The 47493-nt window shown below is 74.7% G+C and carries 41 protein-coding genes and 1 pseudogene; 22 read left to right on the top strand and 20 right to left on the bottom strand.

Going from position 1 to position 47493, the window contains the following annotated elements:
* Positions 1-90: 90 nt before the first annotated feature.
* A complete protein-coding gene (locus AC07A6_RS07560; protein WP_385761293.1) occupies positions 91-708 on the bottom strand; it encodes a class I SAM-dependent methyltransferase in 618 nt (205 codons plus the stop codon).
* Between the two features lie 161 nt (positions 709-869).
* On the opposite strand from AC07A6_RS07560, the pseudogene AC07A6_RS07555 reads away from it, so the two are divergent.
* The 5 genes and pseudogenes from AC07A6_RS07555 to AC07A6_RS07535 all read left to right on the top strand — a co-directional run.
* Positions 870-1613: pseudogene (locus AC07A6_RS07555) on the top strand (MHYT domain-containing protein); the annotation flags it as partial.
* Between the two features lie 249 nt (positions 1614-1862).
* A complete protein-coding gene (locus tag AC07A6_RS07550; RefSeq protein WP_478776413.1) occupies positions 1863-4469 on the top strand; it encodes a sensor histidine kinase in 2607 nt (868 codons plus the stop codon).
* Entirely contained in the window at positions 4469-4912 is a 444-nt protein-coding gene (locus AC07A6_RS07545; RefSeq protein WP_362462592.1) for a roadblock/LC7 domain-containing protein, read from the top strand. Before AC07A6_RS07550 ends, AC07A6_RS07545 begins: the two co-directional genes overlap by 1 nt.
* A 17-nt stretch (positions 4913-4929) precedes the next feature.
* The gene (locus AC07A6_RS07540) at positions 4930-5310 is read left to right on the top strand and encodes a DUF742 domain-containing protein (protein ID WP_385761301.1); all 381 of its coding nucleotides are present in this window, start codon (positions 4930-4932) and stop codon (positions 5308-5310) included.
* Positions 5310-5951, top strand: a complete 642-nt coding sequence (locus AC07A6_RS07535) for a GTP-binding protein (RefSeq protein ID WP_362462586.1) — start codon at positions 5310-5312, stop codon at positions 5949-5951. Before AC07A6_RS07540 ends, AC07A6_RS07535 begins: the two co-directional genes overlap by 1 nt.
* Positions 5952-5979: 28 nt before the next feature.
* Here the strand turns inward: AC07A6_RS07535 and AC07A6_RS07530 are convergent, their stop codons facing one another.
* Positions 5980-6168: a hypothetical protein gene (locus AC07A6_RS07530; protein WP_386270794.1), complete on the bottom strand. Its 189-nt coding sequence runs from the start codon at positions 6166-6168 to the stop codon at positions 5980-5982.
* Positions 6169-6274: 106 nt separating this feature from the next.
* On the opposite strand from AC07A6_RS07530, the gene AC07A6_RS07525 reads away from it, so the two are divergent.
* Together AC07A6_RS07525 and AC07A6_RS07520 are read left to right on the top strand one after the other, a co-directional pair.
* On the top strand, positions 6275-6673 hold the full coding sequence (locus AC07A6_RS07525; RefSeq protein ID WP_042800536.1) for a roadblock/LC7 domain-containing protein: 399 nt from the start codon (positions 6275-6277) through the stop codon (positions 6671-6673).
* 108 nt (positions 6674-6781) lie between these two features.
* The gene (locus tag AC07A6_RS07520; RefSeq protein WP_362462580.1) at positions 6782-7564 is read left to right on the top strand and encodes a DUF6397 family protein; all 783 of its coding nucleotides are present in this window, start codon (positions 6782-6784) and stop codon (positions 7562-7564) included.
* Here AC07A6_RS07520 and AC07A6_RS07515 read toward each other — a convergent pair.
* The 3 genes from AC07A6_RS07515 to AC07A6_RS07505 form a co-directional block, all read right to left on the bottom strand.
* Positions 7528-7929, bottom strand: coding sequence for a YchJ family protein (locus AC07A6_RS07515; protein ID WP_478776412.1), 402 nt, complete (start codon positions 7927-7929; stop codon positions 7528-7530). The two genes, AC07A6_RS07520 and AC07A6_RS07515, sit on opposite strands and share 37 nt — an antisense overlap.
* A 101-nt stretch (positions 7930-8030) precedes the next feature.
* Positions 8031-8933, bottom strand: coding sequence for an acyl-CoA thioesterase (locus tag AC07A6_RS07510; RefSeq protein ID WP_478776411.1), 903 nt, complete (start codon positions 8931-8933; stop codon positions 8031-8033).
* Positions 8934-9000: 67 nt separating this feature from the next.
* Positions 9001-11523, bottom strand: a complete 2523-nt coding sequence (locus AC07A6_RS07505; protein WP_125602893.1) for a DEAD/DEAH box helicase — start codon at positions 11521-11523, stop codon at positions 9001-9003.
* 145 nt (positions 11524-11668) lie between these two features.
* Here AC07A6_RS07505 and AC07A6_RS07500 point away from each other — a divergent pair, with 145 nt between their 5' ends.
* Positions 11669-12460, top strand: a complete 792-nt coding sequence (locus AC07A6_RS07500; protein WP_362462570.1) for a metal-dependent hydrolase — start codon at positions 11669-11671, stop codon at positions 12458-12460.
* 43 nt (positions 12461-12503) lie between these two features.
* Here AC07A6_RS07500 and AC07A6_RS07495 read toward each other — a convergent pair whose 3' ends face one another.
* The 4 genes from AC07A6_RS07495 to AC07A6_RS07480 form a co-directional block, all read right to left on the bottom strand.
* On the bottom strand, positions 12504-14285 hold the full coding sequence (locus AC07A6_RS07495; protein ID WP_362462567.1) for an ABC transporter ATP-binding protein: 1782 nt from the start codon (positions 14283-14285) through the stop codon (positions 12504-12506).
* Positions 14282-16138, bottom strand: coding sequence for an ABC transporter transmembrane domain-containing protein (locus AC07A6_RS07490; RefSeq protein WP_478776410.1), 1857 nt, complete (start codon positions 16136-16138; stop codon positions 14282-14284). The genes AC07A6_RS07495 and AC07A6_RS07490 overlap by 4 nt, the downstream gene beginning before the upstream one ends.
* A gap of 140 nt (positions 16139-16278) precedes the next feature.
* A complete protein-coding gene (locus AC07A6_RS07485) occupies positions 16279-19215 on the bottom strand; it encodes an FAD-binding and (Fe-S)-binding domain-containing protein (RefSeq protein ID WP_478776409.1) in 2937 nt (978 codons plus the stop codon).
* A gap of 65 nt (positions 19216-19280) precedes the next feature.
* Complete coding sequence (locus tag AC07A6_RS07480; RefSeq protein ID WP_362462558.1) at positions 19281-19751, bottom strand: MarR family winged helix-turn-helix transcriptional regulator; 471 nt, start codon at positions 19749-19751, stop codon at positions 19281-19283.
* An 85-nt stretch (positions 19752-19836) separates the two neighbouring features.
* Here AC07A6_RS07480 and AC07A6_RS07475 point away from each other — a divergent pair, with 85 nt between their 5' ends.
* The 3 genes from AC07A6_RS07475 (at position 19837) to AC07A6_RS07465 (ending at position 23681) form a co-directional block, all read left to right on the top strand.
* The gene (locus tag AC07A6_RS07475; RefSeq protein ID WP_362462555.1) at positions 19837-21729 is read left to right on the top strand and encodes an ABC transporter ATP-binding protein; all 1893 of its coding nucleotides are present in this window, start codon (positions 19837-19839) and stop codon (positions 21727-21729) included.
* 62 nt (positions 21730-21791) lie between these two features.
* Positions 21792-22673, top strand: coding sequence for an endolytic transglycosylase MltG (mltG, locus tag AC07A6_RS07470; RefSeq protein WP_478776408.1), 882 nt, complete (start codon positions 21792-21794; stop codon positions 22671-22673).
* A gap of 75 nt (positions 22674-22748) precedes the next feature.
* Entirely contained in the window at positions 22749-23681 is a 933-nt protein-coding gene (locus AC07A6_RS07465; RefSeq protein WP_478776407.1) for a hypothetical protein, read from the top strand.
* On the opposite strand, the gene AC07A6_RS07460 is transcribed toward AC07A6_RS07465, so the two are convergent.
* Positions 23564-24784 carry an FAD-dependent oxidoreductase gene (locus tag AC07A6_RS07460; protein ID WP_478776517.1) on the bottom strand — a complete coding sequence of 407 codons (1221 nt, stop codon included), beginning with the start codon at positions 24782-24784 and terminating at the stop codon, positions 23564-23566. The genes AC07A6_RS07465 and AC07A6_RS07460 overlap by 118 nt on opposite strands.
* Positions 24785-24808: 24 nt before the next feature.
* Positions 24809-25663, bottom strand: a complete 855-nt coding sequence (locus AC07A6_RS07455) for an MmyB family transcriptional regulator (RefSeq protein ID WP_478776406.1) — start codon at positions 25661-25663, stop codon at positions 24809-24811.
* Positions 25664-25815: 152 nt separating this feature from the next.
* Between AC07A6_RS07455 and AC07A6_RS07450 the strand changes: the two genes are divergently transcribed.
* Positions 25816-27231: an MFS transporter gene (locus AC07A6_RS07450; protein ID WP_362462608.1), complete on the top strand. Its 1416-nt coding sequence runs from the start codon at positions 25816-25818 to the stop codon at positions 27229-27231.
* 44 nt (positions 27232-27275) lie between these two features.
* On the opposite strand, the gene AC07A6_RS07445 is transcribed toward AC07A6_RS07450, so the two are convergent.
* Together AC07A6_RS07445 and AC07A6_RS07440 are read right to left on the bottom strand one after the other, a co-directional pair.
* Positions 27276-27962, bottom strand: coding sequence for an HAD family hydrolase (locus AC07A6_RS07445; RefSeq protein WP_478776405.1), 687 nt, complete (start codon positions 27960-27962; stop codon positions 27276-27278).
* A 46-nt stretch (positions 27963-28008) separates the two neighbouring features.
* Entirely contained in the window at positions 28009-28488 is a 480-nt protein-coding gene (locus tag AC07A6_RS07440) for an Lrp/AsnC family transcriptional regulator (RefSeq protein ID WP_478776404.1), read from the bottom strand.
* A gap of 211 nt (positions 28489-28699) precedes the next feature.
* Between AC07A6_RS07440 and AC07A6_RS07435 the strand changes: the two genes are divergently transcribed.
* Positions 28700-30097 (top strand): cryptochrome/photolyase family protein, encoded by a 1398-nt coding sequence (locus tag AC07A6_RS07435; RefSeq protein WP_478776403.1) that lies wholly within the window; start codon positions 28700-28702, stop codon positions 30095-30097.
* Between the two features lie 4 nt (positions 30098-30101).
* Complete coding sequence (locus AC07A6_RS07430; protein WP_478776402.1) at positions 30102-31088, top strand: MerR family transcriptional regulator; 987 nt, start codon at positions 30102-30104, stop codon at positions 31086-31088.
* Here AC07A6_RS07430 and AC07A6_RS07425 read toward each other — a convergent pair.
* A complete protein-coding gene (locus tag AC07A6_RS07425) occupies positions 31012-31635 on the bottom strand; it encodes an RNA polymerase sigma factor (RefSeq protein ID WP_478776401.1) in 624 nt (207 codons plus the stop codon). The genes AC07A6_RS07430 and AC07A6_RS07425 overlap by 77 nt on opposite strands.
* Before the next feature lie 100 nt (positions 31636-31735).
* On the bottom strand, positions 31736-32443 hold the full coding sequence (locus tag AC07A6_RS07420) for a YoaK family protein (protein WP_478776400.1): 708 nt from the start codon (positions 32441-32443) through the stop codon (positions 31736-31738).
* A gap of 79 nt (positions 32444-32522) precedes the next feature.
* On the opposite strand from AC07A6_RS07420, the gene AC07A6_RS07415 reads away from it, so the two are divergent.
* Positions 32523-33116: a histidine phosphatase family protein gene (locus tag AC07A6_RS07415; RefSeq protein ID WP_362462528.1), complete on the top strand. Its 594-nt coding sequence runs from the start codon at positions 32523-32525 to the stop codon at positions 33114-33116.
* A gap of 7 nt (positions 33117-33123) precedes the next feature.
* Here the strand turns inward: AC07A6_RS07415 and pdxR are convergent, their stop codons facing one another.
* The gene (gene pdxR, locus AC07A6_RS07410) at positions 33124-34614 is read right to left on the bottom strand and encodes a MocR-like pyridoxine biosynthesis transcription factor PdxR (RefSeq protein ID WP_478776399.1); all 1491 of its coding nucleotides are present in this window, start codon (positions 34612-34614) and stop codon (positions 33124-33126) included.
* Positions 34615-34660: 46 nt separating this feature from the next.
* Here pdxR and AC07A6_RS07405 point away from each other — a divergent pair, with 46 nt between their 5' ends.
* The 3 genes from AC07A6_RS07405 to AC07A6_RS07395 are packed head-to-tail and all read left to right on the top strand — an operon-like array spanning position 34661 to position 37118.
* Entirely contained in the window at positions 34661-35113 is a 453-nt protein-coding gene (locus tag AC07A6_RS07405) for a carboxymuconolactone decarboxylase family protein (protein ID WP_007262599.1), read from the top strand.
* 55 nt (positions 35114-35168) lie between these two features.
* Positions 35169-36686: an APC family permease gene (locus tag AC07A6_RS07400; RefSeq protein ID WP_478776398.1), complete on the top strand. Its 1518-nt coding sequence runs from the start codon at positions 35169-35171 to the stop codon at positions 36684-36686.
* A gap of 9 nt (positions 36687-36695) precedes the next feature.
* Positions 36696-37118: a universal stress protein gene (locus tag AC07A6_RS07395; RefSeq protein ID WP_385758849.1), complete on the top strand. Its 423-nt coding sequence runs from the start codon at positions 36696-36698 to the stop codon at positions 37116-37118.
* Between the two features lie 12 nt (positions 37119-37130).
* Here the strand turns inward: AC07A6_RS07395 and AC07A6_RS07390 are convergent, their stop codons facing one another.
* Positions 37131-38765: an FAD-dependent monooxygenase gene (locus AC07A6_RS07390; protein ID WP_478776397.1), complete on the bottom strand. Its 1635-nt coding sequence runs from the start codon at positions 38763-38765 to the stop codon at positions 37131-37133.
* A 337-nt stretch (positions 38766-39102) separates the two neighbouring features.
* Between AC07A6_RS07390 and AC07A6_RS07385 the strand changes: the two genes are divergently transcribed.
* From AC07A6_RS07385 to AC07A6_RS07375, 3 genes are all read left to right on the top strand, one after another.
* A complete protein-coding gene (locus AC07A6_RS07385) occupies positions 39103-40608 on the top strand; it encodes an FUSC family protein (RefSeq protein WP_478776396.1) in 1506 nt (501 codons plus the stop codon).
* A gap of 222 nt (positions 40609-40830) precedes the next feature.
* Positions 40831-41970: a nitric oxide synthase oxygenase gene (locus tag AC07A6_RS07380; protein ID WP_478776395.1), complete on the top strand. Its 1140-nt coding sequence runs from the start codon at positions 40831-40833 to the stop codon at positions 41968-41970.
* A gap of 56 nt (positions 41971-42026) precedes the next feature.
* On the top strand, positions 42027-43094 hold the full coding sequence (locus tag AC07A6_RS07375) for a lactonase family protein (protein ID WP_478776394.1): 1068 nt from the start codon (positions 42027-42029) through the stop codon (positions 43092-43094).
* A 77-nt stretch (positions 43095-43171) separates the two neighbouring features.
* Here the strand turns inward: AC07A6_RS07375 and AC07A6_RS07370 are convergent, their stop codons facing one another.
* The 3 genes from AC07A6_RS07370 to AC07A6_RS07360 form a co-directional block, all read right to left on the bottom strand.
* Complete coding sequence (locus AC07A6_RS07370) at positions 43172-44092, bottom strand: sirohydrochlorin chelatase (protein ID WP_362462509.1); 921 nt, start codon at positions 44090-44092, stop codon at positions 43172-43174.
* Between the two features lie 110 nt (positions 44093-44202).
* The gene (locus tag AC07A6_RS07365) at positions 44203-44889 is read right to left on the bottom strand and encodes a uracil-DNA glycosylase (protein WP_362462506.1); all 687 of its coding nucleotides are present in this window, start codon (positions 44887-44889) and stop codon (positions 44203-44205) included.
* Positions 44890-44938: 49 nt separating this feature from the next.
* Positions 44939-46027 carry a WD40/YVTN/BNR-like repeat-containing protein gene (locus AC07A6_RS07360; protein ID WP_478776393.1) on the bottom strand — a complete coding sequence of 363 codons (1089 nt, stop codon included), beginning with the start codon at positions 46025-46027 and terminating at the stop codon, positions 44939-44941.
* A 231-nt stretch (positions 46028-46258) separates the two neighbouring features.
* Here AC07A6_RS07360 and AC07A6_RS07355 point away from each other — a divergent pair, with 231 nt between their 5' ends.
* Entirely contained in the window at positions 46259-47359 is a 1101-nt protein-coding gene (locus tag AC07A6_RS07355; RefSeq protein WP_478776392.1) for an NADH:flavin oxidoreductase/NADH oxidase, read from the top strand.
* Positions 47360-47493: the final 134 nt, after the last annotated feature.

The following is a 47493-nucleotide window of genomic DNA, read 5'->3' as shown; positions in this document are numbered from 1 at the left end:
ACCTGCGTCACCCGGCTGGCGCCAACCCCCACCCCCGGGCGTAACCCCCGGGCCCGGCGTGTCCCGGTCCCGTCCTGTGCACGCCCCCGCTCAGGCGGCGCGCACGGCGAGGACCAGGAAGCGGGCGTCCTCGTCGGCGTACGAGGTCATCCGCCAGCCGGAACCGGACAGCAGCGGGCCGAGGTTGTGCTCGGCCCGCAGGTCGTCCGGGGTCAGCTCGCGGCCGTGGCGCGCGGCGAGCGCGGCTCGCCCGATGGGGTGGAAGAGCGCGAGCCGGCCGCCGGGGCGGACCACGCGGGCGAGCTCGCGCAGGTTCTCGGCGGGATCGGGCAGGTGGGCGATCAGCCCGGCGGCGAAGACCGCGTCCAGCACCCCGTCCCGCAGCGGCAGCCGGGCCACGTCGGCCCGCAGCAGGGTCCCCTCGCGGTCGCGGCCGGCCCGTCGCGCCTCGGCCAGCATCTGCGCGGTCAGGTCCACGCCGAGCACGGTTCCGGACGGCCCGACGGCCGCGCGGAGCGGGACCAGCGCCCGGCCGGTCCCGCAACCCGCGTCGAGCACCCGCTCCCCGGGTCCCACGCCGAACTCCGACACGGCGGTCGCGAAGGCGGGGCCGTCCTCCGGGAACTTCCCGTCCCAGGCGGCCGCGCGGGCCCCGAAGAACTCCTGCACATGCGTGTGGTCTTCGTTCGTACGACTCATACGGCTCATGCACACATGATCCCGCACCGTCCCGAGCCCTGCGGACCGTGCACAAGGTGACACGTGGTGTGATCGGAGTTGAACGTCTCTCTGTCATATTCCAGCAGTTGCAGCGGCTTTCGAAATGCGCCCCTTGTTCGCGCCCTCACCCGGACTAGCGTCCCGTGGCCATGGGACACCTGGACCACGCCGCCTATGGCTGGCTGACACCCGCACTGTCGTACGTGATGGCGTCGATCGGCGCCGCCCTCGGCCTGCGCTGCACCGTCCGCGCGCTCGCCGCGACCGGCGCCTCCCGCCGCAACTGGCTCCTCACCGCCGCCTCCGCCATCGGCACCGGCATCTGGACGATGCACTTCATCGCCATGCTCGGCTTCCACGTCACCGGCACCGAGATCCACTACAACGTGCCGCTGACCCTGCTCAGCCTGCTCGTCGCCATGGCCGTCGTCGGCGCCGGGGTCTTCGCCGTCGGCTACGGCAGGGACCGCGGCCGCTCCCTCGTCCTCGGAGGCCTGACCACCGGACTCGGGGTCGCGAGCATGCACTACCTCGGCATGGCCGCCCTGCGCCTGCACGGCCGGATCGAGTACGACCCGCTCACCGTCGGCCTCTCGGTCGCCATCGCCGTCGTCGCCGCCACCGCCGCGCTGTGGGCCGCCCTCAACATCAAGTCGCCGGTGGCCGTCGCCGTGGCCTCCCTCGTCATGGGCGCCGCCGTCAGCAGCATGCACTACACCGGCATGATCGCCGTCTCCGTCCGCGTCACCCCCTCGGACGCGGCACTGCCCGGAGCCACGGCCCTGCAGTTCATCTTCCCGCTCGCGGTCGGGCTCGGCTCCTACCTCTTCATCACGGCCGCCTTCGTGGCGCTCTCCCCGACGGCGGACGAGCGGGCGGCATCGGCCTCCGCCCCCGCGTCGGCGGCTCCCGCGCCGGCCGGCCGGGAGCCCGCGTCCGGGACGGCTCCCGGCGCAGGCTTCGCCCCCGCTCCCGGCGCCGCCGCCGGCTTCGCCCCCGCTCCCGGCACCGCCGCCGGCGCCGCCCCCGGCTTCGCTCCCGCCGCCGGCGCGGCGGCACGGCGGCTCGGCGAAGGCCCCCTCCCCTCCCGCTGACCCCCGCCCGCCCCCTGAGGATCCGTACCGCCCCGGAACGAGGAGCCCATGCGCAGACCCCGCACAAGACCGGAAGCCGCGCCGCCACGGCAGCCCCCGTCGCGCGGCCGCCGCGCGCACGCCGGTCCCCCCGCCGCGGAACCGCCGGAGCCCGCACCCCGCCCCGCCCCGGCCGGGCGCGCCGGCACCGGCCTGGCCGGCGGGCCGTGGGAGCGGCTGCGGCCCGCCACCGTCCGGGCGAAGATCGTCTCCCTGCTGATGGTCCCGGTCGTCTCGCTGCTCGCCCTCTGGGGCTTCGCCACCGTCAGCACCGCCCAGGAGATAGCCCGGCTCAGCCGGGTCCGCCAGGTCGACGCCGAGATACGCACCCCCGTCGCCGCCGCCCTCACCGAGATCCAGGCCGAGCGCCGGGCCGCCGTCCGCTTCCTGGCCGACCCCGCCTCCGGTGAGGCCTCCGCCCTCGAACAGCAGTCCCGCCGCACCGACGAAGCCGTACGCCGGCTGCGCCTCGGCGACCGGCACACCGTCGCCGACTCCGGCGACTACCGCACCGACACCGTCGCCCGCCTCGGCGCCTTCGTCGCCGCCGCGGAGGCACTCGGCCCCGCCCGCAAGGACGTCGCCGCCCGCCGCGCCACCCCCGAGGGCGCCTACGAGACCTACACCCGCGTCGCCGACTCCGCCCTCGCCGCCGAGGGCGCCCTCTCCGGCGGCTCCGACGCCGAACTCGGCCCCGACGCCCGGGTGCTGCTGGAGTTCGCCCGGGCCGGCGAGCTGCTGTCCCGGGAGGACGCGCTGCTGGCCCTGCCCGGCCCCCGCACCGCCGACGCGCAGCGCCGCCTGGCCGGCGCCGTGGAGGCCCGCCGCACCCTCACCGCCGCCACCGCGCGCGACCTCCCCGCGGCCCAGCGTTCCGTCTGGGAGGCCGTCTCGAAGGGCACCCCCTACGCCGAGCTCACCGCCGCCGAGGACCGGGCCCTGGCCGCCGCCCCCGCACCGGCCCCGAACCCCGTCCCGGCCGCCGCTACCTCCGCCCCCGCGGCGTCGGCGGCAGCCTTGGCGGCGCGCGAGGTCCGCGGGGTGCCCGCCGGCTGGGACGCCGCCTACACGGCGGTGAGCGGCTCGATGCGCGACGTGCGGCAGGCCGCGCACGCCCGGTCCGCCGGGCGCGCCGACCCGCTCGCCGAAGGCGCGTTCACTCCGGCCGGCGCCGCGGTGCTGCTGGGCCTGGCGGCGGTGGCCGCCTCGCTGGTGATCTCCGTACGGATCGGCCGCGCCCTGGTGGTGGAGCTGGTCTCCCTGCGCAACACCGCGCTGGAGATCGCCCACCGCAAACTCCCGCAGGCCATGGAACGGCTGCGCGCCGGACGGGCCGCGGACATCGACGTCGAGGCCGAGGCCCCGTCCGGGCCGCCCGCCGAGGACGAGATCACGCAGGTCGGCGAAGCCCTGTCCACCGTCCACCGGGCCGCCCTCAGCGCCGCCGTCGAACGCGCCGAACTCGCCAGCGGGGTGAGCGGGGTCTTCGTCAACCTCGCCCGGCGCAGTCAGGTCCTGGTGCACAAGCAGCTCGACCTGCTCGACTCCATGGAGCGCCGCGCAGACGACCCGGGCGAACTCGGCGACCTCTTCCGCCTCGACCACCTCACCACCCGGATGCGCCGCCACGCCGAAAGCCTGATCATCCTCTCGGGTGCGGCCCCGGGCCGGGCCTGGCGGATGCCGGTGCCGCTGACCAACGTCGTGCGCGCCGCCGTCTCGGAGATCGAGGACTACCCGCGCGTGGAGGTCCGCCGGCTCGCCGAGGCGGCCGTCGTCGGCGGATCCGTCGCCGACCTCACCCACCTGCTCGCCGAACTGATCGAGAACGCCACCCAGTTCTCCCCGCCGCACACCAGGGTCCGCGTCAGCGGCGAACCCGTCGGCGCCGGCTACGTCCTGGAGGTCGAGGACCGCGGACTCGGCATGGGCCGCGAGGCGCTCGCGGAGGCCAACCGCCGGATCGAGCACTGCGAGGACCTCGACCTCTTCGACAGCGACCGGCTCGGCCTGTTCGTGGTCAGCAGGCTCTCGGCGCGCCACGGGATCCAGGTCCACCTGCGTCCCTCGCCGTACGGGGGCACCACCGCCGTGGTGCTGCTGCCCAACTCCCTGCTCCAGGGGGCGATCGAGGCCCCGCCCGCCGCCGGTACGGTGCAGGAGCAGGAGCCGGAGCCCTCGTCCGGGTCCGCGCCGGAGCCGATGCCCGGCGCCGTACGCGCGACCGCGCCCGTACGCGCGACCGCGCCCGGGCCGTCGGCCGCGGCCGGGCCCGATGCCGGACCGCGCCCGGCGCCGGTACCCGCCCCCGTGGCACCGCTGCGGCCGCGCGGCCCCGGCGGCACGGTCGTCCGTACCGCACCGGCAGCCGCGCCCGTGCCCGAGCCGGCCGCCTCGGTGACCGAGCTGCCGCGCCGCGTACGCCAGGCCAGCCTGGTCCCCCAGCTCCGCGAGGCCCCCGCGGCCGACCGGGCGCCGGCCGGTGCCCGGCCCGCCGCGGAGGCGCCGGACCGCAGTCCGGAGCAGGCGCGCGACCGGATGGCCGCCTACCGGGCCGGGTGGGCGCGCGGCTCCCAGGACGATTCCCCCCACGCAGGCACCGAAGGAGAAGTGTGATGACCGAACACCACAGGACCGCCCTCGACGGCATCCGCAGATCCGGCGAACTGGACTGGCTGCTCGACGAACTCGTGATGCGGGTCCGTGAGGTCCGCCACGCGGTGGTGCTGTCCAACGACGGGCTGGCGGTGGGCTCCTCCAGCGCCCTGGGCAGGGAGGACGCCGAGCACCTGGCGGCGGTCGCCTCCGGCTTCCACAGCCTCGCCAAGGGTGCCGGCCGGCACTTCCGCGCCGGGACCGTGCGGCAGACGATGGTCGAGATGGACGAGGGGTTCCTCTTCGTCGCGGCTGCCGGGGACGGCTCCTGCCTGGCCGTCCTCAGCACCGCCGGCGCCGACATCGGGCTGATCGCGTACGAGATGGCCCGGCTGGTCAAACGGGTCGGCGAACACCTCTACACACCGCCCCGGTTCGCGGTCCGCCCCCCGGCCGCCGGGTGAGGACGGCGGTCCGGCACATGGACGGCCAGTGGTACGACGCCGAGGCGGGCCCGCTGGTCCGCCCGTACGCCATGACCGGAGGGCGTACGAAACCGGGCCCGCACGGGGTCCGGTTCGACCTGATCGCCCTGGTCGTGGTGGATCCGGAGGCGGCCGGCACGGGGGACGAGGCCCTGCTCGGCCCGGAGCACCGGACCCTGCTCGGGCTCTGCCGCTCCGAGACGCAGTCGGTCGCGGAGCTCGCCGCCGAGGCGGACCTCCCGGTTGGCGTGGTGCGGGTGCTGCTGGGCGACCTGCTGGAGGCGGGACACGTGCGGGTCAGCCGGCCGGTGCCGCCCGCCCAGCTGCCGGACGAGCGGATTCTGCGGGAAGTCATCGAGGGATTGCGAGCACTGTGATGGGACTGCACGACAACGGCACGACGGGTCCCGGGAGTTCGGGTGCGGGCGCCGCGGCCGAGGAGGAACTGGCCGCGCTCGCCCTGAAGATCCTCGTGGCCGGCGGCTTCGGCGTCGGCAAGACCACGCTCGTGGGCGCGGTCAGCGAGATCAGGCCGCTGCGCACGGAGGAGCTGCTGAGCGAGGCGGGCGAGCTCGTCGACGACACGGGCGGCGTGGACCAGAAGACCACGACCACCGTGGCCATGGACTTCGGCCGCATCACCATCCGGGCGGGCCTGTCGCTCTACCTGTTCGGGACGCCCGGCCAGGACCGGTTCTGGTTCCTGTGGGACGAGCTGTCGCAGGGCGCGCTCGGGGCGGTCGTCCTCGCCGACACCCGGCGGCTGGAGGACTGCTTCCCGGCGGTGGACTACTTCGAGCACCGGCGGATCCCGTTCGTGGTGGCCGTCAACTGCTTCAGCGGCGCACGGAGTTACGCCTCGGACGAGGTGTCGCGGGCGCTGGACCTGGAGCAGGGGACCCCGGTGGTGCTGTGTGACGCGCGGGACAAGGACTCGGGGAAGGAAGTGCTGATCAGGCTGGTGGAGTACGCGGGCCGGGTGCACACGGCCCGGCTCCTCGACGCCGTCGGCCCGTAGGCCGTGGCGTGCGGATCGGGCAGGGCCGTCAAGGGGCCGGATTCCGCCCCTTGACGGCCTTCTCGCCGGTGGTGAAGACGACGGCGGCCGCGGTCGGAACGGAGCAGATGGGAGCGGTGTGCGGGCTTCCGTCCCCGCCGGCCGCGGACGGGGGCGGGGTACGGGCGCGGCGGCGGCCGAACGCCCGCCATTCCTCTTGAGTCATCTTCCGTGCCATGCGTCCATCCTCCTTGCCGGAAAGCCCCTGGTGGGGAAGGCTTGCGGCACGACCAAGCGGGGCGGGGCGCGGCCACGTCGGCCGGGTCAACGGGGAGGGGCTGGAAATGGCACTGGACAAGCAGCTCGACTGGCTGTTGGACGATCTGACGCGCAGGGTCCAGCAGGTCCGGCACGCGGTGGTCCTGTCGAACGACGGGCTGGTGACGGCCGCGAGCGCGGGGCTGGCGCGGGAGGACGCGGAGCACCTGGCGGCCGTCGCGGCCGGTCTGCAGAGCCTCGCGAAGGGCTCCGGACGGCACTTCCGGGCGGGCGAGGTCCGTCAGACGATGGTCGAGTACGACGAGGGGTTCCTCTTCGTGGTGGCGGCCGGCTCCGGCAGCTGCCTGTGCGCGCTGAGCGCGGCGGAGGCCGACATCGTGCAGGTGGCGTACGAGATGACGCTGCTGGTCAACCGGGTCGGGGAGCACCTTGGCGTCGCGGAGCGGCGGATCACCGGCGGCTGAGGCCGGGCCCGGTCCGGGCCATGGGTTATCCACAGGCCCCGCGCGCCGGCTTCACTCCCGGTTACGGTCTTCACACAGAGTGATCGGCGCTCGTGGGGGAGGACTGTGATGAAGGTGGATACGGCGGCGTGCGCGCCGCTCAGCGGGATCCGTGCGGCCGGAGAACTGGGCCTGAGCCGGGGCGAGTTCGCCCGGGCCGTCCAGCTGGGACTGGTCCGCCCCGGCTCCCGGTCGGCGGGCGGGGCCGTCCGCTTCACCCGGGCCGAGCTGGACCGGGTCAGGGCGGGGGAGGGGTTCCCGCGGGAGCTGCGCGCGAGGGTCGAGACCGCGGCCGGCGCCGACGCGGGGGCGCGGGTGCTGGAGGTGGGGCCGAGCCGGTTCACCCGGCTCGCGCGCTGCGGGCGCATCACGCCCGTCGGCTACCGGATCAACCGCTACCGGGCCGTCGTGTGGCTCTACCTGGCCGCGGAGCTGCGGGAGTTCGCCGCCCGGGAGCCGGGGCTGCTGAGCGGGGCCGCGCCCCCGGAGGACCGGGAGCTGATGGCGGCCGGGGCGGACCTGCGGCCGCGCAGGTGGCGGGAGCGGCACGTGGGACTGCTGCTGAGACGGACCGCCGACCCCTGGGCGCGGGCGGCCGTACTGGCGTCCGTGCTCCCGGAGGAGGAGGTACGGGCGGCCGTGCCCGACCCGGCGGAGCGGATCCTGCTCGCCGCCCTCGCCCCGCCCCCGCCCTACGGCCACCCCCGGGTTCCGGCGGCCGAGGCGGTGGCCCGGCCGCTGCTGCTGGCGGAGCCCCCGGAGGAGGTGCGCGGCTACCGGGCCGGCCTGGACCGCGCCCTGGCGGATGTGCGCGGTCAGTCGAACTCGACGGGGGAGAGGGGGCCGACGTAGACCCAGGCCCCGCCGTCGCGGGAGAAGGAGCTGTGCTCGTGCAGCGAGCCGGTGTGGCCGCCCTCGCGGTAGTGGGCGCGGAACTCCACCGCCCCCTCCGTCTCGAACATCCCGCCGCGCTCGGTGGCGAGGATCTCCAGGCGCTCCCAGCGCTGGTCCGGATCCAGGTCGAGCCGGCCCGGGCGGGTCGAGGGGTGCCAGGAGCGCATGAGGTAGGCGGTGTCGCCGACCGCGAAGGCGCTGAAGCGGGACCGCATCAGCAGCTCGGCGGTGGGCGCCTGCCGGGCGCCGGAGTGGAAGCGGCCGCAGCAGTCCGCGTAGGAGGCGGGCAGCCCGCAGGGGCAGGGGAGGGCCGGGGTCGGCATCGGTGCGATCAGCTCTTCGGTGAGGAGGGCGGTCGGGCGGTCGGGAAGGGGCGGGCGGTCGGCAGGGAGCGGGCGCCCGGGGCGTCGAGGGCGCCCGGATGTCACTGGGGCGAAACGGCGGGCCTTGCCTTCTCGGCCGGGTACGGGCGGAAGAGGCCCTCCTGCACCACGGACACCAGCAGCCTGCCCTCCAGGTCGTAGATGCGGCCGCGCGCCAGCCCTCGGCCGCCGTGGGCGATGGGCGACTCCTGGTCGTACAGGAACCACTCGTCGGCCCGGAACGGCCGGTGGAACCACATGGCGTGGTCCAGCGAGGCCATGTCGAAACCGCGCATGCCCCACAGCGGCTCCACGGGGATGCGCACGGCGTCGAGGAGGGTCATGTCACTGGCGTAGGTGAGGGCGCAGGTGTGCACGAGCGGGTCGTCGCCCAGCGGGCCGACCGCCCGCATCCACACCGCGCTGCGCGGATCGGCGTCCTTGAGCTCCTCGGGGGTCCAGCGGAGCCGGTCCACGTACCGGATGTCGAAGGGCTGGCGGCGGGCCATCCGCTCCAGCGCCTCGGGCAGGGTGCCCAGGTGCTCGCGGATCTCGTCCGCGACCTTCGGCAGCGTGTCCGGGTGCGGGAATTCGAGGCGGGGAGGCAGCTGGTGCTCGATGCTGCCCTCCTCCGGGTGATGGAAGGAGGCGGTCAGGTTGAAGATGGTCTTGCCCTGCTGGACGGCGGTGACCCGGCGCGTGGTGAAGGAGCGCCCGTCGCGCACCCGCTCCACCTGGTACACGATCGGTACCCCGGGAATGCCCGGGCGCAGGAAGTACGAGTGCAGCGAGTGGACCGGCCGGTCGCTCTCGGTGGTCCGGCCGGCGGCCACCAGCGCCTGGCCGGCGACCTGCCCGCCGAACACGCGCTGGAGGGACTCCTGGGGGCTGGCCCCCCGGAAGATGTTGACCTCGATCTGCTCCAGGTCGAGCAGATCGACCAGTTTCTCGGCGGGGTTCGTCATCACAGGTTCTCCACTGTCGGGTCCGGCGGGCCGGGCGGGGCCGCCCGCGGTGGCTTGCGGATTCCGGTCAGAGCTCGCCGAGCTCGCCGACCGAGGTGACCCGGATGACGGCCCGGCCCTCCTCGTCGGACGCGGCGAGGTCGACCTCGGCGCTGATGCCCCAGCCATGGTCGCCGTTCGGGTCGGCGAAGGTCTGGCGGACGCGCCACAGGCCGTGCGCCGGGTCCTCCTCGATCTGGAGGAGCCTCGGGCCGCGCGCGTCGGGGCCGGTGCCGAGGTCGTCGTACTCGTCCCAGTACGCGTCCATGGCCTCGCCCCAGGCGTCGGCGTCCCAGCCGGACTCGGCGTCGAGCTCGCCCAGCTGGTCGACGTGGTCCAGGGCCGCGAGCTCGACCCGGCGGAACATGGCGTTGCGGACCAGCACGCGGAAGGCGCGGGAGTTGGCCGTGACCGGCTTGACCTGGTCGGCCTTCTCCTGGGCCTGCTCCGCCGTCTCCACCTCCGGGTTCGCCAGCTGCTCCCACTCGTCGAGGAGGCTGGAGTCGACCTGGCGGACCAGCTCGCCCAGCCAGGCGATGAGGTCTTCCAGGTCCTCGGACTTCAGGTCGTCGGGGATGGTGTGGTCCAGCGCCTTGTACGCGCTGGCCAGGTAGCGCAGGACGATGCCCTCGGTGCGGGCCAGCTCGTAGAAGGAGGTGAACTCGGTGAAGGTCATCGCGCGCTCGTACATGTCGCGGATGATCGACTTCGGGGAGACGGGGTGGTCCCGCACCCACGGGTGGCTCTTGCTGTAGACGTCGTAGGCGTGGACGAGCAGCTCTTCGAGGGGCTTGGGATAGGTCACCTCCTGGAGGCGCTCCATCCGCTCCTCGTACTCGATCCCGTCGGCCTTCATCGCGCCGACCGCGATGCCCCGCTCCTTGTTCTGCTGGGCCGCCAGGATCTGGCGCGGGTCGTCCAGCGTGGACTCGACGACGGAGACCATGTCCAGGGCGTAGGAGGGGGACTCCGGGTCCAGCAGGTCGAAGGCGGCCAGCGCGAAGGTGGACAGCGGCTGGTTCAGCGCGAAGTCCTGCTGGAGGTCGACGGTGAGCCGGATCGTGCGGCCCTCGGCGTCCGGGGTGTCGAGCTTCTCGACGACGCCGCCGTCCAGCAGCGAACGGTAGATCGCGATGGCCCGGCGGATGTGGCGCAGCTGGGCCTTGCGCGGCTCGTGGTTGTCCTCCAGGAGGTGGCGCATTGCCTGGAAGGCGTCGCCGGGACGGGCGATCACCGAGAGCAGCATGATGTTGGTGACCTTGAAGCGGGAGGTCAGCGGCTCCGGGTCGGCGGCGATCAGCTTCTCGAAGGTGGTGTCCGACCAGGCCACGAAGCCCTCGGGGGCCTTCTTGCGGACCACCTTGCGGCGCTTCTTCGGGTCGTCGCCGGCCTTCGCGAGGGCCTTCTCGTTCTCGATGACGTGCTCGGGAGCCTGCGCGACCACGAAGCCGGCGGTGTCGAACCCGGCCCGGCCGGCCCGGCCGGCGATCTGGTGGAACTCCCGCGCGCGCAGCGTGCGGACGCGGTTGCCGTCGTACTTGGTGAGCGCGGTGAACAGCACCGTGCGGATGGGGACGTTGACGCCCACGCCGAGGGTGTCGGTGCCGCAGATGACCTTCAGCAGGCCGGCCTGGGCCAGCTTCTCGACCAGGCGCCGGTACTTGGGCAGCATGCCCGCGTGGTGGACGCCGATGCCGTGGCGGACGTAGCGGGAGAGGTTCTGGCCGAACTTGGTGGTGAAGCGGAAGTTGCCGATCAGCTCCGCGATCTTGTCCTTCTCCTCGCGGGTGCACATGTTGATGCTCATCAGCGACTGCGCCCGCTCGACCGCCTGGGCCTGGGTGAAGTGCACGATGTAGACCGGGGCCTGCCGGGTCTCCAGCAGCTCGGTGATGGTGTCGGTGATCGGCGTGGTCACGTACTCGTACGAGAGCGGCACGGGCCGGGTCGCGGAGCGGACCACCGAGGTCGGGCGGCCGGTCCGGCGGGTCAGGTCGTCCTCGAACCGCTTCACGTCGCCGAGGGTCGCCGACATCAGGACGAACTGCGCCTGGGGCAGTTCCAGCAGCGGGATCTGCCAGGCCCAGCCGCGGTCCGGCTCCGCGTAGAAGTGGAACTCGTCCATCACGACCTGGCCGATGTCGGCGTACTTGCCGTCGCGCAGGGCGATGGAGGCCAGCACCTCGGCGGTGCAGCAGATCACCGGGGCGTCGGCGTTCACGGACGCATCGCCGGTCAGCATGCCGACGTTCTCGGTGCCGAAGAGCTTGCACAGGTCGAAGAACTTCTCCGACACCAGCGCCTTGATGGGCGCGGTGTAGAAGGTGACCTTGTCCTGGGCCAGTGCGGTGAAGTGCGCCCCGGCCGCCACGAGGCTCTTGCCGGACCCGGTCGGGGTCGACAGGATCACGTTCGCGCCGGAGACGACCTCGATCAGTGCCTCCTCCTGTGCCGGGTACAGGGTGATGCCCTGGTCCTCCGCCCACGAGGAGAAGGCCTCGAAGAGGGCGTCGGGGTCGGCGGTCGGCGGGAGCTGATCAATGAGGGTCACGCCCCCCATCTTGCCTGGCTTCCCCCCGGAAGAGGGAACCGGCGGACGGAACGAAGATCATCGCGGGTACGCTGGGCCGTCGCGGCGGCCCGACCGGAACCCTCCACAGGGCCCCACCACAACAGGAGCGGGGCGGGGAACGAGCATGATGGGGCCGGCACACTCACTGTCAGGGGCGGCGGCCTGGCTGGGGGTGGGCGCGGCCGCGGCGGCGTCCGGACACCCGATGCCCTGGCCGGTGCTGGTCGTCGGCGCCCTCATCTGCGCCGGCGCGGCCCTCGCCCCCGACCTCGACCACAAGTCGGCGACGATCTCGCGCGCCTTCGGCCCCCTTTCCCGGGGCCTGTGCGAGGTGGTCGACAAGCTCTCCTACGCCGTCTACAAGGCGACCCGCTCCCCGCGCGACGCCCGCCGCAGCGGGGGCCACCGCACCCTGACCCACACCTGGCTCTGGGCCGTGCTGATAGGCGCCGGTTCCTCGGCCGTCGCGGTCGGCTTCGACCGCTGGGGCGTGCTGGCGATCCTCTTCGTGCACCTGGTGCTGGCCGTCGAGGGACTGCTGTGGCGGGCGGCCCGGATGTCCAGCGACGTCCTGGTCTGGCTCCTCGGCGCGACCAGTGCGTGGATCCTGGCCGGGGTGCTCGACGAGCCGGGCAACGGCGCGGGCTGGCTGTTCACCGGCCCGGGCCAGGAGTACCTCTGGCTCGGCCTGCCGGTCCTCCTCGGCGCTCTGGTCCACGACATCGGCGACGCGCTGACGGTCTCCGGCTGCCCGGTCCTGTGGCCCCTGCCCATAGCGGGCAAGCGCTGGTACCCGGTGGGCCCGCCGAAGATGATGCGCTTCCGAGCCGGAAGCTGGGTCGAGCTCAAGGTGCTCATGCCGGTCTTCATGCTCCTCGGCGGCATGGGCGGCGCGGCGGCCCTCGGCTTCATCTGAGCCCCCGGCCGCCCGCCGCCGCCACACCCGCGCCCCGGCCCCGTCAGCCGTGCCAGGACCGCCACAGGGCCGCGTACGCCCCGTCGGCCGCCACCAGTTCGTCGTGCGAGCCGAGTTCGCTGATCCGGCCGCCCTCGACCACCGCGATCACGTCCGCGTCGTGCGCGGTGTGCAGCCGGTGCGCGATCGCGATCACGGTCCGGCCGTCCAGCACCCGCGCCAGCGAACGCTCCAGGTGCCGGGCCGCACGCGGGTCCAGCAGCGAGGTCGCCTCGTCCAGCACCAGCGTGTGCGGATCCGCCAGCACCAGCCGGGCCAGCGCGACCTGCTGGGCCTGGGCCGGGGTCAGCGCGCTCCCGCCGGAGCCCACCTCGGTGTCCAGTCCCGCCTCCAGGGCCCGCGCCCAGCCGTCGGCGTCCACCGCGCCCAGCGCCGCCCACAGCTCGGCGTCCGCCGCACCCGTCCGGGCCAGGCGCAGGTTGTCCCGCAGGGTCCCCACGAACACGTGGTGCTCCTGGTTGACCAGCGCCACGTGCTCGCGCACCCGCTCCGCCGGCATCCGCGACAGCCGGGCCCCGCCGAGCGTGACCTCGCCCGTCCGCGGCGCGTAGACGCCCGCCAGCAGCCGGCCCAGCGTGGACTTGCCCGCCCCCGAAGGACCCACCAGTGCCATCCGGGTGCCCGGCGGCACGGACATCGACACCCGGTGCAGGACGTCCACGCCCTCCCGGTAGCCGAAGCGGACCTCCTGCGCCCGCACGTCCCGGCCCTCCGGGGCGACCGCCCGGTCACCGGCGTCCGGCTCGATCTCCCGCACGCCCACCAGCCGCGCCAGCGACACCTGCGCGATCTGCAGCTCGTCGTACCAGCGCAGGATCAGGCCGATCGGGTCGACCATCATCTGCGCCAGCAGCGCCCCCGTGGTCAGCTGGCCCACCGACATCCAGCCCCGCAGCACGCAGTAGCCGCCGACCAGCAGCACCGCGCCGAGGATCGTCACATAGGTGACGTTGACGACGGGGAACAGGACCGTCCGCAGGAACAGCGTGTACCGCTCCCACGCCGTCCACTCCTTGATCCGCCGCTCCGACAGCTCGATCCGCCGCCCGCCCAGGCGGTGCGCTTCGACGGTGCGCCCCGCGTCGACCGTCTCGGTCAGCACGGCCGCGACCGCCGCGTACCCGGCGGACTCCGAACGGTAGGCCGCGGGAGCCCGCCGGAAGTACCAGCGGCACCCGACGACCAGCACCGGCAGGGCCACCAGCGCGGCCAGCGCCAGCGGCGGCGCGGTGACCGCGAGCGCGCCGTACAGCAGCCCGGCCCACACCACGCCGATCGCCAGCTGCGGCACGGCCTCGCGCATCGCGTTGGCCAGCCGGTCGATGTCGGTGGTGATCCGCGACAGCAGGTCGCCGGTGCCGGCCCGCTCCAGGACGCCCGGCGGCAGGCCGACCGACCGCACCAGGAAGTCCTCGCGCAGGTCGGCCAGCATCTCCTCGCCGAGCATCGCCCCGCGCAGCCGCACCAGCCGCACGAAGCAGGTCTGCACGGCCAGCGCGAGCGCGAAGAGCAGCGCCACGCGCCCCAGGTGGAGTTCGCGCGCCCCCGCAGAGAGGTCGTCCACGACCTGCCCCAGCAGGTACGGGCCGGCCATGGAGGCGACCACCGCGACCGCGTTGACCGCCACCAGCAGCACGAAGGCCCGCCGGTGCCGCAGCAGCAGCCCGCGCACGTAGCCCCGTACGGTCGCCGACGTGCCCACCGGCAGGGTGGCGGCCGTCTCGGGGGCCGCCGGGTCGTAGGACGGCGGAGCCACGCCGATCATGCGGATTCCTCGATCCCTGTGAGTTCCTCGGCCGGTACGGCCGGTACGGCCGGCACATCCGGTACGGCCGCGCCGGCCCCGGCCGACCGCTGTTCCTCTTCCGTCTCCCGGGTGACGACCGCCCGGTAGCGGGGCTCCCCGCGCATCAGCCCGCGGTGGGTGCCCGCCGCCACCGCCTTCCCCTCGTGGACCAGGACGACCCGGTCCGCGCGGTCCAGCAGCAGCGGCGAGGAGGCCAGCACCACCGTCGTGCGCCCGGCGCGCAGCTCCGCGATCCCCTCGGCGATCCGCGCCTCGGTGTGCGAGTCCACCGCCGACGTCGGCTCGTCCAGCACGAGCACCTCCGGGTCGGTCAGCAGGGACCTGGCCAGCGCGAGCCGCTGGCGCTGCCCGCCCGACAGGGACCGGCCGCGCTCGGTGATCCGGGCGTCCATCGGGTCCTCCACGCCCTCGGGGGCCGACTGGAGCAGGGCGTCCAGCACGTCCCCGCACCGGGCGGCGGCCAGCGCGGCGGCCGCCGTGACCGACCCGGAGGCCGGTACGTCGAACAGCTCCCGCAGCGTCCCGGACAGCAGCACCGGGTCCTTGTCCTGTACGAGGACCAGCCCGCGCGCGGCGTCCAGCGCGAGTTCGTCCAGCGCGACCCCGCCCAGCAGCACCGGGGCCGCCGCGCCGGCGCCGTCCACCGGGTGCCCGCCGAGCCGCTCCGCGAGCCGTCCCGCCAGGTCCGGGTCCCCGCACACGACCGCCGTGAACCGCCCGCCCGGAGCCAGCAGCCCCGTCCCCGGGTCGTACAGGTCCCCGCCCGGCGCCGGAGCGGCCGCCGGCCCGGCCGCGGATCCCTCCGTCCCGTCCTCCGTACGCGTCAGCGACAGAACGCGGGCCGCCCGCGCCGCCGAGGGCCGCGAGAAGGAGTAGGCCTGCGCGATCTCCTCGAAGTGCCGCAGCGGGTACAGCATCGTGGCCACGGCGCTGAAGGCCGCGACGAGTTCGCCGACCGCCAGCCGGCCGTCCCGCACGAGCACCGCCCCGTACCAGACCACGGTGATCAGCAGGGCGCCCGGCAGCAGCACCTGGATCGCGGAGATCAGCGCCCACATCCGGGCGCTGCGCACGGCCGCCTCGCGGACCTCCTGGGAGGCCTCCCGGTAGCGGCCCAGGAACAGTTCCTCACCGCCGATGCCGCGCAGCACCCGCAGGCCCGCCACGGTGTCCGAGGCCAGCTCTGTGGCCCTGCCCGCCTTCTCCCGCTGGAGGTCCGCCCGCCGCGTGGCGCGGGGCAGCAGCGGCAGCACCGACAGGGCGAGCACCGGCAAGCCCGCCGCGACGACCACGCCGATGGCCGGCGCGTAGAAGAGCAGGCCCACGCAGAGGGCGACGACCGCGAAGGCGGCGGCGAGGAAGCGGGACACCGCCTCGACGAACCATCCGATCTTCTCGACGTCACCCGTCGAAACGGTCGTGACCTCTCCCGCCGCGACCCGGCGGGTCAGTGCCGAGCCCAGCTCGGCGGTCTTGCGGGCGAGGAGCTGCTGCACCCGCGCGGCCGCGGTGATCCAGTTGGTGACGGCGGTGCGGTGGAGCATGGCGTCGCCGGCCGAGATGGCCACCCCGGACAGCAGCAGCAGTCCGCCGGCCAGCAGCAGCCCGCCGCCGTCGCGGTCCACGACGGCCCCGACGCCCACCCCGACCGTGTACGGGAGCCCGGCCACCCCGCAGAAGTGCACGAGGCCCCAGGCCAGGCTCCGGGCCTGGCCGCCGAGCTGCCCCCGGCCCAGCCACCAGAGGAACCGGGGCCCGGAGCGGGCGTCGGGTACCCCGGGATCCGGATAGGGAAGATCGCTGATCTGCATGACGCCCCATGACTGGTCGAATGAGTGCAACCCGCGCAAGGTTCGTCTCATGGACCGGACCGCGGCAATCGATTTTCCGGCCCGGGGGCGCGTGCACGGCGCCTGCTCCCGCGTACGCGCTCCTTTGTGCGCCGGCCCGTTCAGGGGCGCGTCGCGCGCTCCAGCTCGACCAGCACCGAGTGGTAGGGGCGGCCCGTGGCCCGGTCCATGCCCACCTCGCACATCCGGTTCGCCGACAGGTACGCGTCGAACTGCCGTGCCGTCACCTCCGCGGCCTCCCGCGCCGTCGCCGCGGCCGTCAGTTCCGGGTGCAGCATCCCCCGGTCGCCCGCGAAGGCGCAGCAGCCCGCGTCGTCCGGGACCACCACCTCCGCGGCGCAGGCCCCGGCCACGGCCCGCAGCTGCGCCTCGTCGCCGAGGTGCCGCGTCGAGCAGGTCGGGTGGAGGACGGCCGAGCCGACGGTGCGCCGGACCTCCAGGTGCGGCAGCAGCTCCTCCGCCGCCCACACGACGGAGTCGACGATCCGCAGCTCGGCGTGGAGGGCCAGGTTGTCCGCGGTCAGGAACGGGACCACCTCGCGGGCGAGGCCCAGGGTGCAGGAGGACGCGTCCACCACCAGCGGGAGGCGGCCCCCGGCGGTCCAGCCCCAGGCGGCCTCGACGATCCGGTTGGCCATCAGCCGGTTGCCGGCCTCGTAGCCCTTGGAGTGCCAGATCGTCGCGCAGCAGGTACCGGCCACGTCGCGGGGGATCCACACCGGCTTGCCGGCCCGCTCCGACACGGCCACCACCGCCTCCGGCAGCGACGGACCGGGATCCCCCGCGGGCCCGCCGAAGATCCGGTTGACGCAGGCCGGGTAGTACACGGCGGCCGCGCCCACCCGCCGGGTCGCGGGCAGCCGGCGCGCGGCGGCCCCGGGCACCTGCGGCAGCCACTCGGGCACCAGGTCGGGGCGCACGGCCTTGCGCGCCGCCCCCGTGACGGCCTCCAGCACCCGGTCCCCGAGGGCGTGCGTGATCTTCCCGGAGGCGGCCACGGCCAGCCGGGCACCGGCCTCGACGGCCCGGAACCGCCGGGCGGCCAGCTCGGCGGCCCGCTCCTCGCGCGCACTGTGCCGGCGGTGGCGGAAGTCCCGCATCAGCGCGCCAGTGTCGATTCCGACCGGGCAGGCGAGCATGCAGGTGGAGTCGCCCGCGCAGGTGTCGACGGCGTCGTAGCCGTAGGCGTCGAGCAGCGCGGCGAGCACGGGGGAGCCCGGCCGCTGGCGGGTCATCTCGCGGCGCAGCACGATCCGCTGGCGCGGAGTGGTCGTCAGGTCCCCGCTGGGGCAGGTCGGTTCGCAGAACCCGCACTCGATGCAGGGGTCGGCCACGTCCTCCACCCGCGGGATCGTCTTCAGCCCGCGCAGGTGGGCCTGCGGGTCCCGGTCGAGCAGGACGCGCGGGGCCAGCACCGAGTCCGGGTCGACGAGCCGCTTGGTGCGCCACATGAGGTCGGCCGCTTCGGCCCCCCACTCCAGCTCCAGGAAGGGGGCCATGTTGCGGCCGGTGGAGTGCTCGGCCTTCAGCGAGCCGTCGAACCGTTCCACCGTGAGGTGGCAGAAGGCGTCCATGAAGGCCGCGTACCGGTCGACGTCGGCGGGCTCGGCGGCGTCGAAGGCCAGCAGGAAGTGCAGGTTGCCGTGGGCGGCGTGACCGGCGACGGCGGCGTCGAAGCCGTGCTCCGCCTGGAGCGCCAGCAGCGCCTCGCAGGCCTCCGCCAGCCGCGACGGCGGCACCGCGAAGTCCTCGGTGATCAGGGTGGTGCCGGGCGGGCGGGCCCCGCCGACGGCGGTGACGAAGGCCTTGCGGGCCTTCCAGTACCCGGCGATGGCGGCCGGGTCGCTCGTGAAGGCGTTGGTGATCGAGGGGACCGGTGCGACCAGCTGCAGGGCGGGCAGCACCGCGGCCGCGCGGCGCTCGTACTCGGCGCGGGCCCCCGCGTCCGGCGCCCGGAACTCCACCAGCAGCGCGGCGGTGTCCTTCGGCAGCTCCGCCCAGTCGGCGGGCACGCCCGCGACGCTGACCGAGGCGCGCAGGGTGTTCCCGTCCATCAGCTCGACGGCGATGGCGCCCGCCTCGTTGAACAGCGGTACGGCGGCGGCCGCGGCGGGCACGGACGGGAAGAAGAGCAGCGCGCTCGTGAGCTCGCGGTCCAGGGGCAGGGTGTCGAAGACGACCTCGGCGATGAAGCCGAGCGTGCCCTCCGAGCCGACCATCAGGCCGCGCAGGATCTCGACGGGCGTGGTGCCGTCCAGGTAGGCGTCGAGCCGGTAGCCGGTGGTGTTCTTGATCTCGTACTTGGCCCGGATCCGGGCGACGAGGGCCGGATCCGCCTCGATCTCCCGCTTGAGCTCCATCAGCCCGTGGCACAGGCCCGGTTCCGCGCGGGCCAGCTCCTCGTCCGCGAGCGGGTCGGCGGTGTCCACGACGGTGCCGGTCGGCAGGACCAGGGTGAGGGAGGACAGGGTGCGGTACGAGTTCCTCGTGGTCCCGGCCGTCATGCCGGAGGAGTTGTTGGCGACGACCCCGCCGAGGGTGCAGGCGACGGCGCTGGCCGGGTCCGGGCCCAGGATCCGGCCGTGCCGGGCGAGGGCGGCATTGGCCCGGAACACGGTGGTGCCGGGCCGGATGCGGGCGCGCCGGCCCTCCTCCAGGACCTCGACGCCGGCCCAGTGGCGGCGTACGTCGACGAGGATGTCCTCGCCCTGGGCCTGGCCGTTCAGGGAGGTCCCGGCGGCCCGGAAGACCACCTCGCGCTGTTTCCCGTGGGCGTACGAGAGGACGGCGGAGACGTCGTCGATGTCCTCGGCGACCACCACGACCTGCGGGACGAACCGGTAGGGGGAGGCGTCGGTGGCGTAGCGGACCAGGTCGGAGACCTTCCACAGCACCTTCTCGGCGCCGAGCAGCTCGCTCAGCTCGGCGCGCAGGGCCGGCGGGGTGCCGCCGGCCAGGTGCTCGGGGACCCGGTCGGGGGCGGGGGCGCCGGTGCCGCGCGGGCGCAGGGCTCCCGGCTTCGGTTCGAGCAGCGGCATGAGCAGCCCCTTCGTCCGTCGCGGGTCCGGTACGGGCGCCGGGGCCGGCGCCCGTACCGCCCGTCTCAGCAGCGGCGCTCGGCGGGAGCGTCCGTGAGCGCGTTCAGCAGGCCGCCGAGCACCTCGCGCTGTCCGGCGGTCAATGGAGCAAGGATCTCCTCTGCGGCGTCGGTCCGCGCGTTGCGCAGACGGCGCAGCGTGGCGCGACCGGTTTCGGTGAGCTCGATCCGGATCACGCGGCGGTTCGCGGGGTCGGGCACGCGGCGCACGCAGTCGGCGGCCTCCAGCCCGTCCACGAGGGTGGTCACGGCACGCGGTACGACCTCAAGGCGCGTTGCCAGGTCGGCCATACGGGGCGGCTGGCCGCCGCCGTAGTGCGAGACGAGGCGCAGCAGCCGGCCCTGGGCGGGGGTGATCCCGAGGGGCTCCATGTGGTGCTTCTGGATGCGGTGGAGCCGGCGCGTGAGGCGCAGCAGCTGCTCGGCGAGGACGCCGTCGGTGGAATCGCGGGTGTCGGTCTCGGAACCGGTGCTCATACTGGGAACAGTATCAGGACCGGATTCATTGTGAGTATAGGTAACTATGAGCTAGGCTCATGGCAGTCTCGCCTGAAGGAGGCCCATGCCCCACGACGAACCGAAGTGGACCCCATCGAACGAAGCCCTCGACCCCACCCGCCCGCCCCCGGCGGACCGCCCCCGCGAACTGCGCCGCATCATCGGCCTGTTCCGCCCCTACCGCGGCCGGCTCGCCGTGGTCGGAGCGCTCGTCGGCGCCTCCTCGCTGGTCGGCGTGGCCTCGCCGTTCCTGCTCAAGGAGATCCTGGACGTCGCGATCCCCCAGGGACGGACCGGGCTGCTCAGCCTGCTGGCGCTCGGCATGATCCTCACGGCGGTCGTGACCAGCGTCTTCGGCGTGCTCCAGACGCTGATCTCCACCACCGTCGGCCAGCGCGTCATGCACGACCTGCGCACCGCCGTCTACGCCCAGCTCCAGCGGATGCCGCTGGCCTTCTTCACGCGGACCCGCACCGGCGAGGTGCAGTCCCGGATAGCCAACGACATCGGCGGCATGCAGGCCACCGTCACCTCGACCGCGACCTCGCTCGTGTCGAACCTGACCGCCGTGATCGCCACCGTCGTCGCGATGCTCGCGCTCGACTGGCGGCTGACCGCGGTCTCCCTCCTGCTGCTGCCCGTGTTCGTGTGGATCAGCCGCCGGGTCGGCAACGAGCGCAAGAAGATCACCACGCAGCGGCAGAAGCAGATGGCCGCGATGGCCGCGACCGTCACCGAGTCCCTCTCGGTCAGCGGCATCCTGCTCGGCCGCACCATGGGCCGCTCGCAGTCCCTCACCGACGCCTTCGCCGAGGAGTCCGAGAAGCTCGTCGGCCTGGAGGTGCGCGCCAGCATGGCCGGGCGCTGGCGGATGTCCACCATCGGCATCGTCATGGCCGCCATGCCCGCACTGATCTACTGGGCCGCCGGCATCGCCCTGCAGACCGGCGCCCCCTCGCTCTCCGTCGGCACCCTCGTCGCCTTCGTCACCCTCCAGCAGGGCCTGTTCCGGCCCGCGGTGAGCCTGCTGTCGACCGGTGTGCAGATCCAGACCTCGCTCGCACTCTTCGCCCGGATCTTCGAGTACCTCGACCTGCCGGTGGACATCACCGAGCGGGAGGAGCCCGTGCGGCTGGACCGCGCCCGGGGCGAGATCCGCCTGGAGGACGTCCACTTCGCCTACGAGGCGAAGACCGGCCCCACCCTCACCGGCATCGACATCACCGTCCCGGCCGGCGGCTCCCTCGCCGTGGTCGGCCCCACCGGCTCCGGCAAGAGCACCCTCAGCTACCTGGTGCCCCGCCTCTACGACGTGACCGGCGGTCGGGTCGCCCTCGACGGGGTCGACGTGCGCGACCTCGACTTCGACTCCCTGGCCCGGTCCATAGGCGTCGTCTCCCAGGAGACCTACCTCTTCCACGCCTCGGTCGCCGACAACCTGCGCTTCGCCAAACCGGACGCCACGCAGGAGGAGATCGTCGAGGCCGCCCGCGCGGCGCAGATCCACGACCACATCGAGTCCCTGCCCGACGGCTACGAGACCCTGGTCGGCGAGCGCGGCTACCGGTTCTCAGGCGGCGAGAAGCAGCGCCTGGCCATCGCGCGCACGATCCTGCGCGACCCGCCGGTGCTCATCCTCGACGAGGCGACCAGCGCCCTCGACACCCGCACCGAGCACGCCGTGCAGCGGGCCATCGACAACCTCTCCAAGGGCCGTACCACCATCACCATCGCGCACCGCCTCTCCACCATCCGCGATGCCGACCAGATCGTGGTCCTGGACGCCGGACGGATAGCCGAGCGCGGGACGCACGAGGAGCTGCTCGGGGCCGGCGGCCGCTACGCCGCACTGGTCCGCCGCGACCGGGACGCCGCCGCCCACGCGCCAGACCGGGAGCGCGGGGACTCCGGGAGAGGGCCCGCGGGGGAGCCCGTACCCACTCCGGTGAACGTGTGATCGTACGACCGGGGCGGGGTGTGGTGCCCGAAAGGCGCCGGTTCGGGCGTTAACGTGCCCGCATGCCTGACGAGCACCGGCCCTACCGGCCGCACCAGCCGCCACCGCGTCGCTCCCGGCTCACCCGGCGGGGCCGCCTGGTGCTCCTCTTCGGCGCGCTCCTCGGCATCGGGCTCGCCACGCTGGTGACCGGACCCCTGCTGCCCGAGGAGGAACCGCCCGAGAAGCCGCGCCGGCTGCTGATCCCCGAGGGCTGGCGGGCCGCGCAGGTCTACGCCGCCGTCGACCGCGAACTGCGCCTCCCCGCGGGCACCACCAAAGCGGCCGTCGCCACGACGGCCCTGGACCTGCCGGCGGAGGCGAAGGGCAACCCGGAGGGCTACCTCTTCCCGGCGACCTACCCGGTGACCAAGGAGTCCACCCCGGCCTCGCTGCTCTCGTTCATGGTGCGCACCGCCCACCGGAAGCTCGCCACCAAGGCCGTCGCCGACGGCGCCAAGGCGCACGGGATGACCCCGTACCAGACGGCCACCCTCGCCAGCGTCATCGAGGCGGAAGCCGACGGCCCGGCCGACATGGGCAAGGTCTCCCGGGTCGTCCACAACCGGCTGGCGAAGTCGATGCCGCTCCAGATGGACTCCACCATCAACTACGCCCTGGGCCGCAACACCGTGGACACCACGCTCGGCGACACCCGCATCGACCACCCCTTCAACACCTACGCGCGCCAGGGCCTGCCGCCCACCCCCATCGACAGCCCGGGCCTGCGGGCGCTGGCCGCCGCGGTCGCGCCGACACCCGGCGACTGGCTGTTCTTCGTCACCGTCAAGCCCGGCGACACCCGCTTCTCGGCGACCTACGAGGAACACAGGAAGCACGTCGCGGAGTTCAACCGGCTGCGCGCCGCCGCCGGACCGCCCGCGAAGGCCCCCGCCGCGAAATGAGCGGGCGCCGCCGCCGCGCCCCGGCCTACCATCGGCCGCCTGACGGACGCGCGGACACGGCGGGGGCGGCGAAGCATGGGGCGGTCATGGTGGACACGTCGTACGAGGACCCGCGCGCCCGCGCCGCCCCCGGCGGACGGCACCGCACCGCGGGCGGAGGAAGCGCACGAGGACCGGGAGGCGGCCGCCGCCCGGAAGCACCTGGAGGAACTCTGGGGCAGTGACGTGGCGGACTGGCAGCAGTGGCTGGCCCGTTCACCGGAGGGGGTCGACCTGCTCCTGTGGTGGCACCGGCAGCGCGCGCTCACCGCCCTCGTCGGCCCGGACGCCTACCGCGAACGCCTCGCCCTGCTGCTGTCCCGGGCCGCCCCGCGCGACATCGCCGCCATGGGCCTGGGCTGCAGCCGCCGGGTCGACCGGCGCTGCCGCACCCCGGAGGTCTGCGGCCAGGACCCCGTCCCGCACCCGCCCGGCAGCCCGGCCCCCCACCGGTCCGGACCCGTGCCCGGGGCGTGCAGCCGCTTCATCGACTGCTACACCGCGCACGAGGTCCGCGTCCACTTCTCCGAAGGCGACCGGCACAGTGCGGTGCTCCTGCTCCGGGGCGGACCGGACGAAGCCCGCATGTGGGTGGACGGTGTCCCCGTCGGAGAGGGACTGTGGCTGGACAACGGCGGTTGGTGGCAGGACGACCGGTTCTACGTGATCCGCGTCGGAGGCCCGGAAGACCATCCGCACCAGGGCCTCGGAGACATCGGCGACTGGCTCTACAGGATCGTCTCCCTCCTGGTCTACGACGCCGAGCGGGCCGTGGCGCACGTACTCGTCCCCGAGCCCTGCGAGGAATGGACGGACCCGGTGCTGGAGATCCGCGACGGCGTCGGCCGCGTCTACGCGACCGAGGAGGCCCGCGAAGCCGGCACCGCCGACCGGGAGTTCCCGCTGGACGGCCCGGTCCCGGACCCGGCCGGGGCCCCGGCCCCGGATCCCGGCCCGGCCGCGGGCTGAGACGCCGCCGGGCCGCGCGCCAGCAGGCGGCGTATCTCGCGCACCGCGGCGCCGCCCGCCCGGTTGGCGCCGATGGTCGAGGCCGAGGGGCCGTAGCCCACCAGGTGGACCCGTTCGTCGCGCACCGCCCTGGTCCCCTCCACCCGGATCCCGCCGCCCGGCTCGCGCAGCCGCAGCGGCGTCAGGTGGTCGACGGCCGCCCGGAATCCGGTGGCCCACAGGATCACGTCGGCGTCCACGCTCCGCCCGTCCTCCCACGCGACGCCGGCCGGGGTGATCCGGTCGAAGACGGGCAGCCGCTCCAGCACCCCGGAGTCCAGCCCCGCCCGCACGGCCTCCGTCAGGGCCAGCCCGGTCACGCTGACCACGCTCCGCGGGGGCAGTCCCCGCCGGACCCGTTCCTCCACCAGCGCCACCGCCGCCCGGCCCTCCGCCTCCCCGAAGGCCCCCTCGCGGAACACGGGAGGCCGCCGGGTGACCCAGGTGGTCCCGGCCGCCACCTCGGAGACCTCCAGCAGGTGCTGCACCGCCGAGGTGCCGCCGCCCACCACGACCACCCGGGCCCCGGCGAACGCCCCGGGGCCGGGGTAGTCCGCGGTGTGCAGCTGGCGGCCCCGGAACAGCTCCTGGCCCGGGTAGCGCGGCCAGAACGGCCGGTCCCAGGTCCCGGTGGCGTTGACCAGCGCCCGCGCCGACCAGCTCCCGGACGCGGACTCCACCAGCAGCCGCCCGCCGCCGCCCTCGCGCACGGCCGTCACGTCCACGGGCCGCCGCACCCGCAGCCCGAACCGCTCCTCGTACGCCGCGAAGTACTCCCCGATCACCTCGGACGAGGGCCGCAGCGGATCGGCGCCGGTCAGCTCCATGCCGGGCAGGGAGTGCATGCCGTGCACCTTGCCGTAGGTCAGCGTGGGCCAGCGGAACTGCCAGGCCCCGCCGGGGCGGGGGGAGTGGTCCAGCACCACGTGCCCGATGCCCGCCCGCGCCAGGTGGTAGGCGCTGGAGAGCCCCGCCTGACCGGCTCCGACGACCACCACGTCCACGTCCGCCGCGTCCCTCAGCATTTCGTTCACGGTTCTACCAACTCGCCGGGCCGGCGGGATCTTCCCGGACCGGCCCGCCCGCGCTCAGGCCGGGACGGGGGAGAGGTCGTGCAGGCGGCCGAGGCGGCCGCGGGTCTCCTCGTCCAGCGGGACGAAGGTCGTCAGCCGCGCGCCCGACGCCGGGCCCAGCCACAGGCTGGTGTGCTCCAGGCGCAGCAGCCCCACGTGGGCGTTGCGGATGTACTTGGTGTTGCCGCCCGCCGCGACCACCTCGTGCCGGGCCCAGATCTCCCGGAACTCCGGGGAGGCCGCCTCCAGCCGGGCCAGCAGGGTCTTCCAGGCGGGCTCCGCCAGGTGCCCGGCCATGGAGGCCCGGAACTTGGCCGCCAGCAGCCGGTTCACCTCCGGCATGTCGACGAGGGAGGCCCGCCAGTCCGCGTTGGTGAAGGCCAGCCACATGCAGTTGCGGTCCGCCGGAGGGAGCGCGTCCAGGTCGCACAGCAGCCGCCCGTACGTGCTGTTGTAGGCGAGGATGTCGTACCGGCTGTTCTGCACGCACGCCGGGATCGGGTCCAGCTGGTCGAGCATGGCCCGCAGGGCCGGGGTCACGCTCGGGCAGCGGGTGTCCGGCGCCGGGTCGGTGCTGCCCGCCAGCGCGAACAGGTGCGCGCGCTCGCTGGAGTCCAGCAGCAGGGCCCGCGCCAGCGCGTCCAGCACCTGCGGGGACACCTGGATCTCACGCGCCTGTTCCAGCCAGGTGTACCAGGTGACGCCGACGGCGGACAGCTGCGCGACCTCCTCGCGGCGCAGCCCCGGCGTCCGGCGGCGTCGGCCCCGGACCAGCCCCACCTGCTCGGGTGTGATCCGCTCGCGGCGGCTGCGCAGGAAGTCGGCGAGCTCGTGACGGCGCAGGTCGCTCTCGGGGGCAACAGTGGTCATGGCACCAGGGTGCCGCACCGCGCATCCCGTTGCCAGGTACTCCTGGTACCAGGATAAGGAGACTCTGGTACCAGGCTGAGCGGCGGTGGATCGTCTCTTCCGTGAGCGAAACAACCGTACGCACGACCCACCCGTCCCCGTCCGTTCCCGCGGTGGCCCCCGCCGTCCCGGCCACCGCCGCGGCGCCCGCCGTCCTCACCCCGCTCGGGCTGTTCACCGTCCTGCTGGGCGCGGCCCTCCCCCTGATCGACTTCTTCATCGTCAACGTGGCGCTGCCCGCCATCGACGCCGACCTCGCCGCCGGCCCGGCCATGCTGGAACTGGTCGTCGGCGGCTACGGGGTCGCGTACTCGGTGCTGCTGGTACTGGGCGGCCGGATCGGCGACACGGTCGGCCGGCGCCGGCTCTTCCTCGTCGGCATGGCCGCCTTCGGGCTGACCTCCCTGGCCTGCGGACTGGCGCCCACCGCCTGGACCCTGGTCGGCGCCCGCGTGGCCCAGGGCGCGGCGGCGGCCCTGATGCTGCCGCAGGTGCTCGCCACCATCCAGGCCACCACCCAGGGCCCGCGCCGGGCCCGCGCGATGAGCCTGTACGGAGCCACCGCGGGCCTGTCCATGGTCGCCGGGCAGATCCTCGGCGGGGTGCTGGTCGCCGCCGACGTGGCCGGGTCGGGCTGGCGTTCGGTGTTCCTCGTCAACGTGCCCGTGGTGGTGGCGGGGCTGATCCTCGCCGTCCGTGCCGTACCGGAGACCCGCTCGGACCGGCCGGCGTCGGTGGACGTCCCCGGCACCCTGCTGCTCGCCCTCACCCTGGTGTCCCTGCTGCTGCCCCTGACCGAGGGCCGGGCGGCCGGCTGGCCGCTGTGGACCTGGGTGTCACTGGCCGTGTCCCCCTTCGCGGCCCTGGCCTTCTACCTGACCGAGCGCCGCGCCGACCGCCTCGGGCGGACCCCGCTGGTGCCGCCGAGCCTGCTGCGCCTGGCGTCGCTGAGGCGCGGGCTGGTCATGCTGGTGCCGTTCTCGATCGGCTTCAGCGGCTTCATGTTCGCCGTCGCCGTGGCGCTCCAGCAGGGCCTGAGCATGGGCCCGGTGGCGGCGGGACTCGCCCTGGTGCCGCTGGCCCTGGCCTTCTTCGCCGCCTCGCTCGCCGGACCACGGCTGGTCGGCAGGTTCGGCAGCCGGGTCGTCACCGCCGGCGGGCTGATCCAGGCCCTCGGCATCGCACTGGTGCTGGCGGCCGCCTGGTACGGCTGGCCGGACCTCGGTCTGGCCGGACTGGCTCCGGGCGTCGCCGTCGCGGGCCTCGGCCAGGGACTCCAGCTGCCGGTGCTGATGCGGCTGATGCTCTCGGACGTCCCGGCCGACCGGGCCGGGGTGGGCAGCGGGGTCATGATCACCACGCAGCAGTCCTCACTGGCCCTGGGCGTGGCGACCCTCGGCACCCTCTTCCTCGCGCTGGCCGACTCGCTGGGGATGCGCGACGCGCTCGCCGTGACCCTGCTGGTCCAGCTGGGCCTGATCGTCGTCACGGTGGCCCTCAGCCTCCGCCTGCCGCGCGCGATGCGCTGAACGGCCCCCCCGGGGCCACGCCCCCCGGCGCCCCCCGGATGCCGTCAGGCGCGGGCGGCGGCCCCGCGCGCGAACAGCCACTCCTCGGCGGCGTCCGCGTCGAACTCCCGCTGGCCGCCCGCGAAGAGGAGCCCCGCCGCCGCGAACGCCGGATCGCCCGCGCTCTCCGCCACGTACGGGACCGCCACGCAGCCCATGCCGGCGGCGTGCGCGGCCAGCGCCCCCGGCGCCGCGTCCTCGACCACCACGCAGTCGGCGGGCCGGGCGCCGAGCCGGCGGGCCGCCTCCAGGAACACGTCCGGGGCGGGCTTGCCCCGCTCGACCTCCTCGGCGGAGACGACCGTCGTCAGCAGCGCGGCCAGCCCGGTGCCCTCCAGCACGGCGTCGATCGCCTCCCGCGAGGAGCCGGAGGCCACCGCCATCGGCACGCCCCGCGCGTGCAGCCGCTCCACGAAGGTCCGCATCCGGGGGAAGGCCTCCGTACGGGTGCGGGCCAGCTCCAGGTAGGCGGCGTTCTGCTCGGCCAGCAGCTGTTCGACCGGGGGCCGCAGGCCGTAGCGGTCCTTGAGGACCTCCAGGGTCTCCAGCGTGCCGATGCCGATGAACCGGGAGTGCTGCTCCCACGTGAAGTCGGGCACGCCGTGCCGCTCCAGGGTGAGGCGCCCCGACTCGTAGTAGTTCGGCTCGCTGTCCACGAGGGTGCCGTCGAGATCGAATATGACGGAGATCATCCGTTGTGCCCGTCCTGCCGGTCGTGTACCTGTCCCGGCCATCCTGTCAGGGTTTGGGCGCCGCCCGCCCCACGGACTCCACCAGCGGCAGCAGCCGGTGCGCCACCCGCTCCCGCAGGGCGACCTCCGTCCGGGTGCGGACCACCCCCGGAAGCCGGATCAGCCGCTGGATCACGTCCTCCAGATGCCCGGCGTCCCGGGCCACCACCCGCGTCAGCAGGTCCCCGCCACCAGTGATCGAGAAGGCCTCGACGATCTCCGGAACGGTCGCCAGCGCGTCCCCGACCTCGTCCAGATGCCCCTGGGTGACCTCGATGTGCACGAACGCCAGCACCGGATGCCCCAGCGCGGCGGGGGAGAGGACCGGACCCGAACCGGTGATCACCCCGGTGCGCTCCAGCCGGTCCAGCCGGGCCTGGAGGGTGCCGCGCGCCACGCCGAGGATCCGGGCGTACTCGCGGACACTGGTGCGCGGCTGCTCGATCAGCAGGCGCAGGATCCGGGTGTCGAGCTCGTCCACCGCCATGTCAGGACTGTACGTCAGGACTGTACCAATCGCCCGGATCATCCCGTCGCCGGGACGAGCGCACCCGATCACGGGGAACGACCGCACCCGATCACGGGAAGCGACCGCATCCGATCACGCCCCCGGCACCGAAGAACGGGGTGACGGCCGAACCGGGCGACAGCCGCCGCCCCCGGCCGCCACCCCCCGCCCCCGACACGGAGCCGAGCGCATGAACACCGCAGTGGTCCTGTACACCTCCGACCTGCGCGTGCACGACCATCCGCCGCTGCGCGCCGCCCTCTCGTCCTGCGACCGGATCGTCCCGCTCTTCGTCCGTGACCGGGCCATCGAGGACTCCGGCTTCGCCGCGCCCAACCGGCTGGCCTTCCTCGCCGACTGCCTCGCCGACCTCGACGCGGCCCTGCGCGAGCGCGGCGGCCGCCTCGTCCTGCGCTCCGGGGACGCCGTCGCCGAGGTCTGCGCGCTCGTCCAGGAGGCCGACGCCGACGAGGTGCACATGGCCGCGGGCGTCAGCGGCTACGCCCGGACCCGCGAGGAACGGCTGCGTGAGGCACTGGAGGCACAGGGGCGCCGGCTCTACACCCACGACACGGTGGTCACGGCGGTCGCCCCCGGAGCGGTCGTCCCCGCCGGCTCGGGCGCCGACCACTTCTCCGTCTTCACCCCCTACCTGCGCCGCTGGACGGAACTGCCCCAGCGGGCCGTGGCCGCCGCCCCGCGCCGCGTACGCGTCCCCGAGGACATCGGCTCCGAGGAGCTGCCCCGCCGCGCGGCCGTCGCCGGAACCTCCCCGGGCCTCGCACGCGGCGGCGAACGCGAGGCCCGGCGGCTGCTGGCCAACTGGCTGCGCTCCGGCATCACCCGCTACGAGGACACCCACGACGACCTCGCCGCGGACGCCACCTCCCGGCTCTCCCCGCACCTCCACTTCGGCACCCTCTCGCCCGCCGAGGCCGTCCAGCGCTCCGCCGCGGCCGGCGGCGCCGGAGCCGAGGCCTTCGTCCGGCAGCTGTGCTGGCGCGACTTCCACCACCAGGTCCTCGCCGCCCGCCCCGAGGCCGCCACCGCGGACTACCGCACCCGGCACGACCACTGGCGCACCGGACCGGCCGCCGAGGAGGAGCTCCAGGCCTGGAAGGACGGCCGCACCGGCTACCCGGTGGTCGACGCCGCCATGCGCCAGCTGGGCCACGAGGGCTGGATCCACAACCGCGGCCGCCTGCTGGCCGCGAGCTTCCTCGCCAAAAGCCTCTACGTCGACTGGCGGGCCGGCGCCCGCCACTTCCTGGACCTCCTCGTGGACGGGGACGTCGCCAACAACCAGCTCAACTGGCAGTGGGTGGCCGGCACCGGCACCGACACCCGCCCCAACCGGGTCCTCAACCCCGTCCGCCAGGGCCTCAAGTACGACCCCGACGGCCGCTACGTCCACCGCTGGGTGCCCGAGCTGGCCGGACTGCCCGCGCCCCGCGTCCACGAACCCTGGCGGCTGCCCGGGACCGAGCGCGCCCGGTACGACTACCCGCCGCCGCTCGTGGAACTCGCCGACGCCCTCGACCGCTTCCGCCAGGCGCGGCCCGGCGCGGCACCGGGCGGCGTACCGTAGGCCGGTGGACCCCGAACCCGCCCTGAGCACCGGCGCCGTCGCCCGCCGCCTCGGGGTCTCCCCGACCACGCTGCGCTCCTGGGAGCGCCGCTACGCCATCGGCCCGGCCCACCGCGAGGACGGACGGCACCGCCGCTGGACGCCCCGGGACATCGCCCGCCTGGAGGAGATGTGCCGGCTCACCGCGCGGGGCGTGCCCCCGTCCGAGGCGGCGCGGGTCGCGCTCGGCGCAGCACCCGCCGCCCGCGCGGGCGGGAGGGCGGCGGCCGTGGTGCCGGGCGGGCCCGGTGCCCTCCCCCTCGGGGAGGCGCGGCCGGAGGGACGGGGGCTCGCACGGGCCGCCGTACGCCTGGACCAGCCGGCGGTGGCGGAACTGCTGGAGGCCGCCCTGGCGGAACACGGCCTGGTCACGGCCTGGGAGGAGGTCATCGCGCCGACCCTGCACGCGGTCGGCCGCAAGTGGGCCTCGGCGGGGGAGCGTTACGTCGAGGTGGAGCATCTGCTGTCCTGGCAGGTCTCCGCCGCCCTGCACCGGATCCGCCCCGCGCCGGACCAGGTGCGGGTGCCCCCGGTGCTCCTCGCGTGCGTGCCCGGGGAGCTGCACAGCCTGCCCATCGAGGCCCTGGCGGCCGCCCTCGGCGAACGGGGCGTGCCGGTACGGATGTTCGGCGCCGCCCTGCCCGCCGGGGCGCTGTGCGACGCGGTACGGCGTACGGGTCCCCGTGCCGCCGTGCTCTGGGCGCACTCCCGCACCACCGCGGACCGGGCCCTGGCCCGCTCGGTCGCCGGCATCGAGTGGGGGCTGCGCGGCGCCCGCGGCCACTCGGCGCTCCTGCTCGCCGGACCCGGCTGGGGCCCGGAGGCCCAGGGGCCGCGCACCGGGCGGCTGTTCGGGCTGCGCTCCGGCCTCGGCGTCATCGCGGACCTGGTGGCCGGGCAGGCTCCAGCGACCGCCGCAGGGCGTGCAGGGCCCGCCGCATATGGCTCTTGACGGTACCCAGCGGGAGTCCGGTGCGTTCCGCGATCTGGCTCTGGCTCAGATCGGCGTAGAAGGCCAGGCACAGCACCCGCCGCTGGGCCGCGGGAAGCCGGGCCAGCTCCCCGAGGACCAGCACCCGGTCCACGGCCCGGTCCGGCGGCAGCCCCTGCGCCCCCTCGTGCGGCTCCCCGGCGCGCCGCGCGGCGGCCCGCACCACCCGGGCCAGCCGCACCCGGGCCTCCAGGGCGTCGGCCACCTTGTGCCGGGTGATGCCGGTCAGCCAGGCCCCCATCCCGCCGGGCCCCGGACGGTACCCGGCCCGGCCGCGCCAGGCGGCGAGGAACACCTGCTGGGCGACGTCCTCGGCCTCGCGGGGATCACCCAGGGCGCGCAGGGCGAGGGCGTGCACCATGGGCCGCCAGCGCCGGTAGACGGCCTCCGCGCACGCCTCGTCGCCGGCGGCGAACCCGGCGGCGAACCCGGGCTCCGCGGCGGGGTCGGCGGCACGGGCGGGGGCGTCGTCCTGCGGACGGCAGCCCTGCGGGGGAACGGTGTCCATACGACGAGCCTCCCGAGACCGCGCCGGGGACTCCACTTGCACCGTTTCCGCATCGATTCTGACCCCCGTTCCCGCTCGGCAGCGCCGGGCCGGTCCCCGCTCAGCAGGTGCCGGGGCGCAGCGCCGGCTGCCGTACGTAGGCCAGGCCGACCGCGCACACCAACGCCGACGCCGGCAGCAGCAGCCAGTTCACCGTCCACCCGGCCCGCACCATCAGGGCCCCCGTCAGCCCGCCCGCGAACATCGCGGCGACCGCCCACGCCCGCCGCCCCCACGCCCCCGTGCCGTATCCGAAGGCGCTGTCGTGCCCCAGCGCCGAGCCGCCCAGGAGTCCCGTCATCGACCGGGTCACCAGGGTCGTCGGCACCCCCGGCATGTTGACCCGCATGCTGGTGACGTTGCGGAAGCCCATCGCCACCGCGAGGACGGAGGCCGTCATCAGGTGCCGCGCGGCCGGGTTCCCGTACCGCGGCGGCACGCCCCACCCGACGCAGGCGGCGGCCAGGAGCAGCGCCGCCTCCACCGCCAGGCCGATCGTGAACCAGTGCCGCCCGCGGGCCTGCGCGGCGCCCTCCAGCCGGGCCGCGCACACCGCGCCGACCGCGAACGACAGCAGCGACACCCCCGACGCCAGCGCGGGCAGGCTCCCCTGATGGGCCGTGCCGAAGGCGAGGAAGAGCACGTTGCCGGTCTGCATGGCGGTGAACACCGGCCCCAGGGCCAGCAGGCTGACGGCCTCGATCAGCCCGGTCACCCAGGTCAGCACCAGCAGCAGGACGGTCAGCCGCCTGCATTCACGCACGTCCATGAAGCCCGACAGTGACACGCCCGCCCGGCTCCGGCGGCCCGACATGCCGGGCCCGGGCCCGCCGCCATAGGGTCCGGACATGAGTGAACTGCTACTGGTGAGGCACGGGGAGACGGCGTGGAGCGCGAACGGGCGCCACACGGGGCTGACCGACGTGCCGCTGACCGCGCGGGGCGCCGACGAGGCCCTCTCGCTGGCCCCCTTCTTCCGTGACCGGGAACCGGCCCTGGTGCTGACCAGCCCCCTCAGCCGGGCCGTCGCCACGGCCGAACTCGCCGGGCTCACCGGCGGGATCCCCGAACCCGACCTCCACGAGTGGGACTACGGCGGCTACGAGGGCGTCACCACCGCGGAGATCCAGCGCACCCGCCCCGACTGGTCGCTGTGGACCGACGGCGTCCCGCCGGGCGACGCCCGGCACCCCGGAGAGCAGGCCGCCCAGGTGGGCGTCCGCGCCGACCGGGTCCTCGCCCGCGTCGCCGGGACGCTGAGCGCCGGCCGGGGCGACGTCGTACTCGTGGCCCACGGCCACTTCCTGCGCGTCCTGACCGCCCGCTACCTCGGCCTGCCCCCGCAGGACGGCCGGCTCTTCCTGCTGCGCACCGGCACGGTCAGCGTGCTGTCCACGGAGCACGGGCTCCCGGTCATCGCGGGCTGGAACACCCGCCCCTGACCACCCCTCAGGCCGCCTCCGGCGGCTCCGGCAGGGCCAGGCACAGGGCGTCGAGCGCCGCCGGGAACGCGTGCTCGGGCGGGGTGCCGTAGCCCAGTACCAGACCGTCCCGCGGGGCCATGGCGCTGTCCGGGTGCAGGTACGGCCCCAGCCCGTCCAGCGCCAGCCCCGCCCGCCGCGCCGCGCGCAGGGCGGCCGCCTCGGTGCCCGGCGGCAGTTCCAGTACCGCGTGCAGCCCGGCCGCGACCCCGCTGACCCGGACGTGCGGGGCCTCGGCCGCGAGCCGCGCCGCCAGCAGGTCCCGGCGGCGCCGGTAGACCTGCCGCATCCGGCGCAGGTGGCGGTCGTAGCCGCCCGAGGAGACGAACTCGGCCAGGGTGAGCTGATCCGTCACCCCCGACCACATCTCGCGCTCCCCCTTCGCCTCCAGGACCTCGTCCACCAGCCGGCCCGGCAGCACCATCCAGCCCATCCGCAGCGCGGGCGACAGGCTCTTGCTGACGGAGCCGACGTACACGATCCGCTCCGGGTCCAGGCCCTGCACGGCGCCGACCGGCTGGCGGTCGTAGCGGAACTCCCCGTCGTAGTCGTCCTCGACGACCAGCCCGCCGTGGGCCCGCGCCCAGTCCACCACCGCGGCCCGCCGCTCGGGGTGCAGCGGCCCGCCCGTCGGGAACTGGTGCGCGGGCGTGAGCAGCACGGCCCGCGCCCCCGTCGCCGGCAGCTCCCCGACCCGCGCGCCCCGGCCGTCCACGGTGAGCGGCACCGTCGCCCTCCCGGCACGCTCCAGGACCTCCCGGTGGAACGGCAGCCCGTACGACTCGACGGCGACCGGGCCCGTCAGGACCCCGCCCAGCAGCTCCAGCGCGTGCGCGAACCCGGAGCAGAGCACGATCCGGTCGGGGGAGGTCCGTACGCCCCGCGCCCGCGCGAGGTACTCCGTCAGCGCGCGCCGCAGCTCGATCCGGCCGCGCGGGTCCCCCACCCCGAAGGCGTCGTGCGGGGCGGCGGCCAGGGCCCGCCGGGCCGCACCCAGCCAGGCCGTACGGGGGAAGGCCGAGGCGTCCGGGGAGCTGGGCCGCAGATCGTGGACGGTACGCCGCCGCGCGGGCCGGGCGGGACCGCGCGGCCGCTCGGGCTCCAGCGGGACGGCCCGCTCCGCGACCCGGGTGCCCGCCCCCTGGCGCGCCGACAGCCAGCCCTCCTCGACCAGCTCCGCGTACGCGTCGGCGACGGTGTTGCGGGCGATCCCCAGGTCGGCGGCGAGCGACCGGTAGGGCGGCAGCCGGGTCCCCGGCGCCAGCCGCCCCGAGTGCACCGCCTCCCGCAGGGCGCGCATCAGCCGGGCGCGCAGGCTGCCGCCGCCGCTCAGGTCCAGGTGCAGATCACTGCCGCTGCCGCTGCCGCTGGCGTTGCCGCTGCCGCTGGGGCTCCGGCTGCCGTTGCCGTCGTCCGAGGGGCCTTCCACCGCCGCCGAATTGACCCAAGATCCCCGCATGGAAATGAACCCTACGCCCGGTCGATCACGCCCGTAGGTTCTTCACATGACAACTTTTCAGGTTCCCGAACGCATGAACTTCTCCGCCGTCGCCCCCCGGGTCTTCAAGGCCGTCCTCGCCCTCGACGCCGCCGCCCGCAAGGGCCTGGACCCCGTCCTGCTGGAACTCGTCCAGATCCGTGCCTCGCAGATCAACCGCTGCGCGTACTGCATCGACTACCACACCGGCGACGCCCGCAAGGGCGGCGAGTCGGAGGAGCGGATCTACCAGCTCTCCGCCTGGCACGACTCCAGCCTGTTCACCGAGAAGGAACGCGCGGCCCTCGCCCTGACCGAGGAGATCACCCTGCTGCCCGGCGGCGTCTCGGACGCCGTCTACGACGAGGCCGCGCGCCACTTCGGCGAGGAGGAACTGGCCCACCTGATCGCGCTCGTCTTCACCGTGAACACCTGGAACCGGATGAACGTCACCACCCGCAAGACCCCCGGCACCGAGTAACCCCGCCCGCCCCGCCCGCCTCGCGCGCGGCCGCCGTGTGCGTGACGATGCGTACATGAACGACGGCGACCGCGCCGGGGCGGGCAGCACCATCGGCGACGCCGGCCCCGAGGAGGGCCTGAAGGCCAACGCGATCGGCTTCCTCGACGCCCTCGTCATCGGCCTGAACTCCACCTCGCCGGCCTACTCCCTGGCCGCCGTCATCGGCCCGATCGTGGCCCTCGCCGGGATCTACGCGCCGGGCATCATGCTCGCCTCGTTCGTGCCGATGCTGCTCATCGCCGCCGCCTTCTACTACCTCAACAAGGTCGACCAGGACTGCGGCACCACCTTCTCCTGGGTGACCCGGGCCATGGGCCCCTGGGCGGGCTGGCTCGGCGGCTGGGCGATCACCATGACCGGGGTGCTCGTCATCGGCTCCCTCGCCGACGTGGCCGTCCACTTCGGGCTGCTCGCCGCCGGCCTCGACGACTGGGCCGCCAACCAGGTGGTCCGCCAGACGCTCACCGTCGTCGTCATCCTCGCCATGACCGCCGTCTGCGTCATCGGCACCGAACTCTCCGCCCACCTCCAGGACGTCCTGATCCTCGCCCAGGTCCTCTTCCTGCTGGTCTTCGCCTTCGTCGCCATCTACCGCGTGTACGCCGGCACCAGCACCCTCGACGAGATCGAACCCTCACTCACCTGGCTCAACCCCTTCGGGGCGGGCGGCGCCGCCCTCACCGGCGGACTGCTGCTCGGCGTGTTCATCTACTGGGGCTGGGAGTCCGCCGTGAACCTCACCGAGGAGGTCGAGGACTCCGCCACCGCCCCCGGCAAGGCCGGCATCTGGTCCACCCTGGTGCTGCTGGTCACCTACCTGTCCGTCGGCTTCGCCATCGTCGCCTACGCCGGGACCGAGTTCCTCGCGGAGAACGCCGGCGAGGAGGAGGCGATCTTCGCGGTCCTCGCGCACGAGGTGATGGGCGGCTGGGACTGGATGGTGCTCCTCGCCGTCTGCACCTCCGCCCTCGCCTCCACCCAGACGACGATCATCCCCGCCTCCCGGACCGCCCTGTCCATGGCCCGCCGGCACGCCCTGCCCCCGCACCTCGCCCACATCCACCCGCGCTTCCACACCCCCGAGGTCAGCACCTGGTGGGTGGCGGGCATCGCCATCGCCTGGTACCTGATCGTCAACCAGATCAGCGAGAACGCCCTCCTGGACTCCCTCACCGCGCTCTCCCTGCTGATCGCCTTCTACTACGCGCTCACCGGCGTGGCCTGCGCCGTCTACTACCGCCGCCACCTGCTGGAGAACGCCCACAACTTCTTCCTCATCGGCGTGGGCCCCCTGGCCGGCGCCGGACTGCTGGCCTGGCTGCTGGTGGAGTCCGTCGCCGACATGTCCGACCCGCGCAACTCCGCCGGCGGGACCTCCTGGTTCGGCCTCGGCCCGCCGCTGGTCATCGGGATCGGCATCGCGGCCCTCGGCGTGCTCCTCATGTGCTTCTGGAGGGTCCGCGACGGCAGGTTCTGGCAGGAGCGCCGCAGCGTGGTCGACCCGGCCCTCGTGCGCGGCGCGAAGGGCTGAGGAGGCCGGATGTCCGTGGTCCTTGGTTACGACGAATCCCCCGGCGCCGAGCGGGCCCTGCGGGTGGCGCTGGAGGTGGCCACCGCCTTCGGGGAACCCCTGGTCCTCGTGTACGGGGCCGCCGCGCCCGGAGCCACCGGGGAGGAGTACCGCGCCCACCGCGAGGCCGTCCTCCAGGCCGGCCGCACCGCGCTCGCCCGGGCCGTCGAGGCCGCCGACGAGGCCGGCGTCCCCTCGACGGTGGAGGTGGTGGACGACAAGCCGGCCCAGGCCCTGCTCGCCGCCGCCGAACGCCACCACGCGCGGGTCATCATCGTCGGCAGCTGGGGCGACAGCCCCATCCGGGGCGCCCTGCTCGGCTCCACCCCGCACAAGCTGCTGCACCTCTCGCCCGTCCCGGTGCTGTGCGTGCCGACCGAGGACGGCCCCTGACCCGTCCGGGACTCAGTCCCGGAACACCCCCGCCAGGTACGCGGACAGCCCCTCCGCCGCCGGCGGGCAGAGCCGGGCCCCGAGGTACCCGTCGGGCCGCACCACGAAGGCCGTCGGCTCCCTCACCCCGTACAGCCGGGCGAACTCGCCCCGGGCGTCGCGGTACACGGGCCACGCAGCCCCGGCGGGCGCGGTCCCGCCCTCGGAGAGGACCGCGTACGCCGTGAGCCGCCCAGCAGGCAACCCGTCCGCCAGAGCGGCGAGTGCGGGGACGTACGGGCCGGGCGTGCCGTCCGTGTGGAGCAGCAGCACGTGCTCGCGGTCCCGTAGCAGGTCGAACAGCCGCAGCGGGAACCGCGCGACCTCCCCCGTCAGCCCCCCGCAGTCCGGCGCCCGCTCACCGGGCCCCGGCCCGCCGTGCGCGCCGACGTCCGTGCCGCCGTCCGCGCGCCGGACCACCGGGCTGCCGGGGTAGCCGACGAGCAGCTGCGCCTCCCGCAGCACGAAGGCGGCCGGGTCCGCCGGATCGGCCGCGAAGCCCCGGGTGGCGTGCCGGACGGTCCGCCCGACGACCTCCGCGCCGACCGGCCGGCGCTCGGCGTCGTAGCTCTCCAGGAGCCGGGGGTGCGCGGTCCCGGCGACCGCGAGGGAGAGCTTCCAGGCCAGGTTCCAGGCGTCCTGGATGCCGGTGTTCATGCCCTGGGCTCCGGTGGGCGGATGGATGTGGGCCGCGTCCCCGGCGACGAAGACCCGCCCGTCGGAGTAGCGGTCCACGATCCGGTGGCTGATCCGGAAGACCGAGGACCAGCGCATGTCCGACGCGGTCACCGGCTGCGGCGACAGCCGGTCCAGGACGTCCTGCACGTGGGACAGGGCCGGGGCGCGGCCGGCCTCCAGCCCGTGCGCCGTCCCGTCCGGGGCCACCGACGGCGAGGACAGCTCCGGCGGCACGAGCATCGACATCCGGTACCGGCCGGGGCCGGGCAGCGGGACGCACACCAGCAGGTCGTCCGGCTTCCCGTCGGCGCCCAGGTGCGTGGACCGCACGCCGTACCCGCGCGGGAGGTCCCAGTCCACGCGCACGTCAGCCAGCATGTACTCCTCGGCGAAGGCCCCGCCCCCGAAGGTCAGCCCGAGCCCCTTGCGGACCAGGCTGTGGGCCCCGTCGCAGCCCACCAGGAAGCGGGTCCGCAGCTCCTCCGCGCCCTCCGGGCCGACGAGCCGGCAGGTGACCCCGTCCGCGTCCTGCGCGAAGGACACCAGCTCCGTGCCCCGCTCGATCCGGGTCCCGAACCGGGCCAGGAACCCCTCCAGGATCCGTTCCGTCTCGTACTGGGGGAGCGCGGCGAACCCGTACGGCACCTCGGGCGGCAGCACCATCTCCATCCGCTCCCGGCGGACGCCGTCGACGTACACCAGCTGCCCGTACATCGGGACCGACGCCTCCAGTGCCTCCCGCACCAGGCCCATCCGGTCCCAGACCTCCAGCGTGCGCGGCTGGATGCCCACCGCCTTCGCGTACGGCAGCCGGGCCGGCAGCCGGTCCACGATCCGGCAGGCCACCCCGCGCCTGCGCAGGTCCGCCGCCGCGGTCAGGCCCACCGGGCCCGCACCCGCGACCAGCACGTCCGCCGCGTCGCCTCGCACCCCTCCATCGTGGGCGCCCCGCCCCCGCTCCGCGCGGCGGCGGTCCCGGCGCCCGGCCCGGTCCGGGTCCGCAGCCGTCCGGTCCGTTGGCCCTCCGGATGGCCGGAAATGACGCCCCCGGGCTGTGCCAACGGTCCAGCGTGACGGACGTCGCTTGAGCCAATGCCCCTGCGGATGCTTATCTGTGTCGTATCCATGTACTTTCGGCGCCGCGCAGCGCCGGACGGCAACGAGGCCGGTCCGGAGCGCGGTGCCTTCGCCGTGCCCGCAAGCCGCCCACCACCCCCGGGCGGATCCGGGCCGGCGCGCTCGACTCCGAGGGGGGCGGCACACCGCCATGAAGAGGATGTTCGTGGCTCCGGATCCGGGGCGCACCAGACTGCGGAACTCGCTCCGTGCGGTGATCGGCACCGGCCTCGCCGTCGCCGTCGCCGAACTGGCGGGGCTCTCGCTCACCGCCTCCATCACCGGCGGGCTCGCGGCGCTGCTCGCGCTGTTCACCGTCCTCGACGCGGACGTCCGCGCCCAGCGGGTGACCACCGCCCTGCTGCCGGCCACCGGCTTCCCCGTCCTGGTGCTGGCCACGGGACTGCACGGGATGCCGCCCGCCCGCGACGCGGCCTTCCTCGCCGTCGTCTTCGCCGGGGTCTACGCACGCCGCTGGGGGCCGCGCGGCCACGCCCTCGGCATCTTCGGCTTCATGATGTTCTTCGTCACCCAGTTCCTGCACGCCCGGCCCGCCCAGCTGCCCGAACTGTTCGCCGCCGTCGCCCTGGCGCTCCTGTCGGCCGGGGCCGTGCGGTTCGTGCTCTGGCCCATCGAGCGCCGCACGCCCCCCGCCGCCCCGCCGCCGCCGCTGCCCGGCACCGGCCTGGCCCGGCCCACCACCCGCCAGGCCTTCCAGGCCACCGCCGCCTGCGCCTTCGCCCTCGCCGTCGGCCAGGTGCTCTCCGAGGACCGCTGGTACTGGGCCGTCGGCACCGCCTGGTGGATCTTCGTCAACACCGCCTCGCGCGGCGAGACCCTGGTCCGCGGCTTCCGCCGGGTCCTGGGCACCGTCGTCGGCATCGCCGCCGGCCTGCTGATCGCCGTACCGCTGCACGGCGCCCCCGCGCCCACCGCCGCCCTCGTGGCCGTCTGCGTCTTCGGCATCTTCTACACGGCGGCGCCCTCGTACTCCTGGATGATGTTCTTCGTCACCGTCATGGCCGGGCTGCTCTACGGGCTCCTCGGCGTGCTGCACCCCGGACTGCTGCTCCTGCGCTTCGAGGAGACCGCCGTCGGCGCCCTCGGAGCGGCCCTCGCCGTGGTCCTGATCCTCCCGGTGACCACCCACGGCGCCAACGACGCCTGGATCCAGCGCGCCCTGCACTGCGTACGGGCGGCCACCGCGGCCTCCCTGGACCGCCTCGCCGGCGACCCCGAGGCCGACCCCGCCCCGCACGCCGCCGAGCTGGAGCTCCTGCTGGTCCGCGCCCGCGTCGCCCTCGCGCCGCTCGTCCACCCGCTGAGCCCGCTGCGCGCCCGCAAGGCCCGCGCCCGGCAGGTCATGGCCCTGCTCGACGACTGCGCCCGCGAGGTGCGCGGGCTCGTGGCCGTCGCCGCCGACCCGCAGGCCTCCCACGACGCCCGGCTCGCCGCCGCCTGCTGGCGGGTGGAGGCGGCCGTCGAGGCGCTCACCGCCCCCGAGGGATCCCCGGAGCCCGCCGCGCCGCGCACCGCGGCCCGTGGGTCCGCCGCCGAACCGGCCCTGGCCCACCTGCACGGCCTGGAAGAGGCCCTCGTCGCCCTGGCCACGCCGCTGCGCACGGACCCGCGCGCCCCGCTGGTCATCACCGCCTGATCCGTACCGGCCCCCTGTTCCTCAACTATCCGGAATGCCGCGGATGATAGGCCCCCGGAGGGTCTCGCCGCAGGCCGTTGCGGCGAGATCACCCGGAGGGGTGTTCCGGGCGCTCCCTCCCCGCCGGGCTGACCTGCGCCGTGTACAACGGGTGATTGTTCATTGCACATTCATCCGGCATGTACAGGGTGGATCTGGTCGGACAGGGGGTAACCGCCCGGAATGGAAATTCTGCAGAAGCACTCGAGCGCCGCTCAGGTGTGGGAGGAAGCCGAGGAGTTCATCCGGCTCTTCCACCGGGAGAATCCGCAGGCCGGCGATCCGCGTGCCCGGCTCGCCGCCGTACGGGCCGAGCTCGCGGAGACCGGCACCTACCGGCACACCCCGCAGGAGCTGGTCCACGGCGCCCGCGTGGCCTGGCGCAACAGCAACCGCTGCATAGGCCGGCTCTACTGGAACTCCCTTCGGGTCCGCGACCGGCGCGGGCTGACCGAGGCCGAGGACATCGCCGCCGAGTGCTTCGAGCACCTGCGCGAGGCGACCAACGGCGGCCGGGTCCGGCCCACCATCACGGTCTTCGCCCCCGACGCCCCGGACCGCCCCGGCCCGCTGATCTGGAGCGAGCAGCTGGTGCGCTACGCCGGCTACGGGGACCACCACTCCATAACGGTCGGCGACGCCCGCAACGCGCCGCTCACCGAGGCCTTGCTCGGACTCGGCTGGGCCGGCGGCGCCGGCACCCCCTTCGACCTCCTGCCGCTGGTCGTGCAGGGCGTCGACGACAAGCCCCGCTGGTTCGACACCCCCGCGGACGCCGTGCTGGAGGTCCCGATCCGGCACCCCGACGGGCGCGACGACTGGAGCGACTGGGGGCTGCGCTGGCACGCCGTGCCCGCCATCTCCAACATGTGCCTGGAGATCGGCGGCATCCACTACCCGGCCGCCCCGTTCAACGGCTGGTACATGGGCACCGAGATCGGCGCCCGCAACCTCGCCGACACCGACCGCTACAACCTGCTCCCGGCCGTCGCCCGCAGACTCGGCCTGGACACCTCCAGCGAGCGCTCGCTGTGGAAGGACCGGGCGCTGGTCGAGCTCAACCGCGCGGTGCTGGACTCCTTCGACCGGGCCGGGGTCACCATCGCCGACCACCACACCGAGTCCCGGCGGTTCCTCTCGCACCTGGAGCGCGAGGAGCGCAAGGGCCGCGAGGTGGGCGCGGACTGGTCCTGGATCGTCCCGCCGATCTCCGGGGCCGCCACGCCCGTCTTCCACCGGACCTACGAGGACCGGCCGAGCTCCACCGCGTACGTCCACCACCCCGGCGCTCAGGAACGGGCCAGGGGGCGGGACTTGGTCTAGACCTTCTGTTACCGTCGGCTCCGGAGACGGATCCGGGACGGCGGAAAGAGGCACCAGTGGGCGGCGCGCACAGCACGGACCAGGGCGGCGGACACCGGGCCTACATCGGCTCGTTCACCTCGGGGGGCGGCCGCGGTGTCACCACCGCGGCCGTGGATCCGGCCACCGGAGCGCTGACCCCGCTCTCCTCCGCGGACTCCCTGGCCGACCCCTCGTACCTCGCCGTCCACCGGGACTCCGGCGTGCTGTACGCGGTGAGCGAGACCGGCCGGGGAGCCGTCGGCGCCTTCCGCGCCACCGCCGCGGGCCTCGCCCCGCTGGGAGCCCCCGTCCCCGTCGACGGCTCGGGCCCCACCCACCTCAGCCTGGCCGGAGGACGGCTGCTCACCGCCAACTACGGCTCCGGCAGCGTCAGCAGCCTGCCGCTCGCCCCGGACGGCAGCGTCGCCGGCCCGGCCGCCGTCCTCACCCACAGCGGCTCCGGCCCCGACGCCGAGCGGCAGGCCGGCCCGCACGCCCACCAGGTCCTCCCCGACCCCACCGGCCGCTGGGTGCTCACCGTGGACCTCGGCGGCGACGCCGTACGCGTCCTCGCGCTCGACCCGGACACCGGAGCGCCCCGGGAGCACGCGAAGGCCCTCCTCCGCGCCGGGACCGGGCCGCGCCACCTCGCCTTCCACCCGGCGGGCGAGGTGGTCTACGTGCTCCACGAGCTGGAGCCGCAGCTGACCGTCTGCCGCTGGAACGCGACCGCCGGGCACCTCGAAGCCGTCGGCGAGGTCCCCGTCGCCCCCGGGACCGCTCCGGGCGGCGCACGGGCCTACCCCTCGGCGGTCACGGTCTCGCCCGACGGCCGCTTCCTGTGGGCCGCCGTCCGCGGGGCCGACACCCTGGTGACCTTCTCCCTCGCCAGCGGCCCCGAGGAGCCGCGGCCGACCGGGACCACCGGATGCGGCGGCCACTGGCCGCGCGACCTGGCCGCCGACCCCTCCGGCCGCCGCCTCTACGCGGCCAACGAGCGCTCCGGGGACGTCACCTGGTTCGACGTGGACCCGCTGACCGGCCACCCGCGCCGGGCCGGCTCGCTGCCCGTCCCCGCGGCCTCCTGCGTGGTCTTCGCCTAGCGGAACCCGCCCCCGCACGGCGAAGGGCCCGCCCGGAACGGATTCCGGGCGGGCCCTTCGCGTACGTGCGGGCGGTCCTACTGCGCGGCGGCGCCCAGCTGGATGCCCAGGGCGGCGCTGAACTGCGCCACGGCCAGCTTGCCGAGCGCCGGGTAGGCCCCGAGCACCTCGGCGGCCGAGCAGTCGGCCTCCTTGCAGGCGGTGTCCAGCAGGCCCTCGGCCGCTTCCGGGCCGATCAGGTACGGGGCCAGCGCCAGCTGCACCGAACCGGAACCGCGCAGCTCGGCGGCGACCGCCGCCACCGAGCCCTCCTGGTCCAGCGCGGCGGCGATCACCGGCACCGCGAGCCGGGCGGCCAGCAGCATGCCGGTGATCCCGGCTGCCTGGACGGCCTCCTCGCCGCCGGTGGTGGCCAGGATGATGCCGTCGGCGGCGGTGGCCACGGTGAACAGGCGGGCCCGGTCGGCGCGGGCCAGGCCGGCCTCCGAGAGGCGGACGTGCAGGCCCTCGGCGAGCAGCGGGTGCGGGCCGAGCACGTCGGCCAGCTCGGCGGCGGCCGAGGAGTCCATCAGCGCCTGGCGCATCCGGCGCAGCAGGTCCCCGTCGGGACCGGCCAGCAGGGGCACGACCACGGCGTCGGGGCCGGTCGGCGCGGGCACGTCCAGACCGGCGGCGCGGGCGAACTCCGCGCGCGCGGTCCGCTCCTGCGCGACGGCGTTCAGGACGCCGGACAGCGAGGGGAACTCGCTCTCCTCGCCGTCCTCGCCTTCGAGGTAGCCGATCCGGGCGTCCAGCCCCGGCAGCTCGGAGCGGCCGATGCTGATGACCTCTTCGGCCAGCCCCCGCGAGGCGGCCGAGGGGGCACCGGGCACGGCGAGCACCAGCGCGGGCGCGCCCTCGGGCGCCACCGCGGGCTCGGGCCGGCGGTGCCGTCCGGTCTGGCGGGGTCGCGGCATTCGTACGGGCAGGCCGTTTGCGGGCCCAGTGGGGGAGCTCATGGCGCCGCATGCTACTGGTTTATCGGAACCACGTGTTCGGGCAGGGCCCGCTCGGGCGGCATCTGTCCGTATTTATCCATTGAATGTCGTAGTTCAATGTCATATACGGTTCAACTGACGGCCGGCAGGCGCCAGTCGACCGGCTCCGCTCCCTGCCCGGCCAGCAGCTCGTTGGTCCGGCTGAACGGACGGGATCCGAAGAAGCCGTTGCTCGCGGACATGGGCGAGGGGTGGACGGACTCCACGGCCGGCAGGTCCCCCAGCAGCGGGCGCAGGTTGCGGGCGTCACGGCCCCACAGGATGGACACCAGCGGCTTCCCGCGCGCGGCCAGCGCCCGGATGGCCTGTTCGGTGACGGCCTCCCAGCCCTTGCCCCGGTGGCCGCCGGTCTTGCGGGGGGCGGTGGTGAGCGCGCGGTTCAGCAGCAGCACGCCCTGCCGGGTCCACGGGGTCAGGTCGCCGTTGAGCGGCTTCCCCGTCCCGATGTCGGCGTGCATCTCGCGGAAGATGTTGTCCAGGCTGGGCGGCCACGGGCTCACCTCGGGCGCGACCGAGAAGGACAGGCCCATGGCGTGCCCGGGGGTCGGGTAGGGGTCCTGCCCGACGATCAGTACCTTCACCTCGTCGAAGGGCTGCTGGAACGCGCGCAGCACGTTCGCCCCCGACGGGACGTACGTTCTGCCTGCCGCGATCTCGGCGCGCAGGAAGTCGCCCATGGCGGCGATCTGCCCCGCCACCGGCTCCAGAGCGCGGGCCCAGCCCGGCTCGACGATCTCGTTCAACGGTCGTGCTGCCATGGGTGATCACTCTACTGGCCCACACCGACAACCGGTCCCGTCCGCGGCCTCAGGGCAGCACGGCCGCCCGTACGCAGAGCACGTCCGGCAGGTGGCCGGCGAGCAGCTGCCAGCTGTCGCCGTCGTCGTGGCTGGCGTACAGCTCGCCGTTGCGGTTGCCGAAGTAGACGCCCGCCGGGTCGGCGTCGTCGGTGCACAGGGCGTCGCGCAGGACGGTGCCGTAGTGGTCGCCGGCCGGCAGTCCCTTCGAGAGGGGCTCCCAGGTGGCGCCGGCGTCCCGGGTGCGGAAGACCCGGCAGCGGTGTTCCGCCGGGACCCGGTCGGAGTCCGCGTTCAGCGGGAAGACGTACGCGGTGTCCGGGCGGTGCGGGTGGGCGGCCACCGCGAAGCCGAAGTCGGAGGGCAGTCCGGAGCCGATGTCGGTCCACGCGGCGCCCGCGTCGTCGCTGCGGTAGACCCCCCAGTGGTTCTGGAGGTAGAGCCGGGAGGGGTCCCCGGCGTCCTGGGCGATCTTGTGCACGCACTGGCCGAACTCCGGGTCCGGGTCCGGCAGGAACACCGCCGAGACCCCGTGGTTGGACGGCGCCCAGCTCGCCCCGCCGTCCCGGGTGCGGAACACGCCCGCGGTGGAGACCGCCACCGTCACGGCGTCCGCGTCCGCCGGGTCGGTGATCACCGTGTGCAGGCCCTCGCCGCCGCCGCCCGGCACCCACTCCGAACGGGTCGGGTGCTCCCACAGCGGCCGGACCAGCTCGAAGGACTCGCCCCGGTCGGTGGAGCGGAAGAGCGCGGCGGGCTCCGTCCCGGCGTAGACCACGTCCGGGGCCTCCGGGCCGGCCGGGTGCAGCTGCCAGACCCGTTCCAGCGAGGCGCCGGTGTCCTTGGGGAACTTCACGGCGGGCGCGGCGGGCTCCTGCCAGGTCGCGCCCAGGTCGTCCGAGCTGAAGACGGACGGCCCCCAGTGCGAGCTGTCCCCGCCGACGAGCAGCCGCGGCCGCGGCCCCCGGGTGTCCACGGCCACGGCCGAGACGGCCTGGGCGTTGAAGTGCGGTCCGTCGAACTCCCAGGGGCCCCCGCTCCGGCGGCGGCCGATGAAGAGGCCCTTGCGGGTCCCCGCGAGCAGTACCACGTCGGTCATGGCCGACACCTCCGGACGTCGTTGTCCTCACGGCAGCTTTCCAGCCAGTCTGCACCCGGCCGCCGACAGCGGTCGGGCAGGCCGCGCCGTCGAAGACCCGTTCGACCCTCCCGGGCGTCCTGCGTGGCGTCCTTGTACGAAGGGACTCGTACTACGGGAGTTTTCGTAGTACGGTTCTTCTCGTACTTAGCGCCGACCCCGGTGCGCGTCCGGTCACGTATGGAGAGCCCCATGAGTGCTGCACCCGCTGCCTTCGCCGCCCTGTTCCAGCCCTACACCCTGCGTTCGGTCACCATCCCGAACCGCGTCTGGATGGCCCCGATGTGCCAGTACAGCGCCGAGGCCTTCGGCCCGAACGCGGGCGTGGCCCTGGACTGGCACTTCGCGCACTACGCGGCCCGCGCCACCGGCGGCACCGGCCTGATCATCCAGGAGGCCACCGCCGTCGCGCCGGAAGGCCGCATCAGCCCCTACGACCTCGGCATCTGGAACGACACCCAGGTCGAGGCCCTCCGCCGGATCACCGCCTTCGTCAAGTCCCAGGGCTCCGTCCCCGGCATCCAGATCGCCCACGCCGGCCGCAAGGCCTCCACCGAGCGCACCTGGAAGGGCGGCCGCCCCGTCGGCCCCGAGGGCCACGGCTGGCAGCCCGTCGCCCCGAGCGCCGTGCCGTTCGACGAGGGGTACCAGGTGCCCCACGAGCTCACCACCGAGGAGATCCACGAGATCACCGCCCGGTTCGCGGCCGCCGCGGGGCGCGCCCTCGACGCCGGCTACGAGGTCCTGGAGATCCACGGCGCCCACGGCTACCTCATCGGCGAGTTCCTCTCCCCGCACAGCAACCGGCGCACCGACGAGTACGGCGGCTCCTTCGAGAACCGCACCCGCCTCGCCGTCGAAGTCGTCGACGCCGTACGGGCGGTGTGGCCCGAGGAGCTGCCGCTGTTCTTCCGGATCTCCGCCACCGACTGGCTGGAGGAGAACGGCTGGACGGCGGACGAGACCGTCCGGCTGGCCGGGCTGCTCCAGGAGCACGGCGTGGACCTCCTCGACGTCTCCACCGGCGGCCTCGCCCCGCACGTGAAGATCCCGCTCGGCCCCGGCTACCAGGTGCCCTTCGCCGCCCGGGTCAAGGCCGAGACCACCCTCCCGGTCGCCGCCGTCGGCCTGATCACCGAGCCGGAGCAGGCCGAGAAGGTCCTCGCCAACGGCGAGGCGGACGCCGTCCTCCTCGGCCGCGAGCTGCTGCGCGACCCGTACTGGGCCCGCCGCGCGGCCGTCGAGCTCGGCGCGGAGATCCCCACGCCGGACCAGTACCACCGCAGCTGGTGACCCCGGTGGGGGGGGGGGGGGCCCCGCGGCCCCCCCCCCCCCCCCCCCCCCCCCCCCCCCCCGGGAAGAACAAGAAAACCCCCCCCTTCCCCGCCCCTCCCTTTGTGGGGTTCTTTCTCTCGAAATGGCACCCC

The organism is Streptomyces sp. NPDC044002, from assembly GCF_056434525.1.
Note: the sequence above shows the minus strand (reverse complement) of the source record. Positions and strands in the feature narration are given on the sequence as shown.

Coding starts and splice junctions, on each gene's coding strand:
- AC07A6_RS07560 (WP_385761293.1), bottom strand. CDS start 708: ATGAGCCGTATGAGTCGTACGAACGAAGACCACACGCATGTGCAGGAG.
- AC07A6_RS07550 (WP_478776413.1), top strand. CDS start 1,863: ATGCGCAGACCCCGCACAAGACCGGAAGCCGCGCCGCCACGGCAGCCC.
- AC07A6_RS07545 (WP_362462592.1), top strand. CDS start 4,469: ATGACCGAACACCACAGGACCGCCCTCGACGGCATCCGCAGATCCGGC.
- AC07A6_RS07540 (WP_385761301.1), top strand. CDS start 4,930: ATGGACGGCCAGTGGTACGACGCCGAGGCGGGCCCGCTGGTCCGCCCG.
- AC07A6_RS07535 (WP_362462586.1), top strand. CDS start 5,310: ATGGGACTGCACGACAACGGCACGACGGGTCCCGGGAGTTCGGGTGCG.
- AC07A6_RS07530 (WP_386270794.1), bottom strand. CDS start 6,168: ATGGCACGGAAGATGACTCAAGAGGAATGGCGGGCGTTCGGCCGCCGC.
- AC07A6_RS07525 (WP_042800536.1), top strand. CDS start 6,275: ATGGCACTGGACAAGCAGCTCGACTGGCTGTTGGACGATCTGACGCGC.
- AC07A6_RS07520 (WP_362462580.1), top strand. CDS start 6,782: ATGAAGGTGGATACGGCGGCGTGCGCGCCGCTCAGCGGGATCCGTGCG.
- AC07A6_RS07515 (WP_478776412.1), bottom strand. CDS start 7,929: ATGCCGACCCCGGCCCTCCCCTGCCCCTGCGGGCTGCCCGCCTCCTAC.
- AC07A6_RS07510 (WP_478776411.1), bottom strand. CDS start 8,933: ATGACGAACCCCGCCGAGAAACTGGTCGATCTGCTCGACCTGGAGCAG.
- AC07A6_RS07500 (WP_362462570.1), top strand. CDS start 11,669: ATGATGGGGCCGGCACACTCACTGTCAGGGGCGGCGGCCTGGCTGGGG.
- AC07A6_RS07495 (WP_362462567.1), bottom strand. CDS start 14,285: ATGATCGGCGTGGCTCCGCCGTCCTACGACCCGGCGGCCCCCGAGACG.
- AC07A6_RS07490 (WP_478776410.1), bottom strand. CDS start 16,138: ATGCAGATCAGCGATCTTCCCTATCCGGATCCCGGGGTACCCGACGCC.
- AC07A6_RS07485 (WP_478776409.1), bottom strand. CDS start 19,215: ATGCCGCTGCTCGAACCGAAGCCGGGAGCCCTGCGCCCGCGCGGCACC.
- AC07A6_RS07480 (WP_362462558.1), bottom strand. CDS start 19,751: ATGAGCACCGGTTCCGAGACCGACACCCGCGATTCCACCGACGGCGTC.
- AC07A6_RS07475 (WP_362462555.1), top strand. CDS start 19,837: ATGCCCCACGACGAACCGAAGTGGACCCCATCGAACGAAGCCCTCGAC.
- mltG (WP_478776408.1), top strand. CDS start 21,792: ATGCCTGACGAGCACCGGCCCTACCGGCCGCACCAGCCGCCACCGCGT.
- AC07A6_RS07465 (WP_478776407.1), top strand. CDS start 22,749: ATGGGGCGGTCATGGTGGACACGTCGTACGAGGACCCGCGCGCCCGCG.
- AC07A6_RS07455 (WP_478776406.1), bottom strand. CDS start 25,663: ATGACCACTGTTGCCCCCGAGAGCGACCTGCGCCGTCACGAGCTCGCC.
- AC07A6_RS07445 (WP_478776405.1), bottom strand. CDS start 27,962: ATGATCTCCGTCATATTCGATCTCGACGGCACCCTCGTGGACAGCGAG.
- AC07A6_RS07440 (WP_478776404.1), bottom strand. CDS start 28,488: ATGGCGGTGGACGAGCTCGACACCCGGATCCTGCGCCTGCTGATCGAG.
- AC07A6_RS07435 (WP_478776403.1), top strand. CDS start 28,700: ATGAACACCGCAGTGGTCCTGTACACCTCCGACCTGCGCGTGCACGAC.
- AC07A6_RS07425 (WP_478776401.1), bottom strand. CDS start 31,635: ATGGACACCGTTCCCCCGCAGGGCTGCCGTCCGCAGGACGACGCCCCC.
- AC07A6_RS07420 (WP_478776400.1), bottom strand. CDS start 32,443: ATGGACGTGCGTGAATGCAGGCGGCTGACCGTCCTGCTGCTGGTGCTG.
- AC07A6_RS07415 (WP_362462528.1), top strand. CDS start 32,523: ATGAGTGAACTGCTACTGGTGAGGCACGGGGAGACGGCGTGGAGCGCG.
- pdxR (WP_478776399.1), bottom strand. CDS start 34,614: ATGCGGGGATCTTGGGTCAATTCGGCGGCGGTGGAAGGCCCCTCGGAC.
- AC07A6_RS07405 (WP_007262599.1), top strand. CDS start 34,661: ATGACAACTTTTCAGGTTCCCGAACGCATGAACTTCTCCGCCGTCGCC.
- AC07A6_RS07400 (WP_478776398.1), top strand. CDS start 35,169: ATGAACGACGGCGACCGCGCCGGGGCGGGCAGCACCATCGGCGACGCC.
- AC07A6_RS07395 (WP_385758849.1), top strand. CDS start 36,696: ATGTCCGTGGTCCTTGGTTACGACGAATCCCCCGGCGCCGAGCGGGCC.
- AC07A6_RS07385 (WP_478776396.1), top strand. CDS start 39,103: ATGAAGAGGATGTTCGTGGCTCCGGATCCGGGGCGCACCAGACTGCGG.
- AC07A6_RS07380 (WP_478776395.1), top strand. CDS start 40,831: ATGGAAATTCTGCAGAAGCACTCGAGCGCCGCTCAGGTGTGGGAGGAA.
- AC07A6_RS07370 (WP_362462509.1), bottom strand. CDS start 44,092: ATGAGCTCCCCCACTGGGCCCGCAAACGGCCTGCCCGTACGAATGCCG.
- AC07A6_RS07365 (WP_362462506.1), bottom strand. CDS start 44,889: ATGGCAGCACGACCGTTGAACGAGATCGTCGAGCCGGGCTGGGCCCGC.
- AC07A6_RS07360 (WP_478776393.1), bottom strand. CDS start 46,027: ATGACCGACGTGGTACTGCTCGCGGGGACCCGCAAGGGCCTCTTCATC.
- AC07A6_RS07355 (WP_478776392.1), top strand. CDS start 46,259: ATGAGTGCTGCACCCGCTGCCTTCGCCGCCCTGTTCCAGCCCTACACC.